The 57671-nt window shown below is 37.6% G+C and carries 57 protein-coding genes and 1 pseudogene (2 of these 58 running past the window's edge); 33 read left to right on the forward strand and 25 right to left on the reverse strand.

Annotated features, from left to right (window positions below):
- A protein-coding gene (locus ABD682_RS13770) for a recombinase family protein (RefSeq protein ID WP_344742140.1) crosses the window boundary here: on the reverse strand, nucleotides 1-1148 show its 5' portion. Its footprint begins 487 nt before the window's first position; 1148 of the gene's 1635 nt are visible here — the first part of the coding sequence; the start codon lies at nucleotides 1146-1148; its stop codon lies beyond the left edge, outside the window.
- Nucleotides 1149-1220: 72 nt separating this feature from the next.
- Nucleotides 1221-2060, reverse strand: a pseudogene (locus ABD682_RS13775) (YifB family Mg chelatase-like AAA ATPase); the annotation flags it as partial.
- A 180-nt stretch (nucleotides 2061-2240) separates the two neighbouring features.
- Here ABD682_RS13775 and ABD682_RS13780 point away from each other — a divergent pair.
- Genes ABD682_RS13780 through moaA form a run of 9 tightly spaced genes read left to right on the forward strand, consistent with a single transcriptional unit; the run spans nucleotide 2241 to nucleotide 8785 of the window.
- Nucleotides 2241-3419, forward strand: coding sequence for a molybdopterin molybdotransferase MoeA (locus ABD682_RS13780; RefSeq protein ID WP_344742142.1), 1179 nt, complete (start codon nucleotides 2241-2243; stop codon nucleotides 3417-3419).
- Nucleotides 3420-3758, forward strand: a complete 339-nt coding sequence (locus tag ABD682_RS13785; RefSeq protein WP_344742143.1) for a winged helix-turn-helix domain-containing protein — start codon at nucleotides 3420-3422, stop codon at nucleotides 3756-3758. It abuts the gene before it with no gap.
- A 10-nt stretch (nucleotides 3759-3768) separates the two neighbouring features.
- Complete coding sequence (locus ABD682_RS13790) at nucleotides 3769-4509, forward strand: sulfite exporter TauE/SafE family protein (RefSeq protein ID WP_344742145.1); 741 nt, start codon at nucleotides 3769-3771, stop codon at nucleotides 4507-4509.
- A 1-nt stretch (nucleotide 4510) separates the two neighbouring features.
- Nucleotides 4511-5086, forward strand: a complete 576-nt coding sequence (mobA, locus tag ABD682_RS13795; RefSeq protein WP_344742146.1) for a molybdenum cofactor guanylyltransferase — start codon at nucleotides 4511-4513, stop codon at nucleotides 5084-5086.
- Nucleotides 5077-5310 (forward strand): MoaD/ThiS family protein, encoded by a 234-nt coding sequence (locus ABD682_RS13800; RefSeq protein ID WP_344742147.1) that lies wholly within the window; start codon nucleotides 5077-5079, stop codon nucleotides 5308-5310. Before mobA ends, ABD682_RS13800 begins: the two co-directional genes overlap by 10 nt.
- Before the next feature lie 6 nt (nucleotides 5311-5316).
- A complete protein-coding gene (gene moeB / locus ABD682_RS13805; RefSeq protein ID WP_344742148.1) occupies nucleotides 5317-6402 on the forward strand; it encodes a molybdopterin-synthase adenylyltransferase MoeB in 1086 nt (361 codons plus the stop codon).
- Nucleotides 6392-6835 (forward strand): molybdenum cofactor biosynthesis protein MoaE, encoded by a 444-nt coding sequence (locus ABD682_RS13810; protein ID WP_344742150.1) that lies wholly within the window; start codon nucleotides 6392-6394, stop codon nucleotides 6833-6835. The genes moeB and ABD682_RS13810 overlap by 11 nt, the downstream gene beginning before the upstream one ends.
- Before the next feature lie 9 nt (nucleotides 6836-6844).
- Complete coding sequence (gene moaCB, locus ABD682_RS13815; protein WP_344742152.1) at nucleotides 6845-7756, forward strand: bifunctional molybdenum cofactor biosynthesis protein MoaC/MoaB; 912 nt, start codon at nucleotides 6845-6847, stop codon at nucleotides 7754-7756.
- A 21-nt stretch (nucleotides 7757-7777) separates the two neighbouring features.
- Nucleotides 7778-8785 carry a GTP 3',8-cyclase MoaA gene (moaA, locus tag ABD682_RS13820; protein ID WP_344742154.1) on the forward strand — a complete coding sequence of 336 codons (1008 nt, stop codon included), beginning with the start codon at nucleotides 7778-7780 and terminating at the stop codon, nucleotides 8783-8785.
- Between the two features lie 3 nt (nucleotides 8786-8788).
- Here the strand turns inward: moaA and ABD682_RS13825 are convergent, their stop codons facing one another.
- The 9 genes from ABD682_RS13825 to pabB all read right to left on the reverse strand — a co-directional run bounded on the left by ABD682_RS13825 (nucleotide 8789) and on the right by pabB (nucleotide 20773).
- Nucleotides 8789-11077 carry an FdhF/YdeP family oxidoreductase gene (locus ABD682_RS13825; RefSeq protein WP_344742155.1) on the reverse strand — a complete coding sequence of 763 codons (2289 nt, stop codon included), beginning with the start codon at nucleotides 11075-11077 and terminating at the stop codon, nucleotides 8789-8791.
- Between the two features lie 12 nt (nucleotides 11078-11089).
- A complete protein-coding gene (locus tag ABD682_RS13830; protein ID WP_344742156.1) occupies nucleotides 11090-11695 on the reverse strand; it encodes a nucleotidyltransferase family protein in 606 nt (201 codons plus the stop codon).
- A gap of 12 nt (nucleotides 11696-11707) precedes the next feature.
- Nucleotides 11708-12721: an XdhC family protein gene (locus ABD682_RS13835; protein ID WP_344742157.1), complete on the reverse strand. Its 1014-nt coding sequence runs from the start codon at nucleotides 12719-12721 to the stop codon at nucleotides 11708-11710.
- Between the two features lie 3 nt (nucleotides 12722-12724).
- The gene (locus ABD682_RS13840; protein ID WP_344742158.1) at nucleotides 12725-14941 is read right to left on the reverse strand and encodes a xanthine dehydrogenase family protein molybdopterin-binding subunit; all 2217 of its coding nucleotides are present in this window, start codon (nucleotides 14939-14941) and stop codon (nucleotides 12725-12727) included.
- A 23-nt stretch (nucleotides 14942-14964) separates the two neighbouring features.
- Entirely contained in the window at nucleotides 14965-15426 is a 462-nt protein-coding gene (locus ABD682_RS13845) for a (2Fe-2S)-binding protein (protein ID WP_344742159.1), read from the reverse strand.
- A 94-nt stretch (nucleotides 15427-15520) separates the two neighbouring features.
- On the reverse strand, nucleotides 15521-16474 hold the full coding sequence (locus ABD682_RS13850; protein ID WP_344742161.1) for a YheT family hydrolase: 954 nt from the start codon (nucleotides 16472-16474) through the stop codon (nucleotides 15521-15523).
- Nucleotides 16475-16476: 2 nt separating this feature from the next.
- Nucleotides 16477-18099, reverse strand: a complete 1623-nt coding sequence (gene ade, locus ABD682_RS13855) for an adenine deaminase (protein ID WP_344742163.1) — start codon at nucleotides 18097-18099, stop codon at nucleotides 16477-16479.
- The gene (gene tilS / locus ABD682_RS13860; protein ID WP_344742164.1) at nucleotides 18096-19409 is read right to left on the reverse strand and encodes a tRNA lysidine(34) synthetase TilS; all 1314 of its coding nucleotides are present in this window, start codon (nucleotides 19407-19409) and stop codon (nucleotides 18096-18098) included. Before tilS ends, ade begins: the two co-directional genes overlap by 4 nt.
- A 71-nt stretch (nucleotides 19410-19480) precedes the next feature.
- Entirely contained in the window at nucleotides 19481-20773 is a 1293-nt protein-coding gene (pabB, locus tag ABD682_RS13865) for an aminodeoxychorismate synthase component I (RefSeq protein WP_344742165.1), read from the reverse strand.
- Between the two features lie 79 nt (nucleotides 20774-20852).
- Here pabB and ABD682_RS13870 point away from each other — a divergent pair, with 79 nt between their 5' ends.
- Nucleotides 20853-21740 (forward strand): aldose 1-epimerase family protein, encoded by an 888-nt coding sequence (locus ABD682_RS13870; RefSeq protein ID WP_344742166.1) that lies wholly within the window; start codon nucleotides 20853-20855, stop codon nucleotides 21738-21740.
- Between the two features lie 38 nt (nucleotides 21741-21778).
- A complete protein-coding gene (locus tag ABD682_RS13875) occupies nucleotides 21779-23131 on the forward strand; it encodes a DEAD/DEAH box helicase (RefSeq protein WP_344742167.1) in 1353 nt (450 codons plus the stop codon).
- Nucleotides 23132-23181: 50 nt separating this feature from the next.
- Here the strand turns inward: ABD682_RS13875 and ABD682_RS13880 are convergent, their stop codons facing one another.
- A complete protein-coding gene (locus tag ABD682_RS13880; RefSeq protein WP_344742168.1) occupies nucleotides 23182-23607 on the reverse strand; it encodes a MotA/TolQ/ExbB proton channel family protein in 426 nt (141 codons plus the stop codon).
- A 317-nt stretch (nucleotides 23608-23924) separates the two neighbouring features.
- Between ABD682_RS13880 and ABD682_RS13885 the strand changes: the two genes are divergently transcribed.
- The 3 genes from ABD682_RS13885 to ABD682_RS13895 all read left to right on the forward strand — a co-directional run bounded on the left by ABD682_RS13885 (nucleotide 23925) and on the right by ABD682_RS13895 (nucleotide 26420).
- The gene (locus tag ABD682_RS13885) at nucleotides 23925-24851 is read left to right on the forward strand and encodes a sensor histidine kinase (protein WP_344742169.1); all 927 of its coding nucleotides are present in this window, start codon (nucleotides 23925-23927) and stop codon (nucleotides 24849-24851) included.
- Nucleotides 24852-25574 (forward strand): LytR/AlgR family response regulator transcription factor, encoded by a 723-nt coding sequence (locus ABD682_RS13890; RefSeq protein ID WP_344742172.1) that lies wholly within the window; start codon nucleotides 24852-24854, stop codon nucleotides 25572-25574.
- A gap of 63 nt (nucleotides 25575-25637) precedes the next feature.
- Nucleotides 25638-26420 (forward strand): S1/P1 nuclease, encoded by a 783-nt coding sequence (locus tag ABD682_RS13895; protein WP_344742173.1) that lies wholly within the window; start codon nucleotides 25638-25640, stop codon nucleotides 26418-26420.
- Between the two features lie 80 nt (nucleotides 26421-26500).
- Here ABD682_RS13895 and lpdA read toward each other — a convergent pair whose 3' ends face one another.
- Nucleotides 26501-27901 carry a dihydrolipoyl dehydrogenase gene (gene lpdA, locus ABD682_RS13900; RefSeq protein ID WP_344742174.1) on the reverse strand — a complete coding sequence of 467 codons (1401 nt, stop codon included), beginning with the start codon at nucleotides 27899-27901 and terminating at the stop codon, nucleotides 26501-26503.
- Nucleotides 27902-28020: 119 nt separating this feature from the next.
- Between lpdA and smpB the strand changes: the two genes are divergently transcribed.
- Together smpB and ABD682_RS13910 are read left to right on the forward strand one after the other, a co-directional pair.
- Nucleotides 28021-28479, forward strand: coding sequence for an SsrA-binding protein SmpB (gene smpB, locus ABD682_RS13905; protein WP_344742310.1), 459 nt, complete (start codon nucleotides 28021-28023; stop codon nucleotides 28477-28479).
- A gap of 54 nt (nucleotides 28480-28533) precedes the next feature.
- Nucleotides 28534-28962, forward strand: coding sequence for a hypothetical protein (locus ABD682_RS13910; RefSeq protein WP_344742175.1), 429 nt, complete (start codon nucleotides 28534-28536; stop codon nucleotides 28960-28962).
- A 5-nt stretch (nucleotides 28963-28967) separates the two neighbouring features.
- Here the strand turns inward: ABD682_RS13910 and ABD682_RS13915 are convergent, their stop codons facing one another.
- Complete coding sequence (locus ABD682_RS13915) at nucleotides 28968-29186, reverse strand: hypothetical protein (RefSeq protein WP_344742177.1); 219 nt, start codon at nucleotides 29184-29186, stop codon at nucleotides 28968-28970.
- A 142-nt stretch (nucleotides 29187-29328) separates the two neighbouring features.
- On the opposite strand from ABD682_RS13915, the gene ABD682_RS13920 reads away from it, so the two are divergent.
- The 5 genes from ABD682_RS13920 (at nucleotide 29329) to ABD682_RS13940 (ending at nucleotide 33945) form a co-directional block, all read left to right on the forward strand.
- Nucleotides 29329-30378 carry a proline iminopeptidase-family hydrolase gene (locus tag ABD682_RS13920; protein WP_344742178.1) on the forward strand — a complete coding sequence of 350 codons (1050 nt, stop codon included), beginning with the start codon at nucleotides 29329-29331 and terminating at the stop codon, nucleotides 30376-30378.
- A 129-nt stretch (nucleotides 30379-30507) separates the two neighbouring features.
- Nucleotides 30508-31077 (forward strand): hypothetical protein, encoded by a 570-nt coding sequence (locus ABD682_RS13925; protein ID WP_344742180.1) that lies wholly within the window; start codon nucleotides 30508-30510, stop codon nucleotides 31075-31077.
- 5 nt (nucleotides 31078-31082) lie between these two features.
- Nucleotides 31083-32912 (forward strand): Xaa-Pro dipeptidyl-peptidase, encoded by a 1830-nt coding sequence (locus ABD682_RS13930; RefSeq protein WP_344742181.1) that lies wholly within the window; start codon nucleotides 31083-31085, stop codon nucleotides 32910-32912.
- Nucleotides 32913-32935: 23 nt separating this feature from the next.
- Nucleotides 32936-33490: a DUF922 domain-containing protein gene (locus ABD682_RS13935; RefSeq protein WP_344742182.1), complete on the forward strand. Its 555-nt coding sequence runs from the start codon at nucleotides 32936-32938 to the stop codon at nucleotides 33488-33490.
- A gap of 11 nt (nucleotides 33491-33501) precedes the next feature.
- Nucleotides 33502-33945, forward strand: coding sequence for a YybH family protein (locus tag ABD682_RS13940; RefSeq protein ID WP_344742184.1), 444 nt, complete (start codon nucleotides 33502-33504; stop codon nucleotides 33943-33945).
- 1 nt (nucleotide 33946) lies between these two features.
- On the opposite strand, the gene ABD682_RS13945 is transcribed toward ABD682_RS13940, so the two are convergent.
- Nucleotides 33947-34588, reverse strand: a complete 642-nt coding sequence (locus tag ABD682_RS13945; RefSeq protein ID WP_344742311.1) for a protein-L-isoaspartate(D-aspartate) O-methyltransferase — start codon at nucleotides 34586-34588, stop codon at nucleotides 33947-33949.
- Nucleotides 34589-34746: 158 nt separating this feature from the next.
- Between ABD682_RS13945 and ABD682_RS13950 the strand changes: the two genes are divergently transcribed.
- The 8 genes from ABD682_RS13950 (at nucleotide 34747) to miaA (ending at nucleotide 43990) form a co-directional block, all read left to right on the forward strand.
- Nucleotides 34747-35706 carry a Gfo/Idh/MocA family protein gene (locus ABD682_RS13950; RefSeq protein ID WP_344742186.1) on the forward strand — a complete coding sequence of 320 codons (960 nt, stop codon included), beginning with the start codon at nucleotides 34747-34749 and terminating at the stop codon, nucleotides 35704-35706.
- 87 nt (nucleotides 35707-35793) lie between these two features.
- The gene (locus tag ABD682_RS13955; RefSeq protein ID WP_344742187.1) at nucleotides 35794-36684 is read left to right on the forward strand and encodes a 3-hydroxybutyryl-CoA dehydrogenase; all 891 of its coding nucleotides are present in this window, start codon (nucleotides 35794-35796) and stop codon (nucleotides 36682-36684) included.
- 18 nt (nucleotides 36685-36702) lie between these two features.
- Nucleotides 36703-37941 (forward strand): DUF1015 domain-containing protein, encoded by a 1239-nt coding sequence (locus ABD682_RS13960; protein ID WP_344742188.1) that lies wholly within the window; start codon nucleotides 36703-36705, stop codon nucleotides 37939-37941.
- Nucleotides 37942-37953: 12 nt separating this feature from the next.
- On the forward strand, nucleotides 37954-38616 hold the full coding sequence (locus tag ABD682_RS13965; RefSeq protein ID WP_344742189.1) for a YggS family pyridoxal phosphate-dependent enzyme: 663 nt from the start codon (nucleotides 37954-37956) through the stop codon (nucleotides 38614-38616).
- Between the two features lie 11 nt (nucleotides 38617-38627).
- Complete coding sequence (locus tag ABD682_RS13970) at nucleotides 38628-39992, forward strand: exonuclease domain-containing protein (protein ID WP_344742191.1); 1365 nt, start codon at nucleotides 38628-38630, stop codon at nucleotides 39990-39992.
- A gap of 274 nt (nucleotides 39993-40266) precedes the next feature.
- Nucleotides 40267-42228 (forward strand): DUF3857 domain-containing protein, encoded by a 1962-nt coding sequence (locus ABD682_RS13975; protein ID WP_344742192.1) that lies wholly within the window; start codon nucleotides 40267-40269, stop codon nucleotides 42226-42228.
- A gap of 15 nt (nucleotides 42229-42243) precedes the next feature.
- The gene (locus ABD682_RS13980; RefSeq protein WP_344742193.1) at nucleotides 42244-43092 is read left to right on the forward strand and encodes an ion transporter; all 849 of its coding nucleotides are present in this window, start codon (nucleotides 42244-42246) and stop codon (nucleotides 43090-43092) included.
- Nucleotides 43085-43990, forward strand: a complete 906-nt coding sequence (gene miaA / locus ABD682_RS13985; RefSeq protein ID WP_344742194.1) for a tRNA (adenosine(37)-N6)-dimethylallyltransferase MiaA — start codon at nucleotides 43085-43087, stop codon at nucleotides 43988-43990. Before ABD682_RS13980 ends, miaA begins: the two co-directional genes overlap by 8 nt.
- Here miaA and ABD682_RS13990 read toward each other — a convergent pair whose 3' ends face one another.
- From ABD682_RS13990 to ABD682_RS14000, 3 genes are read right to left on the reverse strand one after another with little or no spacing between them, the layout of a single operon-like run.
- Nucleotides 43991-45487, reverse strand: a complete 1497-nt coding sequence (locus tag ABD682_RS13990) for a hypothetical protein (RefSeq protein WP_344742195.1) — start codon at nucleotides 45485-45487, stop codon at nucleotides 43991-43993.
- A gap of 11 nt (nucleotides 45488-45498) precedes the next feature.
- Nucleotides 45499-46089: a hypothetical protein gene (locus tag ABD682_RS13995; RefSeq protein ID WP_344742196.1), complete on the reverse strand. Its 591-nt coding sequence runs from the start codon at nucleotides 46087-46089 to the stop codon at nucleotides 45499-45501.
- Entirely contained in the window at nucleotides 46073-46624 is a 552-nt protein-coding gene (locus ABD682_RS14000) for an RNA polymerase sigma factor (protein WP_344742197.1), read from the reverse strand. Before ABD682_RS14000 ends, ABD682_RS13995 begins: the two co-directional genes overlap by 17 nt.
- Nucleotides 46625-46785: 161 nt before the next feature.
- On the opposite strand from ABD682_RS14000, the gene ABD682_RS14005 reads away from it, so the two are divergent.
- Both ABD682_RS14005 and meaB read left to right on the forward strand, forming a co-directional pair.
- On the forward strand, nucleotides 46786-47346 hold the full coding sequence (locus ABD682_RS14005; protein WP_344742198.1) for a DUF2911 domain-containing protein: 561 nt from the start codon (nucleotides 46786-46788) through the stop codon (nucleotides 47344-47346).
- Nucleotides 47347-47409: 63 nt separating this feature from the next.
- Nucleotides 47410-48495 carry a methylmalonyl Co-A mutase-associated GTPase MeaB gene (meaB, locus tag ABD682_RS14010; protein ID WP_344742199.1) on the forward strand — a complete coding sequence of 362 codons (1086 nt, stop codon included), beginning with the start codon at nucleotides 47410-47412 and terminating at the stop codon, nucleotides 48493-48495.
- Here the strand turns inward: meaB and ABD682_RS14015 are convergent.
- The 3 genes from ABD682_RS14015 to ABD682_RS14025 are packed head-to-tail and all read right to left on the reverse strand — an operon-like array spanning nucleotide 48469 to nucleotide 50656.
- Nucleotides 48469-49038 (reverse strand): phosphatase PAP2 family protein, encoded by a 570-nt coding sequence (locus tag ABD682_RS14015; RefSeq protein ID WP_344742200.1) that lies wholly within the window; start codon nucleotides 49036-49038, stop codon nucleotides 48469-48471. The genes meaB and ABD682_RS14015 overlap by 27 nt on opposite strands.
- A gap of 5 nt (nucleotides 49039-49043) precedes the next feature.
- On the reverse strand, nucleotides 49044-49271 hold the full coding sequence (locus tag ABD682_RS14020; RefSeq protein ID WP_344742202.1) for a hypothetical protein: 228 nt from the start codon (nucleotides 49269-49271) through the stop codon (nucleotides 49044-49046).
- Nucleotides 49272-49279: 8 nt separating this feature from the next.
- Nucleotides 49280-50656 (reverse strand): MATE family efflux transporter, encoded by a 1377-nt coding sequence (locus ABD682_RS14025; protein ID WP_344742203.1) that lies wholly within the window; start codon nucleotides 50654-50656, stop codon nucleotides 49280-49282.
- A 127-nt stretch (nucleotides 50657-50783) separates the two neighbouring features.
- Here ABD682_RS14025 and ABD682_RS14030 point away from each other — a divergent pair, with 127 nt between their 5' ends.
- Nucleotides 50784-51722: a TolB-like translocation protein gene (locus ABD682_RS14030; protein ID WP_344742204.1), complete on the forward strand. Its 939-nt coding sequence runs from the start codon at nucleotides 50784-50786 to the stop codon at nucleotides 51720-51722.
- Here ABD682_RS14030 and ABD682_RS14035 read toward each other — a convergent pair.
- Together ABD682_RS14035 and mnmA are read right to left on the reverse strand one after the other, a co-directional pair.
- The gene (locus tag ABD682_RS14035) at nucleotides 51719-52660 is read right to left on the reverse strand and encodes an NAD(P)H-dependent flavin oxidoreductase (RefSeq protein ID WP_344742312.1); all 942 of its coding nucleotides are present in this window, start codon (nucleotides 52658-52660) and stop codon (nucleotides 51719-51721) included. The two genes, ABD682_RS14030 and ABD682_RS14035, sit on opposite strands and share 4 nt — an antisense overlap.
- A 9-nt stretch (nucleotides 52661-52669) precedes the next feature.
- Entirely contained in the window at nucleotides 52670-53857 is a 1188-nt protein-coding gene (mnmA, locus tag ABD682_RS14040) for a tRNA 2-thiouridine(34) synthase MnmA (RefSeq protein ID WP_344742205.1), read from the reverse strand.
- A gap of 185 nt (nucleotides 53858-54042) precedes the next feature.
- Between mnmA and ABD682_RS14045 the strand changes: the two genes are divergently transcribed.
- Nucleotides 54043-55902, forward strand: a complete 1860-nt coding sequence (locus ABD682_RS14045; protein ID WP_344742206.1) for a fasciclin domain-containing protein — start codon at nucleotides 54043-54045, stop codon at nucleotides 55900-55902.
- An 80-nt stretch (nucleotides 55903-55982) separates the two neighbouring features.
- Here ABD682_RS14045 and ABD682_RS14050 read toward each other — a convergent pair whose 3' ends face one another.
- Nucleotides 55983-56687: a toxin-antitoxin system YwqK family antitoxin gene (locus tag ABD682_RS14050; RefSeq protein WP_344742208.1), complete on the reverse strand. Its 705-nt coding sequence runs from the start codon at nucleotides 56685-56687 to the stop codon at nucleotides 55983-55985.
- Between the two features lie 105 nt (nucleotides 56688-56792).
- Nucleotides 56793-57671, reverse strand: partial view of a membrane protein insertase YidC gene (gene yidC, locus ABD682_RS14055; protein WP_344742210.1) — the 3' end only. Its footprint extends 1017 nt past the window's final position; the window shows 879 of its 1896 coding nt (coding positions 1018-1896); its start codon lies beyond the right edge, outside the window; it ends in the stop codon at nucleotides 56793-56795.

Genomic DNA, 57671 nt, shown 5'->3' on the forward strand with positions numbered 1-57671 from the left:
ATAGATTTTATTTCATTTTCTACATCATTTAACACTTCATTATTAGCTTCTATTTTTTCTAAAATATCTAATAAACCTTTCTGTTTAAATAGATATTTTATTAAAAATGATTCCAACGCAGGAATATTTATACCCTTGTTACCACATTTGGTACGTGCTTTTCTCGTTCCAGAACACAGATAATAATTATCACTTTTATCTGGTCTGCGTCGACCGTAATAATTTCTACCACATTTACCGCACCTGATTAACCCTTTTAATAAGTAGTTATATTTAGGTGTACTAGTTCTTTTACCTCCTCTTAACTTTTTAGCTGTTTGAACTTTTTCAAATAAGAATTCATCAATAATTGGTTCTATACTTATTTCCTTACCACCGTAAATTCTAGTTCCAGCATACCAAGAATTTTGTAATATTCCTACAATGGTTTTTTCGGCCCATCTGATTGAATTTCTGGGCACTTCTTTGACTTCTTTGGTGTATTTATTTGAGATTTTTAAAGCATGCTTATCAGTATATTTATTGTATTTGGTAGGTATATTATCTTTATTTAACCCATTTGCAATAGCATATGGACTTTTACCATCAAGAAATTCATTAAATATTCTTCTAACAACTTTTGCTTCTGATTTAACTATGATTGGATACATTTCATTTGAACTATAACCATAAGGAATAACACCCCACACTTTTCCAGCTTCGGCATTATTCATTAAAGATTTTTTGGTCTCAAATGATTGTTGGTTTGGTCCATATTCATCAAATGCTGCCATTATTTGAAGCATCATTTTCGTCATTGGTGATTTCAAATCAAGGAGCCCTCTATCACCCATATATAATTTTACATCATATTCAATTAATTCTTCAAGAATATTATTAAACATTCTTAATTTTCGTGAAAGTCTAGATTGTTTTCTTGTCCAGATAATATTAATTAAACCAGATTTTACATCAACCATTAAATCTTTTAATGCAGGTCTTTTTTCAATTGGTGTTGAACCCTTAATTCCCACACCTTCATTATAAATTTTGACTTCTGAATCATCAAAATCATTTAAGCGTGCATATTTTTTACCCTCTGAAATTTGATTTTCAATAGAATTTGAATCTTCATCATCAACACTCAACCTTACATAAATTCCAATCATTTCTTTATATTTAATTTATTAATGCTCCAGTAAATTTACACAATTTAATTTTATCCACACATTACGCTTATTCACATCGCTAATCGTGTGATGAGGACTTCGAAACGGTCGCTGCGCCAATAGACCCGTATTTTTAACACGTCCCACAACGGAATGAATCTTAGTGGTTTCCAGAGCTTCTTCAAGAGTCATCGGTGGCAATATACTTGGTAAGCGCTTGGCTAGCATGGTCTTCCCGGCACCGGGCGGACCTATCAAAATGATATTATGTCCGCCGGCTGCAGCAATCTCCATACAGCGTTTGATACCTTCCTGACCTTTGACATCAGCAAAATCAAATTCCGGGAATTCCAGGTTTTTTTCAAACTCTTTTTTGGCATCAATATGGGTCGCTTCCAGTGTGACATCGCCATTAAAATGATGAATAACCTGTTTAATGTTTTCAACTCCAAAAACCTCTAAGCCATCTACAATAGCCGCTTCTTTCGCATTTTGTATCGGTAGAATAAAATGTTTGAAACCTTCGGCTTTAGCCTGAATGGCAATGGGCAATGCCCCTTTAATGGGTTGTAAGCTACCATCTAAAGACAATTCGCCCATAATTACATAATCTTCGAGATCATCCGCTTGAATTTGTTTGGAGCTACTTAAAATCCCTATAGCCAAAGTCAGATCATAAGCACTTCCCTCCTTTCGAAGATCAGCCGGAGCCATATTGATCGTAATTTTTTTTCCGGGTATTTTATAGCCATTATTTTGAAGTGCTGCAGCAATCCGGTAATTACTCTCTTTAATGGCATTATCCGGTAATCCCACAAGATGATATCCAATTCCCGAATCGACATTTACTTCAACGGTAATGGTTGTGGCATCCACGCCAAAAACGGCGCTACCAAAGACTTTTTTTAGCATAGGTTAAGTTTATGACCTCAATTTAGAAAATTGGATTTGAATTCATCAGGGAAGTCCAAAAACTTCCTGAAGAAGAATTAAAAGTTGGGACGTTTATCGGATTTATCCAAAAATCGCAATTAGGGTTATGAAAAAATTAATTTGTTATCGTTATATTTGTTTATACATAACGCAAGATTCATGATCTCTATTGAAGAAGCTAAAAACAAGGTTAAAGAAAATACCCAGCCACATTTAAATAAAGTAAAGAAATCGATCCATAATTCAGGCGGTTTAACTTTGGCTGAAACCATCTACAGTAAGATCGATATGCCGCCATTTAGGCAATCGGCGATGGATGGTTATGCTTTGAATCTTCACGATAGTCTGGAATATAAACTCCTGGGAGAAATTAAAGCAGGAGATGAAGCGGCACCCAAGCTTAAAAGTGGTGAAGCTGTGCGCATTTTTACCGGTGCTCCGGTTCCGGATTCTGCTAATGCTGTTATGATGCAGGAAAAAGTCCAGAAAGAAAAGAATATTATAAAACTTACGGAATCGATCTCGCAAGGCACCAATATTAGACCTCAGGGAGAACAGGTTAAAAAAGGAGCTATTGCACTGGAAAAAGGCACATTACTAACACCGGCCGCCATTGGTTTTTTAAGTTCTCTTGGAATTACTGAAGTTTCGGTTTATGATAGACCAAAAATTGCAATAATCACGACAGGAAATGAATTGGTAAGTCCTCAGGAACCACTAACCTACGGCAAGATCTACGAAAGTAATTCCACCATGCTTACGGAAGCACTTAAGGCACTTGGTTATGATGACGTTTCAGTATTCAAGGTAGAAGATGATTACGAGAAAACCAAAACCCTTTTAGACACCGCTGTTTCAAATAACGATCTGGTAATCATTACCGGAGGTATTTCTGTGGGCGATTATGATTTTGTTGGTAAGGCATTGCATGAAATTCAGGTTAAGGAAATCTTTTACAAGGTGAAACAAAAGCCGGGGAAACCTTTATTTTTCGGAATGCGAAATAACACGCGTGTATTTGCTTTACCCGGAAACCCTGCGGCTTCACTAACGTGTTTTTACATTTATGTTTACATAGCCTTGCAGAACATGATGGGAAGAACACCTGTGGAACTAAACCGGGTTCAGGCGAAATTAAGCAAGGTATTTGTTAAAAAAGGAGACCGACCCCAATTTTTAAAGGCTATTTTTTATGAAGGTAAGGTAGAAATTTTGGAAGGTCAGAATTCATCCATGTTACACACGTTTGCCCTGGCTAATGCTTTGGTGTTTGCCGACGAAGCTACCACGAATATACAACCCGGAAATACTCTGGAAACCATCTTATTACCGATTTAAATGGATTATAAAATTAAAAGTCGCATTTGGATAGAAACAGACAATAAAGTTTTATTGGGTGAAGGCCGTGTTCAATTATTGAAGGAAATCCAAAATACAGGCTCTTTATCCAAAGCCGCAAAATCTCTGGGAATTTCTTACAAGAAAGCCTGGCATTTATTAGATGCCGTAAATAAATCTGCCAAAAAACCGGTTACCATAAACAGTGTTGGTGGAAAAAATGGTGGTGGTACGCAATTAACAGCTTACGGAAAAGTACTGGTGGCAACCTTCGAAGATATCAATAAAAATTGTTGGGAATTTTTGGATCAGCAATTAGAAAAAATAGAGAATCTTTAGTTCATATAATATGTTAAACAACGAACACATTACGCTCTTTTTAGTGCTTCTACCAATCGTCGCTTTTTTATATTCCAGTGTGGGTCACGGTGGTGCCAGTGGGTATTTGGCTCTTATGGCCTTATTTTCTTTTGCCCCGGATACCATGAAACCAACCGCATTGCTTCTTAATTTATTTGTAGCTGCCATTTCCTTTTACTATTACTACAGAGGTGGTTTTTTTAATAAAAGATTATTCCTCTCATTTGCAGTCGCCTCCATACCTTTGGCTTTTTTAGGCGGAACTGTAGCATTAGATGCAAGCATTTACAAAAAGACCTTAGCCGTTTTACTGGTATTCGCTATTTTAAAAATGTTGAACGTTTTCGGAAAGGAAAAATCATATATCCGAAAGGTAAAAATATGGCAGGGGCTCATTGTTGGCGGTGCTATCGGGTTTTTCTCCGGGCTTATTGGTATTGGTGGTGGGATCATTTTAACACCTATCATTTTAATACTTCACTGGGGTAAAATGAAGGAAGCTGCTGCGGTTTCAGCACTTTTTATTTGGGTGAATTCTGCCGCAGGCTTAATCGGTCAGGTGAGTAGTGGCGTGAGATTGGAAAAGGAATCTTTTATCTTGGTTGCCATTGCTTTGATTGGTGGAACTTTAGGCGGTTATTTGGGTAGTAAAAAGATCAACAATAAAAACCTGAGATATATTCTGGCTTTCGTGCTGGTACTGGCAAGTTTCAAATTATTTTTCACATAGCATGATCTTAAAAGAAAACATAACAGGACTCATTTTAGCCGGAGGAAAAAGTTCCCGGATGGGAGAAGACAAGGGTTTTGTGAAGCTAAATGATACCACGTTTATGGAGTACATTATCACAGCTGTCGACCCGCTGGTATCCGAGATTATTATTAGTTCTAATAATCCGGATTATGATATTTTTGGCTTTCGCCGAATAGAAGACCCCATAAAAAATGAGGGACCTTTAGTTGGTTTATTTTCAGGTTTTTTGGCATCTCAGACAAAATATGTTTTAGTTCTAAGTTGCGATGTTCCTTTGATAAATAGTCTTGTTTTAAAATCTTTGATTACCAATTTTGAAGCTTCATTTGACGGCATCATGTTTAAACAAAATGATCAGATCATGCCGCTTATAGGGTTGTACAAATCAAGTTGCGCTCATAAATTTAAAACGGCTTTTGATTCCGGCGAACGCCGACTATTGAATGCTTTAAAAACATGCAAAATGAAATTATTGACCCTCGGAGAAGCGTCCAAAGCTTTGACGAATATTAATACCCGAGCTGAATTAAACCAAATAAGATCATGGTCATAACAATTAAATTTTTCGGACAAATAACAGAAATTACCGAATGCACTGAAGAAACACTGGATGTCTCCGGAAGTCTTATATACGATCTTGTGGAGGAACTTTATGGTATATATCCACAGTTGGCCGATATATCCTTTAAAGTAGCTCAAGACCAGGAATTGGTGCCTTTAGAAACACCGCTTAATGGCTCAGAAATAGCTTTATTACCACCCTTTGCCGGTGGATAACATATCATGAATAGATACAACAGACATATCATTTTATCTGAAATTGGTCCGGAAGGGCAAAAGAAGATCTCGAATGCCAAAGTACTGGTTATTGGTGCCGGCGGACTAGGTTGCCCTGTACTTCAATATTTAGCTGCTGCAGGTGTTGGTACTTTAGGGATTATTGATTTTGATACTGTTGAAATCCACAATCTGCAACGCCAGATATTATTTGGTTCATCAAGTTTAGGGCAAAATAAAGCGGTAGCTGCCAGGGCGCGTTTGGAGGATCTTAATGACAGTATTTCTATCCAAGCCTATCCGGAAGCCTTAACCTATAAGAATGCCCTGAAATTATTTAAAGATTATGATATTATCGTTGATGGATCAGATAATTTCGATACCCGATATCTCGTGAATGATGCTTGCGTTATAACAAACAAGCCTCTGGTTTATGGCGCCATATACAAGTTCGAAGGTCAGGTTTCCGTTTTCAATTATAATGAAGGTCCCTCCTACCGGTGTTTATTTCCTGAACCTCCGAAAACCTATGAAGTTCCCAATTGTGATTCCATTGGTGTTTTGGGTGTTCTTCCGGGTATTATTGGCACGATGCAGGCTAACGAAGTATTAAAACTGATCTTGAATTTAGGCGAATTACTCTCAGGAAAGCTTCTTTGTTACCATGCTTTAAACGGAAATTTGCATCATTTGAAGATCACTCGGAATAATTCTGTAATTCAAAAGATTTTGGATGAAGCTGATTCGTTTCGCTCCAAAAGCATCAACCTTTCCTGTGAAACGGATGATATTAGAACCAGTATTGAAAACCTCGATTTTTCAGAAGCATTACAATTTTTAGATGTCAGAAATCCAAATGAATTACCTAAAATTGAAAATTCTGAGGTTATTCAAATACCATTAAACGAAATAGAATCAAAAGCTAACACCCTGGATACATCGAAAAAAACACTGGTGTTTTGCCAATCGGGTGTTCGCAGTCTTGCTGCGGTCAGGCTGCTAAAAATCATGGGGTTTCAAAATTGTTACGCGCTTAAAGAAAATGCCGGAGAAATTCAGAAAATATTAAAAAAACAATCTTATGTCAGATAAAAAAGTAAAAAACGTTTTTAGAGAAGGTGCTATAAGTCCTGCCTTTATAGGTGAATCCATACACAAACACCAAAGTAAAACCGAGATTGGTGCTCATAACATCTTTCTGGGTCAGGTGCGTGCTGATGAGATCGATGGTAAACAAGTAGCCGCTATAGAATATACAGCTTATGAAGACATGGCAAATGCCAAATGCCACGAAATTCGTGAAGCAGCTTTTGATAAATTTGATCTTACCTGCATGCATATTTATCATAGCTTAGGAACTGTAAAGGCCGGTGAAATTTGCCTTTTTGTTTTTGTTTCAGCACCACATCGAAAAGCAGTTTTTGACGCTTTAAGCTTTGTTGTTGAAGCAATAAAAGCAGAGGTTCCGGTATTTGGAAAGGAGATTTTTGAAGATCAAACCCATCAGTGGAAAGTTAATTCGTAATTAAAATTTATGGTCGATATTACAGCTAAAAATACCAGTTTAAGGAGCGCAACAGCTCAAGCCATCCTGAAGGTTAGTAAACCTGAAACCATTGCAGCGATAAAAAATGATACAGTTCCCAAGGGCAATGTATTTGAAATGAGTAAGGCCGCCGGTTTATTGGGCGTAAAACGAACTCCGGACATTTTACCCGATTGCCACCCTTTACCTATTGAGTTTACAGGTGTTGGGTATGAGATACATGGTCTGGAAATAACCATATTATTCACAGTAAAGACCATTTACAAAACCGGTGTTGAAGTTGAAGCGATGCATGGTGCCAGCGTTGTGGCATTGAATATGTACGATATGCTAAAACCTATCGATAAGTTAATCGAAATCCAACATATAAAATTACTTTCTAAAAAAGGAGGTAAATCAGATTTTAAAGAATCATTCAAATCTGATTTAAAGGCAGCCGTTATTGTTTGTAGCGATACAATTTCAGCGGGACAAAAAGAAGATAAAGCAGGTAAAGCCATCATTGAAAAACTGGAAACCTGTGGCGTTAACACGACAGAATATCACATCATTCCTGATGAAAAGGATGAGATTCAGAATAAAACCAAAACCTTTCAAAAACAAGGTTTGGATATCATCATCTTTACGGGAGGCACGGGTTTATCTGCTCGCGATATGACACCCGAGGCAATTATTCCCTTGTTAGATCGAAGAATACCCGGGGCTGAAGAAGCCATCCGAAATTATGGTCAGAATCGAATGCCTTATGCCATGTTATCACGAAGTGTTGTAGGCACTATAGGAAGCACGCTGGTTTTAGCACTTCCCGGCTCCACAAACGGTGCAAAGGAATCTATGGATGCTATTTTTCCGGCCATTTTGCACAGTTTCAAAGTGTTAAAAGGCATCCGACACGATTAATAAAATAACAAGAAAATATTTATGACAAATACTTCAAAAATACTTCAAGATAAACACGGCAGAAACCACAGTTATTTGCGGATCTCGCTGATTGAACGCTGCAATTTACGCTGTACTTATTGCATGCCTGAGGCCGGTGTTCAACTATCGCCTAAAAGCCATTTAATGACTTATGAAGAAGTATACAGTATTGCAAAAACCTTTGTTGATCAAGGTGTAACAAAAATCCGCTTGACCGGTGGAGAACCTCTAATACGAAAAGATATACCTGTTATTATTGAAAAATTAGCGACGCTCCCGGTTGAATTATCCATAACAACCAATGCCGTGATCATCGACCGGTTTATTGATGTTTTGAAAGACAACGGTGTTAAAAATATCAATATCAGCCTGGATTCTTTAAAAAAGGAAAAGTTCGCAAGTATCACGAGACGCAACCAGTTTGATAAGGTTTATGAAAATATTTTAATGCTCATTAAGGAAGGCTTTAATGTTAAGATCAACGCTGTGCTGATTAAAGATTTTAATGAAGATGAGATCGTTGATTTTATTCAATTTACCAAAGCGCATCCGGTTTCCTTCCGATTTATCGAGTTTATGCCCTTCGATGGCAATAAATGGGATATGAGTAAAATGGTATCTTATAAAGACGTTATGGATCGTGTGCATAAAGCTTTTCTTGAAAATAAAATTGAACGTTTACAGGATGCTCCAAATGACACTTCAAAAAACTATAAAATAAAAGGCTATGCCGGTAGTTTTGCGATCATTAGTTCTGTAACTAATCCGTTTTGCGACTCCTGTAACAGACTCCGCTTAACCGCCAACGGGCAATTAAAAAATTGCTTGTTTTCTTCAGGTGAATCAGATATTCTAGGTGCCTTTCGTGCAGGAAAATCTATAGAACCTGTCATTAAAAAAGCAGTTCAGGCGAAACACTTTATGCGTGGTGGTATGGATACCTTGGAAAAACTCCAGGAACCTAAACGCCATTCGAATAACCGAAGCATGATCACCATTGGCGGTTAAATACTAAGCCGGGGTTACCGTAATTTTTATACTTTTTGACGTTGGCGTTTTACAGGTATGCGCATAACTATCAATAGGAACTAACACATTGGTTTCCGGGAAATACGTAGCACAACAGTCCTTTGGAATATCGTAACCAACAATCTTAAAATTATGGGCTTCTCGAATCTCACCATCGTACTCTGATTTTAAGTGAATCACCTGTTGTTCCTCTAAACCTCTGGACTTCATATCCTCCCGATTCATAAAGATCACACGGCGTTCATTAAAAATGCCACGGTAGCGATCGTTCATACCGTAGATTGTGGTGTTGAATTGATCATGACTTCTGATCGTCATCATAATCAATTCATCTTTTTTTAGTTTCCAATCGGGTAGCTTGTTCTTAGAGAATTCTGCTTTACCACTTTTTGTATTGAATTTTCGAATTCTTGCACCATTAGGTAGATAAAAACCTGATGGATTTTGAAGACGTTTATTAAAAGCTTCAAAGCCTGTAACTACTTCTTCGATATCATCACGAACCAGATCGTAATCATCCTGATAGGCCAACCAATCGATCTTTGTGCGGTCTTTTAAAGTCTCATACGCCATACCACAAACCACGGCAACCTCGCTGATAATTTTATCTGAACATGGCTCCTTAACTCCTTTTGTTGAAGAAACAACACCCATAGAACTCTCGACACTCAACGTTTGAACGCCGCTTTTCTGATAATCTTTCTCAGAGCGTCCTAAACATGGTAGGATCAAGGCTTCTTTGCCGGTAACCAGATGCGATCGGTTTAATTTGGTGCTCACATGAACCGTTAAATTACAATTTGCCATAGCCTGGGCGGTATAATTAGTATCAGGTGCTGCAATTGAAAAGTTTCCACCCAAACCAATAAATACTTTCGCTTTTTTCTCATGCATCGCCTTGATACTTTCTAAAACGGCATAACCCGGCTCACTTTTCGGCTTAAAGCCATATTTTTCTTCGATCTTATCGAGAAAGGCTTGTGGTGCCGCATCCCAAATACCCACAGTTCTATCGCCCTGTACATTAGAATGTCCTCTTACAGGACAAGTACCGGCGCCCATTTTGCCTATACTTCCTTTCAACAATAACAAATTAACCAGTTCACGAATATTATCAACCGCATTTTTATGCTGCGTAAGGCCCATAGCCCAACAGGTAATAATGTTGTCATTATTAAGGATAATTTCGAAAACCTCATCAAAAATTTCTCTGGAAACTCCTGAAGCTTTCAAACATTCCTCAAAATTGTACTGCTCCAGATCTTTTACAAAATCTTCATAACCATGGGTATAGGTTTTTATGAATTCTTTATCGGTTACATTTCCGGTTTCAGTTTCCTTTTCTAGCAATTTTATAAGTAAAGCCTTGGTAAAGGCAACGTCTCCATTGATGCGAACAGGAACGTAAACATCTGCCAGTTTGGTACCACCGGTAAGCATTTTCAATGGTTTTTGTGGATTGGTGAATTTCATTAAACCGGCTTCAGGCAGCGGATTTATGGCAATGATCTTTCCACCATTCTTCTTGCATTTTTCCAATGCTGATAACATTCTGGGGTGATTCGTTGCCGGATTCTGACCAATGATCATGAGTACATCCGCCTTATGCAGATCATTCAAGGTTACAGAGCCCTTCCCTATTCCTAACGTTTCGGATAAGGCTGAACCACTGGCCTCGTGACACATATTAGAACAGTCCGGTAAATTGGTGGTTCCAAACTCACGCACAAACAATTGATACAAAAAAGCTGCTTCATTTGTGGTTCTTCCGGAGGTATAAAAAATAGCTTCATCCGGACTCTCCAAAGCATTTAAATGTTTGGATATCTTATTGAAAGCGTCTACCCAACTGATAGGTTTGTAGTGCGTTGCTCCTTCTTCCAAAACCATAGGTTCTGCCAGGCGTCCGGCTTTACCTATTTCAAAATCGTTCCAGGTCGCGAGTTCATCCAGAGCATATTTTTCAAAAAATGAAGCGCCGATGGTATCTTTTTGGGCTTCTTCAGCAATAGCTTTTATACCATTTTCACAGTATTCGCCAATTGAGGAGCGTTTCCCATCAGGATCTGCCCAGGCACATCCCGGGCAATCAAAGCCTCCTTTTTGGTTTAATTTTAAAGATAGTTTAACAGCCTCTAAAGGCTTCATATATTTTGCAGCCTGAGCAACTGAAGAAAAAATAGCCTTCAGACCGGCACTATTGGTCATAGGTTTTTTAACCTCTAAATCTGAAAACTCCTCAGTTATTTTGGCGTGTTCTTTTGAATTCAAAATGTAATTTTTTTAATTTTTATTGAAATGATTCTGGTAATCTTTTGGTGTATCGATATCCGGATTCTGCCTGGGCGGCTTTAATGTCTTAATAAACGCTTCATGCCTTTTCAGAAGAAAGCGAGCGCCGTGATCGTCTGAAAGCTTAGAGAGCTCTTCCAGATAGGATGCGTCAAATAATGCAGGAACACCGTAAGGTCTATTTTGATAGGAAGATGCTATGATCTGCTGCTTATTAGGTTGGAATTCTGAGATCATGCTGCTTAGATATTTTGCAGTTATAAATGGTTGATCGGCCAGCGCGATAAGCACATGCCGCTCTTTCATTCTTAATAAATAATCTGCCGCACAGGCAATCGATGATCCTAAACCTGACATCCAATTTTTATTTTCCAGAATGGTGATGTTGATATCTTTAATTTCGTTTTCTATGATTTTGAAATGAGCTCCTAAAACCACTATGAGTTCTGCAGGATTAATAGCTGAAACTGTTTCAATAACATGGCCTAACAAAGTTTTGTTTTCGGCCCAATCCAATAACTGTTTTGGAGTTCCCATGCGATTAGAAGCTCCTGCGGCTAATATAACTACAGCAGTATGTGAGGCATCAGCATTCAAATAAGATTCTATTTAATGTATTCGACCCGTTTTATTACTTAAGGATACAGGCTCCTGAGACCGAACAATACTTAAGATTTCAGAAACTATAGAAATGGCGATTTCCTGCGGCGTCTCCGACCCTATATTAATGCCAGCCGGACCATGAATATTTTCCAAAAATCCCAATTTTACATCAGGACAGTATTCCATGAATTGAGACATTAGATCGTCGCGTCGTTTTGCAGGCCCTAGTAACCCAATATAGCACGGTTTGGTATCCTTTAAAGCTACGAGATAACGTAGATCATTTGCAAAATTATGAGTCATTAAAATGATTGCCGTTTCTTCATCTATACCATCTGTTGGAATTTGTTCCGGAGTGACCGCATGTAAGATTTTTGCGCCCGGAAAATCCTTGATGGATTTTGCTTCTGAAACCCCGGCAATAATTGAAACCTCCCAGCCTGTGTAAGCTGCCAGTTTACAAAGTTGAACCGCATCGTGCTCCGCTCCAATAATAACCATTTTAAAACAAGGCGGCATATTTTGTTTGAAGGTTGAAAGGTCCGGTTGCCCATCAACATCATTTTGTTTTGAAAGAAAAAATTGTTCTTTTCCGAATTTTACTGAAGATCCTAAACCGGGAAAAACACCTTCCTTTTTAATATACTGGGAATGCACTTCAAAACTATTACGTTGTTCCAGGGCCTTATTAAATACAGCAATAAATCCTTTGTCAGGATCATATTTCTCGATCAAGATATACAAAACGCCTTCACAGCCTAAACGATAACGTCCATCATAGGTCATGAGTTTAGCATCTCCGTTTTCAAAAACACTTTCGGACTGCAATAAAATATCTTTTTCCACGCAGCCGCCACTTACGGCACCAACCATGTCTCCGGTTTCCAGAATAAGCATTCGCACACCGGGACGACGATAAGATGAACCATCGAGATCAACGACAGAAGCTAAAACCGAGGCTATACCTTTTTTTCGGGATGCCTCGGCTGTTTCTATTATGGTTTTAAATTCATGTGTCATATGTTATCCAACGACCTTTTCAAGTTTTAAATGATTCATGTAAGGTTGTTTGTACAAACGTTTTCCCGTGGCCTTATAAATAGCATTGGCAACCGCAGCACCCGCAGGTGGCAAGGTTGGTTCCCCAAGACCGGTAGGATCAATATTATTTTCAACAAAATGAACATCTACATGTGGTGTTTGACCCATGCGGATCAAATTATACGTGTTGAAATTGTTAGAACTTGGCACACCGTCTTTAAATCCGAAATCACTGTACATCGTATGGCCAATACCATCAATAACACCACCTTTGATCTGGTTCTGAGCTCCAAGAGGATTCACAACAATACCGCAATCTACGGCAACCGTTACTTTTTCAACTTTAGGAACACCGTCCTCCATACGGATATCGGCAACCTCAGCTACGTGAGAATTATGGCAATAGTAAACTGATAGTCCCTGGTAAACGCCATCTTCAGCTTTTCCCCAATTTGATTTTTCCACAGCCAGTTTTAGAACACCTTGTAAGCGCTCCGGACTATATTCAATGTTAGGGTTAGGATTATTCTTAGCATTTTCCAGAAGGTCCATATGCATTTGAACACGATCAATACCTAAGGTTTCTGCCAACTCATCAAAGAAAGTTTGCTCTGCACTGGCCAGGAAATTTGTATAAGGTGCGCGCCAGGCCCCTGTGGTTACACTACTGTTGAAATGAGCACTTTCAACTTGAAAGTTTTCTATAGCAGCTGCAGGAAAGAAATTTGGAATTAAGCCATACATATTTCCATTAACACAGGCTTCTTTGAGTCGATATCCGGTAATTTTTCCGTCTTTTATTGATGCCGCGATACGATATTTCGAAGCCGGACGATAGACACCTGTGGTCATATCATCTTCACGACTTGAAACCATTTTAACCGGTTTCTTTATAGCAGCGGATATTTCTGCTGCTTCAAAAACAAAATCTCCGTATAAACGACGACCGAAACCACCACCCATACGCGTCATATCCAAATGTATATCACTGAGGTCTCTGTCTAATAACGCTGAAACCACTTCAGCAGCAGCTTCCGGTGTTTGTACCGGGCCAACCAAATGTACTTTTTCAGGCGTTACATTGGCGAAGAAATTCATCGGTTCCATCGTATTATGAGGTAAAAACGGCGCCTCGTAAGTGCGTTCCAGAACCTGATCTGCTTCAGCAAAAGCTTTATTGACATCGCCGTCAGAACGACGAACATCTAAGTCATTTCCATCTAAAATAGCCAGTAATTGATCGTCCTGATCTTTTGTGCTTTCTAACTTGGCGTCATTTTTCCAGGTCGCCTTAATAGCATTCTTACCTTTAAAAGCCTGCCAGGTAGAATTGGCTATAACCACAACTTTATCACTTGTACCTATTACGGTAGACCAGTTTGCCTTTCCGGCATCCAAAACCTTGCGCATTTTTTCACCAATGGTGATCACATCGATCACGCCGGGAAGTGCTCTCGCGGCAGAATCGTCATAAGATTCTAACACCTGACCAAAAGCCGGCGGTCTCAGAACAGAAGCGTAAACCATGCCTTCTTCCTTGTAATCCAATCCGAATAAAGGTTTACCCGTTACGATAGCATCAATATCTACATTCGACGTGTTCTGTCCAATTATTGTAAAATCTTTTGGATCTTTTAATGTTACATCTTCAGGCACCTCCATGGTGGCTGCTTCTTTAACAACATCTCCATAGCCCAATGTATTACCATCTTTATGCGTAATGACACCTTGTGAGGCTGAACACTCCGAGGCATCAACACCCCATTTAGCAGCGGCGGCATTTACCAGCATTTGTTTGGCTGTAGCACCTGTTTGGCGTAAAGGTGTCCAGGCCAAACGGATAGATTGACTACCTCCAGCTATCTGACGCGTGTAATTTTCAGTGTCTAAAGGTGCTTGTTGAACATACACATCTTCCCAGGGCACATCCAATTCTTCAGCAATCAGCATCGGCATTGACGTTTTTACACCCTGACCTATTTCTGGGTTTGGAGCGAATATGGTCACTTTACCTTCCTCAGAAATCTTGATAAAGGCATTGAAATCATTATAATTCAGTTTGCTTAGATCCACCGGCATTTTCACATCCGACTTACAGGCATTGAATAAGTTAAACCCTATAAGCATACCTCCACTAGCTAAAGCCGAGGTTTTTATGAAGGATCTTCTACTAAAATTCATTTGTTTTGAAGGTCTCATTGTTATTCGTTTTTATAAGGTTATTAACTTGATTTTTTTGATGCTACTTCCACAGCTTTCTCAATACTATTGTATGAAGCACAACGGCAGATGTTACCATTCATAGCGTTTCTTATTTCCGTTTTCGTTGGATTCGGGTTACGCTCTAAAAAGGCGGAAGCCGTCATGATCTGCCCGGATTGACAATAACCACATTGCGGCACATCAATGTCTTTCCATGCTTGCTGAACCGGATGGGAACCATCCTCTGAGAGTCCTTCTATAGTGGTGATATTCATTCCTTCGGCTTGCGACACCTGAAGCAAACAGCTTCGCATGGCATTACCATCAACGTGGATAGTACAGGCACCACATTGGCCAATTCCACAGCCATATTTGGTACCCACTAAACCGATTTGATCTCTTAATACCCACAATAAAGGGGTATCCATAGCTGCCTCAACAGTATGGTTTTTGTTATTAATTTTTAAATTGAATTTTGGCATGATTACTAGAAGTTGAAGTATATATTCATTAACAATTTTTGTATCTCTTTAAAAATACGAAAAATTAATAAGCCATCAATATTGAAATTATTTTTTAGAGGTTTTTTATGAATTCCAGGCCTCGGTATTCATTGTAATATACATTGTTTTTATCAATAAAACCGACATGCCCGCCATATTTAGGCATTTCCAGGTAAAGGTTCGAATTATTTTTTGCCTCCTTCACCGGATAACATTCAGGAGATAAAAAAGAGTCGTTTAAAGCATTGATAATAAGGGAAGGAACCGAAATATCATTCAAGAATTGCAAACTACTACTTTGCGTGTAATAGTCTATGGCATCCTTAAAACCATGTGCTTTTGATGTATAAACATCATCGAAGTCTTTTAGGGTTTTAATACTTTTTATTGCTTCAGTTGATAATTCTTCCGGAAAAAGTTTTTGCTTTTCTTTTAGGCGTTCCAACAGATCTTTTAGAAACCTGTCGTGAAATAATTTATTTTTTGGATGATGTAAAGCTTTGCAAGATCCGTATAAATGACAGGGTGTGGAAATTGCAATTCCTGCTTTAATTTGATCTAAAACGTTTCGCTCTCCTAAATATTTCAAAACTAAATTACCTCCCAAACTGATGCCAAAAAGCACAATTTCATTGTAATTATACTTTGAAATGGCGAATTGAATGACTTCTTCCAAATCTTCCGTGGCTCCGGAATGATAACTGTAATAATTTCGATTTTGTTCGCCACTACAACCTCTGAAATTCATGGCTAAGGCATCATAACCATTTTGATTAAAAAGTGTTGCAGGACCCGTTACGTAAGGGCGCTGTGCGTGACCCTCTAAGCCATGAAGTAAAATGATAAGTTTATCGGTTTTTGAATCGGCATAACTCCAATCCACATCCAAAAAATCACCATCCCATAAATGGATTCTCTCTCTTTTTTGCTCCAGAGGCACTCTGCGTAGTAAACCAGAATATACCGTAGCTAAAAATCCATTTTTAAAGTAAAAAGGAGGTGTGTAGGTTGAATGTAATACAGGCATAATTAAGACACTTGAAGTGGTGTAAATTTAAAGGTTTTTCCATTAAATAAGCCTTGATCACTTAATTTTAATTCAGGAATTACCAACAATGCCATGAACGACAAGGTCATGTAAGGCGCATGAAGTTTTGACCCCATTTGTTTTGCTATTCTTGTAAGTTGTGCGTATTGCTTCCCAATGGTCTCACCATCCTGATCACTCATAATTCCTGCTACCGGAAGTGGCACAACCTGTTTGAAAGCATCTGAAACCGCGCAAATGCCACCTTGATTTTCAATAAGTAAATTCACGGCTTTACAAATGGAAGCGTCATCCGCTCCTACCGCAATAATATTGTGAGAATCATGACCAACTGAGGAAGCAATGGCGCCTTCTCTTAAACCAAAATTCTTAATAAAAGCCATAGCAGGTTTACTATCGTTGTAACGGTTTACTACGGTCATTTTTAAAATATCGGATTTTGTGTCGGAGATCAGATTATCTCCTCTAATCTTAGCCTGAGCCAGGATTTCTTGGGTTACTAATTGTCCGTCGAGAGCTTCAATGACGCGAATTTGATCGGAAGTGGGTTTTATTTTAAAATCATCCACCGCTTTTTTAGAACAATTGAAATTATTAATGATGTCAAAGGGCACTTCAGGAATTAAAGATTTTCCATTTTCAGAAACCAATTTTCCGCTTATAAAGGTTTTTAAAGGTTTGAAATCTTTTAGATCTTCCACAACAACAAGATCCGCAGGATCTCCGATTTGGAGTAAACCAACATCAAGATTGTAATGTTTTACAGGATTCACGCAAGCTACCTGTAATACTTTGAATACATCGATGCCTTTTGCGACTGCCCGAGCACAAAGTTGATTGATATGACCTTCAATTAAGTCGTCAGGGTGCTTATCATCACTACAGAACATCATATTCTCATAATGTTTCGGAAGCAGATCGATTAGTGCTTCAAAATTCTTTGCCGCACTACCTTCCCGGATTAATATCTTCATGCCTTTTTGAAGTTTTTCCAGGCCTTCCTCATAAGTAAAACATTCATGGTCTGTAGAAATCCCGGCAGCGATGTATTTCGATATATCATCTCCTAAAACACCGGGCGCATGACCATCTACAGGTTTATCGAAATGTTTGGCCCAGGCGATCTTTTTTAAAACCTCAGGATCGTCAAAAAGGACACCGGGATAATTCATCATTTCGGCCAGATATTTTATTTCAGGATGGGCCATCATGGTTTTTATGACTTCAGAATCGATGATTGCACCAGCCGATTCAAAAGTCGTGGCAGGCACACAAGACGGAGCACCAAAATTAAATTTAAAAGGCACTTTTTTACCGTTTTCGATCATAAAATGAACTCCGGCAACTCCCATAACATTAGCTATTTCATGAGGATCAGAAACGGTTGCTACCGTACCATGAGTTACCGCCAGAGGCGCGAACATACTGGGAACCAGCATGGAACTTTCTATATGAATATGAGCATCAACGAACCCGGGAATGATATAATTTTCTTCGTCATGATAGCTTTCTTCGACAGACACGATACGTCCTTCTTTAACCGTTATTTCTCCTTTGAAAATACGCTTATTCAGTACATCTACGATCTGTCCTCGAAGTATCATGGGGTTAATTCTATTTTTAAAATGTGTTTTGTTTTGTCTGTAACTTTAAACCGATCATCAGCACGTTTTCCCAGGATCCAAACAATATCCTTACCGGAGCACAAAAGCAAGGCCTGTTCTTTGTCGACCAGAGAAAATTTTTCATCTTTAAAATATTTACTCAAGGTCTTTTTACCTGTCATACCCTTAGGATAGAATACATCCCCTTCTTTCCTGCTTCTTAACACCAAAGGCATTTGCAGTACATCACCATCAATAAAAATCAAATTCTCAGTTTCAGAACCGGTATTTTTAACTTCAGAAAAGGATAATTTACCAAAAGGTGTTTTAATCTTTTTATTGAAATTATTAATTTTAACACACTTAAAATCAGAGGGTTGGGCATCTGTTAAAATTAAACATTCGCGATCCTTGATCAAACGGTGCGAATCCGAATGTACAAATTTTCCTGGTTGAGCGTCAAGTAGATTTAAAACATCATCCCACGCTTTAAAACCGTATGATTTAAAGATTTCAAAGAGGTACGCTTTCGGATTATTCAGTTTACTAAACTTGGCAATATTATAAACCACCTTGTAAGAATCGATGCTAATGATGGCTCTATTGAGCACCGCCTGAACGCTTTCCTCTACAATATCTGCAGTATCGTTTAAATTGTCGAGCGTATTTTGAAAACTTTCCAATAGACTCGGGTTGATCTCTTTTAAAATCGGGATGACCTCATGCCTTAGCTTATTTCGCAAATATTTTACGGAGACATTACTACTATCTTCACGCCAGGCAATTTTGTTGTTTTCAGCGAAGGATCTAATCGAATCATTTGAAAATGGCAAAAGCGGACGCACAAATAGCCCGTTTACCTCAGGAATCCCGGTAAGTCCTTCCAATCCCGTACCCCGTGAAAAATTGATGAGAAAGGTTTCGAGATTATCATCGGCATGATGCGCCGTTAGTATATAATCGAAATGCAATTGCTCTGCGAGTTCTGTAAACCAATCATAACGTAACTCGCGAGCTGCCATTTGTATGGAGCATTTATGTTCTTCGGCATAAGCCTTCGTGTCGAAATGCTGAATGAACACCTCTTTATCCAGGTCATCCGCCAGGTCGGAAATAAAATCTTCATCGGCATCACTTTCATCACCTCTTAAATTAAAATTACAATGCGCCAATAAAAAATTAAAGCCGGATCGTGCACATAAATGCGCAAGAACCACACTGTCCACACCTCCTGAAATAGCAATAAGTAACTTACGCTCCCTCAAGAAAGCGAGCTTATTATGAATATGATTTTGAAAGGCTTCTAGCACAGTTTTTTAATTTGAAACTCAATTGATCCAGCTTATACAAACTTACAATTTTAAAGCATAGGCTTTCATGATTATTGCTCCAAAACGGTTCGCATCGCTTTGGCCTTTACCAAACATTCCTCGTATTCATTCACAGGGTCACTTTTGGCAGTAATGGCACTACCTACAGAATAAGACACATATTTTGTACTCGCGTTATACAAGATACTCCGAATAACCACATTAAAATCAAAATCATTGTCCGGAGTGAAATACCCCACGGCACCGGAGTACAAACCACGTTTGGTTTCTTCCAGGTCTTCAATAATTTTCATGGCTGAAATCTTTGGTGCTCCCGTCATGCTTCCCATAGGAAAAGTCGTTTTAATGATGTCTACAGGATGCTTATCTTTTTCAACCTTAGCGGTTATTGTGGAGATCATTTGGTGCACCTGATCAAACGTGTAGATCCGGCATAATTCTGCTACTTCCACACTTCCTTTTATGGCTGTTTTAGACAAGTCATTTCGCACCAGATCCACGATCATAATATTTTCACTTCGCTCCTTATGATCTCGCGCTAATCGCTCTTTTAAAGCCTTATCCTCGTTAGGGTTTTCTGATCGGGGTGCAGTTCCTTTTATAGGCTGCGACAACACCAGATCTCCGGTTTTCTTGAGATAGCGTTCCGGCGAAGCCGACATCAAATACTTATCAAAACACTTTAAAAAACTCGCAAAAGGCGGATTGGAAATGGCGTTGAGCTTACGGTAAATTTCGATAGGTTCGATGGTGGTATCCTCAGCATAAAATTCCTGACAAAAATTAGCTTCGTAAATGTCGCCGCGGTGAATATGCTGAAGTAAGTTGTGTAACTTTTCAAAATAAGCATCTTTATGGATGCGCAGGTGAATTTTTATGGATTCCTCAAACTTCGATTGCTTAGTGCTTTCAATTGAACTTATGGACTCAATATCCCGATTCATGTCATCACTGACCATATTGAGATACTGTATTTCAACACCATCTCTTTTGATAAGAAACAATTTTTTAGGCTGAAAAAAATAAAGATCAGGAAAGCCTAAACCGTCGAAATTATTTGAACTTAAATCCTCCACAGCATTCTTCAGATCATAACTCAAATAACCAAAGATCCAATCTTTCGTAGTGCCTTGATAGGCTTTTAATTTCTCAAATGCATCGTGATAATCCGTTTGAATACTGGTAAAGGCATCGACAGCCAGAACGGCTTCAAAACTGCCGTATTTTTGATGATGTTGGTTCGAATCCAACCATAAGATATCATCAAATTGTTGCGCCCAAAGTTGCAACTGGGTTTTAAAGACCTCCGGATTTTCGGGATTATAAAACTGTTTTGTTCTCAATAGCGAATCTTAATGACACAAATTTACTGAGAATACTCAAAAAATTAGGATTTTTGTATCTTACTTTCAAAGAAAATCTATGTACACACTTCGCAATGCCCTGTTAGAGATCGGGGTAAAAAATCCAGGTGCTGAACTTTGTAAAATAAGCGGTTTAAAAACCCATTTAGAATTTATGTGGGATGCGCAACTGGATATTTGGGGCAGTCATGCACCCAACCTCTTCCCTATTATTGGTGCCTTGAAAAAGGATTCATTTGTTTTTGAAGGTACTACTTACAGCCTTCCGAAACACGGTATGATCAGGAATAATCCGAAGGTTTATCTGGTTGATCAAACTGAAAATAAGTTGATCTTTGGATTGGATTATAGTGAAGAAACCCTGAAACAGTATCCTTTCAAATTTGAATTTAGAATTTCATTTACATTGATTGAAAATCGAATAACGATCGATCATCACGTTAAAAATTGCGATTCCAAACCATTGTATTTCTCATTGGGCGGACATCCGGCTTTCAAATGCCCGGTTTTTAAGGATGATGCTTACAGTGATTATTTTTTAGAATTTGAAACTGAAGAAACTTCAAAAACACATCTGATAAATCCTGCTAACGGACTGATATCAAATCGGACAAAACCAACCTTAGAGCATACTAAAACGCTCCCATTAACGCATGATCTATTCAATGAGGACGCTCTCATCTTTAAAGATTTAATTTCCCGAAAAGTTCAATTAAAAAGCCAAAATCACGGCACCATTTTATCTGTGACATATCCTGATTTTAATTACCTGGGGATCTGGGCAAAACCTAATGGCGATTTTGTATGCATTGAACCCTGGTTGGGCATAGCGGACCATGAGGACCATGATCAAAATTTCAAAACCAAGGAAGGCATATTAACTTTAGATTCTAATAAAACATTTCATGCTTCCTATGAAATCGAAATAAATAAGAAGCACTTGTAGTTGAAATAAAACAGTACCTTTGCCCGCAAACTGCAGTTATGCAAAGCTTCGACGATTTAAATTTAAATACGCCTTTACGAAATGCCCTGGACGATCTTGGGTTTAAAACGCCTACGCCTATACAGGCGGAGGCTTTTAGTGTTGTAGCTTCAGGTCGGGATATGGTTGGTATTGCTCAAACCGGTACCGGAAAAACCTATGCTTATATGCTGCCTATTCTTAAAAGTCTGCCCTATTCAACACAAGATAATCCACGGGTACTTATTTTAGTTCCAACACGAGAATTGGTTGTGCAAGTGGTTGATGATATTGAGAAACTTTCAAAATACATTAATACCCGCGTTTTAGGGGTTTATGGTGGAACCAATATCAATACTCAAAAACAGGCTATTGCTCAAGGATTGGATATTTTAGTTGCTACTCCAGGACGTTTATACGATCTGGCTTTAACCAGGGTATTGAGATTAAAATCTATTCAGAAATTAGTCATCGATGAAGTTGATGTGATGCTGGATCTGGGCTTTCGTTTTCAAATTACCAATATTTTTGAACTCCTGTCGAAGCATCAGAACATCATGTTCTCAGCGACCATGACCCATGACGTTGATGCCTTGATCAATGATTTCTTTAAAGCTCCCGAACGTGTATCTATCGCAGTTTCGGGAACACCTTTGGAGAATATTGCACAAAGCCGCTATAAAGTTCCAAACTTTAATACCAAAGTAAATCTGTTGGTTGAACTTCTTAAAGATCAGGAAATCTTCAACAAGGTTTTGGTTTTTGTAGATTCCAAACGCATGGCCGATCGTTTATTTGAGGCTTTAGATGCCTTTTATAAAGAAGACTTAGCAATTATTCATTCAAATAAAACACAAAATTATCGCTTAAGAAGTATCGAACAGTTTCGAAAGGGCGACAATCGTATTTTGGTAGCTACAGATGTTATGGCTCGTGGCTTGGATATCGATAATATAAGTCACGTTATAAATTTTGACACCCCGGATTATCCTGAAAATTACATGCATCGTATTGGGCGAACAGGTCGTGCCGAACGTGAAGGGCACAGTATTTTATTTTCAACAGAAAAAGAAGAGGAATTTGTAACACAGATAGAAGACCTCATGCAAATGACAATTCCGTTGCTTGATCTTCCTGAAACTGTCGCCATTTCAGATGAACTTATTCCTGAAGAACGGCCAAAAATTAAAGAGCACTACAACCCCTTAAAACAACGTGATGAAGATGCACCCGGACCGGCTTTTCACGAAAAGAAAGAAAAGAACAAAAAAGAGAATTTAGGAGGAAGTTATAAATTCAAGATCGCTAAAAAGTACAAGAAACCTAAAACTCGCGGCGATAAGAACTACAATAAACGCCATAAAGGAAAATAAAAAAACCTCTCCAAAAGGAAAGGTTTTGTTTTTTGATTGATGGATGGCATCTATTCGTTATCGTCTTCTACTTTTTTTAAACCACGCAAAATAAGGATACCAAGTCTCGCAAAAAGAAAAGTAACTAATCCAAATGTTGCCGCAAGTAAAGATACTTTAAGTCCGCCGGCAAACAGTGCCGGAGACGGATTTCCTATGGCTTCAACGCCATCAAAGGCGCCAATCAAACCTATTACAGATCCTAAAAATCCAAAAACCAAACCGAGAAGACTACTGTCAGCGGTAAGTTTTAGCATTTTATTTACTAATGCCGAATTCGTTTTTAATTTTAAAAATCCAAAAACTATGAATCCTATAGAAATTAGAAAACAGAGTAATATTGGTGTCATAAACACAGGATTGCCCTCGTAAAACCGTTCAACAAATGGATTTCCTATTAATGGAATACGAATAAAGGTTAAAATAAATGAGTACATATGAGTTCGTTTTTTTGATTAATACCCTCCAAAAGTAGGCTATAAATCCTGTGTCTTTTTTAAAATGCGATGAATAACCGGATTAGTATGGGTTTTAACAAGATGTCGAAACGGGCGCTAATTCCGTTATTCGTCTACAAAATACAAATCGTGCTCAAAATTATAGTATTATTGTAGCTTAATTAGCTCAAATGTTCACAAAAGCAGCAATTAAAAATCTTTTGATTCGGATTTTTCTACACCTCCTATTTTGGTGCGGCGTATTGCTTTTTTTTACTTATTTTTTTGGTGGCGACATTTCAAAACTAAATGATGCCATGGCATTTTCACTTTTTTTGATGCCGATAACCATTGCTACCACCTACGTATCCATTTACAAGTTAATACCCGATTATCTGGTTACCAAACGCTATGGGTTATTCGCCTTATACAGTGTTTACACTTTTATCATATCCTGTTATCTCATCATGTTATCCATATTTTTCAGCCTGACTTATCTAGCTGAATTTCAGTATAATAACATGAATCCGGCCACGAGAAATATTTTATATGTGGCTACAAGTGTTTATATCGTTGTGTTTTTGGCAAGTGCTTTTAAACTCCTTAAGATCAATTTAAAACACAGTGAAGAAACTAAAAAACTGGAAACTAAAATTCTGGAGACACAGCTTAAATTGAAAGAACAGGAGTTGCATTATTTGAAGATGCAGATCCATCCGCATTTTTTATTCAATACTTTAAATACGATGTATGGCTTCGCTTTGCGCAAAGCGGAAGAAACGCCTGAAATGATCTTGAAACTCTCTAATTTACTAGATTATTTATTGTATCAATCCGACAAACCTTTTGTTGCGCTTTCAGATGAAATGGCACACATTGAAGACTACATCGCTCTTGAAAAAATGCGCTTTAACAAGACTTTGAATATTGAATTTATAAAAGATCATATTCCAAAAGATCTGAAAATCGCTCCCATGCTATTGTTACCTTTCATTGAAAATAGTTTTAAACATGGCGCTATCAAAAATGGGGTTTTAGATATCTTCATACAGTTGAAATGTAGTGGCAGAACTATTTTTCTACTTGTTGAAAACACCAGCACAAAACCTGAATTTTCAAATAAAGGTATTGGCTTAGAAAATATTAAAAAGCGTTTACATATCCTTTATAAAAACAATCATAAATTGGTGATTAATAAAACCGACGATAGCTTTAATGTTGAATTAAAATTAGATTTGAACTAAGTGGGAACAGTACGAAGAACCATAAACTGCCTGATCATTGATGACGAAGCTGTAGCCCGCGAAGTTATTGAAAGTCATCTGGCCAAAATAAAGAACATCCATGTGGTGGCGCGCTGTAGTACCGCTATGGAAGCCTTTCAATATATCAGCTCAAAACCGATCGACCTTGTTTTTCTGGACATCAACATGCCCGAAATATCAGGGATCGCCTTTGCGAAATCCATCAACAAGAATATCAAAATTATTTTTACAACGGCATATCGGGATTATGCTGTGGAAGGTTTTGAATTACAGGCTGTAGATTATTTGTTAAAACCAATCGCCTTTGAGCGTCTTTTGAAAGCAGTGAACACTTACTTTGACGTGTATTTGGAATCGAAAAAACAACTTCCCCCTACATCAGATGACAACACATTTATGTTTGTGCGGTCTGACAGAACGATGACAAAAATTGATTTTTCTGAAATTATTTACATCGAAAGCTTCAGTGATTATTTGAAAATCCATCTCACTGACAAAACCGTTGTAACCAGAGAAACCATCAGTGCCATAGATGCCAAGCTTCCGAAAACCCAATTTTTAAGGATTCACCGTTCCTATATTATTGCAATTCCTCGTATCGTATCATTCACCAACGAATATATCACCATTGCCAATACGGCTTTATCCATAAGTAGAAGTTATAAAAATGAGGTTCTCAAAACTTTAGAACAGTATTTTTAAAAGCTCAAATAACGTGCTGAATTTATCGTTTTATATAGTTAACTTTGCATCAAAATTTTTGAAATGAAAAAATATTTTCTTCTCCTTTTTTTAGTTGTTTCAACACAAGTTTTCGCGAACCCTATGAAATCCTTTTGGGGACCTACCGGACACCGTGTGGTTGGTCAAATTGCTGAAAATTATTTAAGTGTGAAGGCTAAAAAAGCCATAGATAAACTTTTAGACGGTCATGGATTAGCCTTTGTTTCAACATATGCCGATGATATTAAGGCAGATAAACGTTACGATAAATATTACAGCTGGCATTACATCAATATGCCTATGGATCAGGATTATCAGGAATCGGAAAAAAATCCGGATGGCGATCTGGTAACAGGCATCACAAAATGTATGGAAGTCATTAAAGATCCTAAGACTTCAAAAGAAGATAAAGCCTTTTATTTAAAACTCCTAGTACATTTTATTGGCGACTTACATCAACCAATGCACATTGGTTTAGCTGAAGATCGCGGTGGTAACGATTTTAAAGTACAATGGTTTTATAACGACTCTAATTTGCACCGCGTTTGGGATAGTGAGATGATAGAAAATTATAAAATGAGTTATTCTGAACTGGCTGCAAATGCTGATATCCTTTCCGCGCAACAAATAAGAGATATTCAAAAAGGAACAGTTGTAGACTGGGTTAATGAAGTACATCAGTTAACCCGAAATGTTTACGACCATGTAAAGGAAGGCGAAAACCTGCGTTACCGTTATGCTTATGACAATTTTGGAACGGTGCGTACGCAACTCCAAAAAGCAGGTGTTCGATTGGCAAAAGTGTTAAATGATTTATTCAGTTAGATCATTGAATAGAATATTAAAAAATAAAAAAATCCCTTTCATCAACTGAAAGGGATTTTTTTTATCTATGTTTTAGGTGATTACACGTGAAGCGCACGGTCTTCTGTGGCTGCAAGCGCAGCTTCTTTAACAGCTTCAGTGTACGTTGGATGCGCGTGTGACATTCTGGCTACATCTTCAGCAGAAGCACGATATTCCATAGCTACAACAGCTTCAGCAATTAAATCTGCAGCTCTGGCACCGATCATGTGAACGCCTAAAATTTCATCCGTTTTCTTATCAGCTAAAATTTTAACAAAACCATCAGTATCCATACTGGCACGACTTCGTCCTAAAGCACGCATGGGGAATTGCCCTGATTTGTATTCTATGCCTTCCTCTTTAAGTTGTTCTTCGGTTTTACCAACAGATGCCACTTCCGGCCAGGTATATACCACACCCGGAATTAAATTATAATCGATATGCGGCTTTTGTCCTGCAATCGTTTCCGCTACAAAAACACCTTCTTCTTCTGCCTTATGCGCTAACATAGCACCTTTTACCACATCACCGATCGCGTAAATATTTTTAACATTGGTTTGCAGATGTTCGTTTACTTCAACGCGTCCTCTATCATCAAGTTTTACTCCGGCAGCCTCAGCGTTCAAGCCATCTGTATAGGGTTTTCTTCCTACAGAAACTAAACAGTAATCCCCTTTAAACTCAACATCTTCACCTTTTTTGTTTTCTGCTTTCACGATAACCTCATCGCCTTTGCGCTCCACAGATTTCACTTTGTGAGATACTGCAATTGAGAATTTTGCTTTTTTGAAGACCTTATTCAATTCCTTTGAAAGTCCACTATCCATGGTTGGGATAATGCGGTCCATATATTCAACGATGGTTACTTCAGCACCAAGTCGGCGATACACCTGACCAAGCTCCAAACCAATCACACCACCACCAATAATGATTAAGTGCTTAGGTACTTCTTTCAATTTTAAAGCCTCTGTAGATGTAATGATACGTTCCTTATCAATATCAATAAATGGTAAACTTGCTGGTTTGCTTCCGGTAGCAATTATTGAATTTTTCGCTTCAATCTCCGTGGTCTCATCACCTTCAATAGTGATATGTGTAGCATCTTTAAAGCTACCCATACCATGGTAAACATCGATGTTATTCTTCTTCATTAAAAAATCAATACCACCGGTAGTTTGATCTACAACCTCCTGCTTTCTGGAGATCATTTTTTCCAAATTTACTTTTACTTCACCGGGAATATCAATACCATGTTCTTCAAAATGTTTTACAGCATCCTCAAAATGATGTGAAGAATCTAATAAGGCTTTACTGGGAATACAACCCACATTCAAACACGTACCACCAAGTGTGGCATATTTTTCTATAATAGCGGTTTTTAAGCCTAACTGGGCGCAACGAATGGCACCTACATATCCTCCGGGCCCTGAGCCTATAACGGCTACATCGTATGATTTCATAGTTTTATTTTTGGTAAATCGAAAGTTTTATAAACTGAAGTCAAAAGTACGAATGTTTTGTCGGAAGACCATATAAAAAATTGCCATAAAGTATGATAATTTGCGTAGTTTTGTGCTGCATGCAAAAGAAGATCAACATACAGAACAGAAAAGCCCGGTTTCAATACGAAATTTTGGATAAATACATGGCTGGAATTGTGCTCACCGGAACCGAAATAAAATCGATTCGCGAAAGCAAAGCTTCTATTGCGGAAAGTTTTTGTGAATTTAATGAAAAAGGCGAATTATTTGTGGTGAATATGACTATTGAAGAATACAAATTCGGGAATTATTACAACCACCGACCTAAGGCTGAGCGCAAATTATTACTTACCCGACGCGAACTAAAAAAATTGCACAAAGAAGTTAAAAATTCGGGGCTGACCATTATTCCGTTGAAACTTTTTATCAACGATCGTGGCTTGGCTAAATTGAATATCGCTTTAGCTCGCGGTAAAAAGTTATACGATAAACGCGAAACCATTAAAGATCGGGAAAGTAAACGACGTTTAGATCGCATTAAGAAGATCTATAACTAAGCGTTGTTTTATAAAATGCAACAACGAGACCTTATTATCTTAAATGGGTTTACAATGAAAAAATTATTTTTTGCAGCACTTCTATTAATTATAATATTCAGCTGTAAATCTTCAGAAGTTTCGTTTGTAAATCCGGAACTTTTTGGAACCTGGGTATGGATCAGCACTGATGGTGGCATCGGCAATCATATCCATAACACACCCGAATCAACCGGATTCACTATTGAATTAAGGCTAAATAAAGATTCCGAATACAGTCTATATAAAAGCAAACTGAGAATTGGAACCGGTAGTTATCATATAACCGAGAAAAGGTCTCTTTTACAAAATAAGCTGGCTGCATTTATCACCTTGGATGAAAATGCAAATGATTCAAGCAACATCATTTCTTCCGGCATGTTAATTCTTGAAAAAAAGGATACTCTTATAATATCTCAGGATGTTTATGATGGTGTTGGAAGCACCTTCGCAAGACTAAAATAACTCACCTATTTTTTCCCGATAAAATCACGTAAGCCTGCCAAACTTAGCAACGCCCCTACAACCAGTGATGCATAATACCAGGGTTCACTCATGCTATAACTACTTCCGTCGAACATCGAGTTCACTGCTTCCTGTAATTCATTCGTTGGTTTATGATTCAGTGCCCATACAATGATGAAGATTCCTATGGCTAATAAAATAATGCCTCTAAGCGTTTTATTCATTTTGTTTTTAGTTTAGTTTCAACTAAGATAACGTTTTAAAATAAATTAAACTCCTGATATTCACAGGAAGTTTTTTCTTATTTTAGAGGACTTAAACGCCATGCCGTTTAGATCATTGAAACTAATCAAAATCAAAATTACTATGAAATATTTTATTGCGCTTTTCAGTTTATGTCTGATCTCCTTAAGTTGCAAACAACAAGAACAAAAAACAGTTTCTTCTGATACTGAAAGTCATTATCTGGATTATTCCAACAGGGATGATGCTTTGAGTGGTGGTGTTAAAATGATCCCTATAAAAACCGATAAAGGCACCTTTAACGTTTGGACAAAGCGTGTTGGAAACAACCCAAAAATGAAAATGCTTTTACTCCATGGAGGTCCTGGTGCTACGCACGAATATTTTGAATCTTTTGATTCTTATTTCCCTGAAGCCGGGATAGAATACTATTATTACGATCAGCTGGAATCAGCTTACAGCGACCAACCGAATGACTCTACGCTATGGACTTTAGACCGCTATGTTGATGAAGTGGAACAAGTACGCAAAGCTCTAGATCTGGACAGTACCAACTTTTATTTACTGGGGCATTCCTGGGGCGGTATTGTAGCCACGGAATACGCTTTAAAATATCAAAAGAATCTCAAAGGTTTGGTTATTTCTAATATGGTGGCCTCTGTTCCGGAATATAATAAGTATGCTCAGGAGGTATTAGGTCCGCAGTTACCACCTGAGGTTTTAAAAGAGGTTAAAGATCTCGAGGCAAATAATGAATTTGATAATCCTAAATACAGTGAGTTATTGTTCAAGTATTTTTACACGCAACATATTCTTAGAATGCCATTGGAAGATTGGCCGAATCCTGTGAATCGCGCTTTCGAAAAGTTGAACAACGGCCTATACGTTTACATGCAAGGCCCTAGTGAATTTGGTATTACCGAAAGCGCTAAACTATACACCTGGGACCGCAGTAAGGATCTTCCTGAAATTAACACACCAACGCTCATCATTGGCGCGGCGCACGATACGATGGATCCTAAATACATGGAATGGATGTCTACACAAGTTCAAAACGGTAGTTTCTTATTATGCCCGAATGGAAGCCACATGGCCATGTACGACGATCAAAAAACTTATTTTGACGGCTTGATCAATTTTGTGAAAAAGGTAGATATTGATGCTTCCTATTAAATAAGAATTGAGATTGCGTGTTCTATTAACTGTGAAAACAGGATGCTACTTTGCACTGTAAAATTTTAAGACTTTCATTGCGTTTTTATGACTGAGAATAATTATTTTGCTCATAATTTAAACACCACTATGAAACACCTTGTGCTCGTTTTGTCTTTTACGCTCTGCATTAATAGTATTCATGCCCAGAAAAAAGATGATGATACTTCAAAAAATGCTGAAAACCCGGTTGAATTTTCTATAGACAGTTCACGCGTTCTAACCCTTGATAAAACCATAAAGACCCTCTATCGTTCTATTTCAGGAGGGAAAAACGAAAAAAGAAATTGGAAACAGTTCAAATATCTTTTTAAACCGGATGCCAAACTTATTCCCTCCGGTATCAACGAACTAGGTCAATATATGGTGAATTACATGTCGCCGGATGATTACATCAAAAATTCAGGTACATGGCTTGAAGAAAACGGCTTTATTGAAAAAGAGATCCATCGTGAGATTGATGCTTTTGGAAATATCGCTCATGTTTTCAGCACCTATGAAGCTTATTTAACGCACGATCAGAAAACACCGTTTATGCGGGGTATCAATAGTATTCAACTACAATTTGACGGCAAGCGCTGGTGGATCGTAAACATTTTCTGGACGCAGGAAACCAAATACAATCCCATACCAAAAACATACTTACCAAATAACTACTAAAAAGCATGAAAATATTCTCTAAAAAAATTCAAGTTTTACTATTTCTTTTAACTGTTGGTACGACACTAAGTTTTGCCCAAGAAAAGGCTCAACCGGTTTTCAAGGATGGAAAGGCTCAAATTGTTGACGCATTTAATACACCCGATAAATGGATACGCGAAGATTTGTTTGTCGAAACTACGTTTGATTCGGATGGTGACGGGAAATTAGATCGGATGCATGTGGATGTTACCAGACCTTATCAAACGGAAACAGAAGGCTTAAAACTACCGGTGGTTTATGAGTCCAGTCCGTATTACGCAGGTGTAGCTCGCGGAAATGGTGATGAATTTTGGGATGTTAACCACGAATTGGGTGTTTGGGGTCCGGAACATACCCATCCTGAGGTAATTCGAACCGGAGAACGACCTATCATTTCAAATTCTCAGATTTCAACCTGGGTGCCAAGGGGTTATATTGTGGTGCACTCCTCTTCCCCGGGAACAGGTTTATCGCAAGGTGCTCCAACAGTTGGTGGCGATAATGAATCGCTTGCACCAAAAGCTGTTATTGATTGGCTAAACGGGAGAGCAAAAGGCTACACAGAACCTTATGGAGGTGAAGAAGTTAAAGCCTATTGGACAACCGGTAACGTTGGCATGACAGGCACATCATATAATGGCACCATTCCTTTAGCGGCTGCAACCACAGGTGTTGATGGACTAAAGGCTATTATTCCTGTAGCACCTAATACGTCATACTATCATTACTACCGCTCGAATGGTTTAGTCCGTTCACCGGGCGGTTATTTGGGCGAGGATATTGATGTGCTTTACGATTTTATTAATAGTGGTGATGAAGCCAAACGAGCCAGAAATAATAAGGTGATTCGTGATACTGAAATGCGCAATGGTCAGGATCGAATTACCGGTGATTATAATGATTTTTGGGCCGGCCGCGATTATTTAAACGATATGGCTCCTATGAAGGCTGCGTTATTCATGTCGCACGGGTTTAACGATTGGAATGTGATGCCTGAGCACAGCTATCGCATTTTTAAAAAAGCTGAAGAGATGGGCCTGGAAACACAGATCTATTATCATCAGAACGGTCATGGCGGACCACCGCCGATCGCTATGATGAATGCCTGGTTTACGCATTATTTATTTGGAATTGATAACGGTGTGGAAAAATCGGAAAACAAAGCTTATATCGTAAGAGAATATGATGACAGGGATAACCCGACACCTTACGCCGACTTCCCAAATCCGCAATCTCAGGATGTTACGCTGCACCTTACACCGGGAGCTCCAGGGTATGGTGGACTAACCCTTGAAAGCACTTCAAATCAAGGCACAGAAACGTTGGTTGATAATTACTCTTTTGCCGGTGAGGCACTTGCTCAGGCAGAATTCACAGAGCATCGCTTATTGTATCTCACCCCAAAATTAAAAGAAGATATTCACATTTCAGGTCTTCCTAAAATAACGGTAAAACTGGCCAGCAGTAAACCGGCAGCCAACTTGTCTGTATGGTTGGTTTCTTTACCCTGGGAAGATGGTCGTCGCACCAGAATTACCGATAACATTATTACCAGAGGTTGGGCAGATCCACAAAACTATAAGTCCTTATCAGAGAGTAAGCCTCTTAAACCCGGAAAGTTTTATGAAATTACCTTTGATCTAGAGCCGGATGATCAGGTTATTCGAGCCGGACAACAAATTGGGTTGATGATCTTTTCAAGTGATAAGAATTTTACACTGCATCCTAAACCGGGGACTGAATTAACAATAGACCTGGACGGAACCTCACTGACTTTACCAATAGTAGGTGGTTTGACAAAAGACAAGTTCTAAAGTCATATTTGGAAATTAATAAGATGGCTAAAATCCCGAGACATATCACTTTAAGTTTACTCTTAACTTTGGTATTGCAGAGTTTGGGTTTAGCACAATCAGCCTATATACCCTGGAGTAAAGACACACGATTACAATGGGAGGATTTTCAAGCCGAACCCAATTTAAATATTATTGGTTATGCTCAAACTTCCTATAAAATTGAAATATTACCCAGAAATATTCTTGTGGATGAAAATAATAACATTCAGAATCCTAATGTTTTAAAGGCTGAAGCCCATTTTTATAAAAATGAATCCTGGGTCTTTAAAAAGGATGATAATTTATTAGCTCATGAGCAATTACATTTTGATATTGCGGCCTTATTCGCTTTTAAGATCAGAAAAGAATTTTCAAAATTAAGTAAGAACAAGATTAGGGGTTTTGATACCTATTTAAGAGTTTATAAAGATCTGTGGAGAGCTTGTGATGTACTTCAGAAAAAATATGACCGAGAAACTAACCATGGTTTAAATTGGGATAAAAATAAAATTTGGATCGATACGATCACCGGTCAACTAAATGAGCAATTAATTTAAACCTCTTCGTGATGAAAAACATCAATTATATCTCCATTTTTTCATTGTTCTTCATGTTTTTAGCCTGTGATAACGGGAAAAAAGAACAAAATATTAAACAATGGAAGGAAGAGATCGCACAAACAGAAAAGGCCTTTAGCACTATGGCACAGGACAAGGGAATGAATGTGGCTTTCCTCCATTTTGTTGCCGATGATGGTGTTTTACTACGTAATAATACTTTGGTAAAAGGTAAAGCAGATATTAAAGAATACATGAAAAATAGCAACTCTAAAGGCTTATCGTGGGAGCCCAGCTTTGTGGAAGTTTCTGCTTCCGGAGATCTGGGATATACGTATGGCAACTATATCTACAAGTATCAGGATTCTCTTGGAAATGAAAAATCCAGTAAAGGTATTTTTCACACGGTCTGGAAACGCCAACCGGATCGTACCTGGAAATTTGTCTGGGATTAGTTTAATTCTTGTCCTCTAGAAGCGGTACAAATCTGAATTCACCATAATCGTGCTTTTCAAATTCTTTTTGTCCTTTTCGAATAATGAGGGTCATGGTTTGGACATCATCGCCAACAGGAATCACTATTCGACCTCCAATTTTAAGTTGCTTCAATAAGGCTTTAGGAACAAAAGGTGCTCCGGCTGTAACAATAATACTGTCAAAAGGTGCTTCTTCAGGTAATCCTTTATACCCATCACCAAAAATGAGTTTTTTAGCACGGTAACCTAGTTTTGGCAAAAATTTACTGGTTTTTTTAAAGAGTTCCTGTTGCCGTTCAATGCTATATACGCGAGCGCCAAGTTCACATAAAACCGCCGTTTGATAGCCACTGCCCGTACCTATTTCCAGAACCTTATCGCCTTTTTTAATTTCGAGCAATTCCGTTTGGAACGCTACCGTGTAGGGTTGTGAAATGGTTTGGTCTGCAGCAATAGGGAATGCTTTATCCTGGTAGGCATGATCCAAAAAACCTGAATCCATAAAAAGATGTCGAGGTATCTTTCCAAGGGCCTTTAAAACGGGTTCGCTTTGTATTCCCTTGGCTTTTACGGTTTCAACAAGTTTCTGGCGTAAGCCTCTATGTTTAAAAGTATCGGTCAATTTTAATGGCATTTCAGAGGTTAAAGTTAGATAAAGATTTCAAAGCTAAAAACAATTTAATAAGAATTTATTTTTCCTAAAATTCCACCCAAATATTCCTTAGTTTTAGCTAAATTGAAGCTTAAATTATTTTATTTTTGTTGAAAATGTAAAAACTTATGCTAAAAGCCGGTGTACTAGGTGCAGGTCATCTTGGAAAAATTCATTTAAGATTACTAAAACAATCAGAAAAATATCAACTCGTCGGATTCTATGATGCCGACATAGAAAATGGTAAAAGAGTAGCAGAAGAATTTGGTTACCATTTATTCAATACTGTAGACGAACTTATTGATGCCGTTGATATGGTGGATATCGTAACACCTACCCTTTCACATTATGAATGCGCCAAAAAAGCTATTGCAAAAGGCAAACATATCTTTATTGAAAAGCCCATAACAAATACCGTTGAAGAAGCAGAACACATTCGTGAACTATTGGCAGAACACGGATTACGAGGACAGGTTGGGCATGTAGAACGCTTTAACCCGGCGTATCTGGCGGTAAAAAGCGAAATTAAATTGCCTATGTTCATAGAAACACACAGGCTTTCAGAATTTAATCCACGAGGTACCGATGTTCCGGTGGTTTTAGACTTGATGATCCATGATATTGATATCATTTTAAGTATCGTTAAATCAAAAATAAAAAACATTTCCGCCAGCGGCGTAGCTGTTATTAGTGACACGCCAGATATCGCTAACGCCAGATTAGAATTTGAAAACGGCTGTGTTGCCAATTTAACGGCAAGTCGTATTTCATTAAAGAAAATGCGTAAAGCACGCTTCTTTCAAAAGGACGCTTATATTTCAGTAGACTTCCTTACGAAAAAATGCGAAGTCGTTAAAATGAAAGATGCTCCCGAACATCCCGGCGATTTTGATATGGTTTTACAGAATGCTGAAGGCGTTAGAAAACAGATTTATTTCGATAATCCAAAAGTGGAGAACAACAATTCTATTTTAGATGAATTGGAAGCTTTTGCACACGCTATAACAACCAATACTACACCAGTAGTAACACTTCACGATGGCACTGAAGCCTTACGTGTTGCTACAAAGATTATAGAGTGTTTTTAATTTTTTACCAATTAATACACTTGAAAATTTCAAACTTTAATTATTATGGTTTTTAAAATCATGATACACTAAACTAAATTTTAATACATGAAACATATTGCAGTAATAGGTGCAGGAACTATGGGAAATGGTATCGCACATACTTTTGCACAAAACGGATTTAAAGTTAACCTTATTGATCTTCATCAATCATCCCTGGATCGCGGTATTGCAACCATTGCAAAGAATCTCGATCGTATGATCGCGAAGGAAAAGATCAGTGAAGCTGATAAAAATGAAACCTTAGGTAATATTATCCCATTCACGGAATTATCAAAAGGCGTAAAAAACGTAGATCTTGTGGTTGAAGCCGCTGTAGAGCATGTTGATATTAAATTAAAAATATTCAAAGATTTAGATGGTTTATGCGATCCAAAAACCATTTTAGCCACCAACACATCCTCTATTTCCATTACACAAATTGCCGCAGCAACGGAGCGTCCTGATAAAGTGATAGGGATGCATTTTATGAATCCGGTGCCGATCATGAAACTCGTTGAGATCATTCGTGGTTACAGTACTAGTGACGAGGTAACGAAAACCATTATGAGCTTATCTGAAACCTTGGGTAAAGTTCCGGTGGAAGTCAATGATTATCCCGGATTTGTTGCAAACAGAATTTTAATGCCCATGATCAATGAATCCATTGAAACACTATACAACGGTGTTGCCGGTGTATACGAAATTGATACCGTGATGAAACTTGGTATGGCGCATCCTATGGGACCTTTACAACTTGCTGATTTTATTGGATTGGACGTATGCCTTTCTATATTGAATGTGATGTATGACGGATTTAAAAACCCAAAATATGCCCCTTGTCCCCTTTTGGTGAATATGGTTCGCGCCGGAAAATTAGGTGTGAAATCGGGTGAAGGATTCTACGATTATTCAGAAAGTAAAAAGGCTGAGACCATAGCAGCTCAATTTTCAAATTAAAAAAAGAAAACTTCCGATATGGCTAAAATAAATCCTTTCAAAGCCGTGCGCCCAACGCGGGATAAGGTCAGTTTAGTGGCTTCGCGTTCCTATCAAAGCTACACGCAGGATGAACTGGAAGCTCGATTGGACTATAATCCGTTTTCTTTCTTGCACATCATCAATCCCGGATACAAATACCATCAGGATATTACGGGTAAAGAACGCTACACTTTAGTGAAAAATCGGTATTTGGAATTCAAGGAAGACGGCATATTCGTTCAGGATGAAAAGCCTGCTTATTACATTTATAAAATTGTAAATCGTGAAGGATTTGCTTTTTCAGGAATCGTGGCAGCCGCTTCCGCGGAAGATTATAGGAACGACATCATCAAAAAACATGAGGACACTATTGAGTTTCGGGAACGTATTTTTAAAGATTATTTAAAAACCGTTGGGTTCAATGCCGAACCGGTACTACTCACCTATCCTGATAATCATGTGATCGGTTTGATCATTGAACAAATACAGAGCGAACGTGCCGAATTTGAATTCACAACAACCTATCGTGATACGCATTATTTATGGAAGTTAGAAGATCCTAAATTAGTAAAGAGTATCAAGGACGAATTCGAAAAAATGGATACCTTATACATCGCTGATGGTCATCATCGCTCAGCCTCATCGTGCTTGTTAGCCGATGATCTGAAATCTGAAAATAAAAATCACACCGGCAAGGAACCTTATAACTTTTTTATGAGTTATCTGATTCCGGAATCTCATTTGAAAATCTACGAATTTAACAGACTCGTAAAAGACCTCAATGGTTTATCAAAGGAAGCATTTCTAATTAAATTAGACGCCGTTTTTCGCATTGAAAACCGTGGCTCAGAGCTTTATAAACCAACGAATAAACATCACTTTAGTATGTATCTGGACGGCGATTTTTATTCGTTGTATTTAAGGAAAAGTAATTATAGTTTTAATACGGCCCTGGATGCTTTGGATACGCAGATTTTATACAAAACCGTATTGGAACCTATTCTTGGCATTAGCGATTTAAGAAATGATACGCGTATTGAATATTCTTTTGGGAGAAACGATCTGGTAAACATTAAAGATAAGGTTGATGAGGGCTTTTTTAAAGTGGGCTTCGGTCTGGTACCAATAACGATAGAAGAAATGAAAGCCATCGCTGATGAGGGCCTTACTATGCCTCCAAAAAGCACGTTTATTGAACCCAAATTACGAAGCGGTGTAACCATCTACGAATTTTAAAAACAAGATTTTATGAATATTCAAGAGAATCTGGAACATATTAAAGCCGAATTACCTGATAATGTAACGCTTGTTGCGGTTTCAAAAACGAAACCCAACGAGGACATTATGGAGGCTTACAATGCCGGCCATAGGATATTTGGTGAAAATAAGGTTCAGGAAATGACGGATAAATATGAGGCTTTACCGAAAGATATTGAATGGCATATGATCGGTCATGTTCAAAGTAATAAAATAAAATACATGGCACCGTTTGTTTCATTGATCCATGGCGTAGATCGGATGAAATTATTGAAAGAGATCAATAAACAAGGGGAAAAGAACGATCGGGTTATAAACTGCTTACTTCAAATTAAAATAGCTGAAGAAGATTCTAAATTTGGAATGACAGCAGAAAAAGCCGGGGAAATTTTAAATTCTGATGCTTTAGCAGCATTCAAATTTGTGAATATTCGAGGGTTTATGGGTATGGCAACATTTACCGATGATGAAACTCAGGTTAAAAAGGAGTTTTCATTTTTAAAAACCACTTTCGATAAACTTAAAAGGTATCAAAGGCCTAATTGCAATCTCGAAATTATCAGCATGGGCATGAGTGGCGATTATAAAATTGCCATAGATTGCGGTAGTAATATGGTTCGTATTGGAAGTAGTATCTTTGGTTCACGGGAATAAAATAGAATTATTTGTACGCAATATTAGACATAGAAACGACAGGTGGAAAGTATAATGAAGAGGGTATCACTGAAATTGCTATTTACAAATTTGATGGGCATGAGGTGGTCGATCAATTTATTAGCTTAGTCAACCCTGAGCGCGAAATACAACCTTTTGTGGTTAACCTTACCGGTATTAACAACACCATGCTTCATAGTGCTCCCAAATTTTATGAAGTTGCAAAACGTATCGTCGAGATTACTGAAGACTGCATTCTGGTAGCACACAATGCTCAATTTGACTATCGTATTTTATCTACGGAATTCAAACGTTTAGGTTTTGATTATGACCGACGATCATTATGTACCGTAGAATTGTCTAAAAAATTAATTCCCGGGCAGGATTCTTACAGTCTGGGGAAATTGGTACGCTCCTTAGGCATACCTGTAACCGATCGTCACCGAGCCTCTGGTGATGCTATTGCAACGGTAAAACTCTTCAAACTTTTATTAAGCAAGGATACCGATAAACAAATTGTAAGCGATGCGGTAAGATTGAATCCAAAAAGACAATTAGAACCGAGACATATTGATATCATTGCTGAAATGCCCTCTGTAACAGGTGTTTATTACATGCATGACGAAGCCGGAAAGATCCTTTATATTGGTAAAAGTAACAACATTAAAAAAAGGATCAATCAGCACTTCACAGGAACCGATAGAAAATCAAAAAAGATTCAGGCGAAGGTTACGGAAGTTACCTACGAAGCTACAGGTAGCGAGCTCGTGGCCTTGCTTAAAGAAAGTGAAGAAATAAAACGCGTAAAACCTATATTTAATCGGGCTTTACGCCGCAGTATATTTACTCACGCCTTATACAGTTTTGAGGACGAGGAAGGCTATATTAATTTAAAAATAGACGCTGCAGATGGTAGAAAAAAACCCATTACTACCTTTAGCAACCGTATGAGTGGTAAAAGTTTTTTAAGTAAAGCTGTCGAGGATTATAACTTATGCCAGAAATTAGTGGGACTCTACAAAACAAAATCAAGTTGTTTTAAATACGAGATCAAAGAGTGCCATGGCGCGTGTATTGGCGAAGAATCTATAGAATCATACAATGAACGTGTAAAAGCCTTGATAGAAAAAAACAGTTACGCAAATAAAAATATGGTGATCATCGATAAAGGACGTGATGTTGATGAACGCAGTGCTATATTAATTGAAAATGGTGTTTTTAAGGGGTTGGGATTTTTCAACCTCAATTATCAGATAACTAATATTAAGGTTTTAGAATCCATAATAACACCAATGAAAAATAACCGTCATACACAGCACATCATTCAAAGTTATCTTAGAAGGAATAAACGTCTAAAGTGTATTTCATTGGATTAAATTTCAAATTTATTTTTGATTATTTCTTACCTCCATTTATTGCTTTATTAGATTGATTTTCAGCATTTTTTACAAAGGAATTAAAATTAATGCTTAAAATTTCAGCCATTGAAAAACACCCTATTGAAATCAAAAGTTGTTACATTTTGCAATAAAACACTATATTTAAATGCTAAAGATTTTTCATCTTTTCATATCAGATAAGTTCTATATTTCAATTTCAATAAAAATAAATATTCTGATATATTTAGACTAAAAACCAACTAAACCAACCATGAAAACTTTTTATTTCTCCCTAAGTCTACTCCTAATCAGCTTTTTAGTTATGGGTCAAACCCCTGAAGAATTCAATTATCGCGTTTCATTGAGCGACATTAATTTGACGCATTATGAAAAGGATTCTACTGCTAATGCCCTGGTTCTTTTTGAAAGTGGAAAAAGCTATGTTGATAATAAAGAATATGACCTGAATACGGAGGTTAAATACAAGATCAAAATATTTAATAAGGAAGGTTTTGATGAAGCTAATGTTCAGGTTTTACTATATAAAGGCGATAGCCGACACTACGAAAAAATTAAAGATATAACAGCAACTACGTATAACCTGGAAAATGGTAAAGTAGAAAAATACCAGTTGGATAAAAATGATATTTTTAAAGAAGAATACGATGAGAAACGAACACTTGTAAAATTTACATTACCGCATATTAAAGAAGGATCGGTAATCACCTATTCCTACAAAGTGATCTCCCCGTATTTTTTTAATTATTACCCCTGGAATTTTCAAGGTGATATCCCAAAACTTTACAGCGAATATCAAGCAAGCATACCCGCAAACTGGGAATACAATATTAAACTTACAGGTGCTCAAAAACTATTAATTAACAAGAGTGATGTTGAAAAAGATTGTTTACGTTACATCTCCGGCGCCTCAGCTGGTTGTTTTAAGGCTTTCTATGCCATGAAAGATATTCCCGCTTTTGTAGATGAAGATTATATGACCAGCGAATCAAATTATCGCGCCGGAATAAGCTATGAACTAAAAGAATTTAAAGGTTTTGATGGTACAGTAACAAAATATACCAAGTCTTGGGATGCCGTTGATAATGAAGTAAAGACCGATCAGAACATTGGAAGACAACTTAAAAAATCTGTTGATGCCAAAGATCTTTTAAGTTCCGGTATACTGTCTGAGCCTGATGCTCTAAAACGTGCTAAAGCTATTTACAAATACGTGCAGAACAATTATACCTGGGATGGCCATACTCGAATTTTTTCAGAAACCGATGTCAAGGATCTCGTAAAGAATAGATCCGGTAATATTGGATCCATTAATATTCTTTTACATAATCTACTCGAAGAAGCGGATATCACTGTAAAACCTGTTTTGGTCTCTACCCGGCAAAACGGATTTCCTACTAAATTATATCCGGTATTATCCGATTTTAATTATATCATTATTCAAGCTACTATAAACGGGAAAAACTATTTGCTGGATGCCTCAGATAAGTTCAACGCTTTTGGCTATTTACCCTTTCGATGTTTGAATCAGTACGGTCGATTAATGGATTTTGATCATGGCAGTCAGTGGATCGATCTTAATCCGAAAAGCACCTCTGTAATGATGTACCAGGTAGATGTTGATTTTGATGATGATCTCGGTTTTGTTGGTGAAGTTTCAGGAAAAAGTAAAGGTTATTTGGCAATGAATTTAAGTGAATCCTATTATCCTAATCCGGATCAATATGTTGAAAAGCTACAAAACACCTCACCATTCATAGAAATTTATGATTATGAAGTACCCGATCAGAATGAATCCGATGACACTTTTGAAGAATCCTTTAAAGTTGAGTACAACCCTGAAAACACCGGTGATCTGGTTTATATAAATCCATTCATTATCCGGTGGTGGAATGAAAATCCCTTTAAACTTCAGGAACGCAGTTATCCTATTGATTTCGGTTACAAGAAAAGTTTCATGTACATTTATAAATTAAACCTTGGTGAGGCCTATACCGTTGAAAGCAATTTAAAAGAAACCATTGTAACGCTTCCAAATAATGCCGGTCGCCTGGCCTTATCGAGTAAAGTTCTAGGGAATACCATTAATCTTACCATGCGTGTTGATTTTAAGGAATCGCTCTATGCTCCTGAATTCTATCCTTATTTGAAAAAATTCCTAAGTAAAATTGTAGACATCCAAAAAAATTCGGTTCTTGTACTAAAGAAAGTTTAAGTGGTTTTACACTAAATGGCATCCAAAGCAAATAACCAAAACTGGAGGGAAAAACTTCATGAGATCATATATGAGGCAGACACCCCTGCCGGAAAGTTGTTCGATGTTATACTCCTGATTGTTATCGTAGCCAGTATCCTAATTGTGATGTTGGAAAGTATCAAAGGCTTCGGTACGCGACATTACAACATATTAAACTGGGCAGAATGGATAATCACCATTTTGTTCTCTTTGGAATATGTTGCTCGTATAATTTGCGTTAAAAAACCCTTCAAATACATTTTTAGCTTTTATGGGATCATCGATTTTTTATCGACGGTACCCAAATACATTTCCTTCTTTTTTGGGGGTATCCATGCCCTGGCGGCTTTGCGAGCTCTGCGCCTTTTGCGTGTTTTCAGAATCTTAAAACTCGCCCGATATTTGGGTGCTTCAAAAAATTTAGTAAATGCATTAAAAGCCAGTAAGGCAAAAATTTTTGTATTCCTATTCGTCGTCCTTATTGTATCCATCATTCTGGGTACCATCATGTATATGGTGGAAGGTGAAGAAAATGGCTTTACCAACATCCCTAAAAGTGTGTATTGGTGCATTGTAACTTTAACCACAGTAGGATTTGGCGATATTGCACCGCAAACACCTCTTGGACAGTTTATTGCTTCTTTGGTAATGATCCTTGGTTACGGTATTATCGCGGTACCGACAGGCATTGTTTCTGCCGAATATACCAGCCAGAAAAATAAAGACACATCGGTACCAGATGTCAATTTAAATACCCAATCGTGTAGTAATTGTTCAGCTGGAAATCATCGGGATAACGCCGAATATTGTTACAATTGCGGTTATAAATTAAATCATGGATAAGGTACTCATTTCCATTGTTGGACCTACTGCAATTGGCAAGACCAGGCTGAGTATCCTTTTGGCCAATTACTTTAAAACCGAGATTATTTCTGCTGATTCAAGGCAGTTTTTCAAGGAAATGCAAATTGGAACTGCTGCGCCTACGGCGGAAGAACGAGCTGCAGCACCACACCATTTTATTCATCACAAATCTATAAAAGACAATTATAATGTTGGTGCTTTTGAAAGAGACGCTTTGGAATGTCTCGATTCTCTTTTTAAAAAACACAACGTTGTAATTATGGTTGGAGGCTCGGGACTTTACGTTGATGCGGTAACCAAAGGTTTGGATGATTTTCCTGATGTTGATCCGGAAATTCGTGAAAATCTAAATGAAATCCTTCAAAAGGAAGGTTTAAAAACACTACAAGAACAATTAAAAACCCTGGATCCAAAAAGTTATGAAAATATCGCCATCGATAATCCGCATCGGGTTATTAGAGCCTTAGAAATTTGTATCGGAACAGACAAACCCTATAGTTCATTTCTAAAAAATAAAACAAATGAACGCCCATTTAAAACCATAACCATAGGTTTAACAGCGGAAAGGAAACTTATTTATGACCGAATCAATAAACGTGTTGATTTGATGATGGATGAAGGTTTATTAAATGAAGTAAAGGCTTTAGAGACATTTAAATCAGAAAATGCCTTGAATACGGTAGGTTACAAGGAAATCTTTAAGTATTTGGAAGGTGATTGGGATTTGGAGACTGCGGTAAGTGAAATCAAAAAAAATAGTCGGCATTTTGCAAAACGACAACTAACCTGGTTTAAAAGAAATGAAGCTACGCTGTGGTTCGATCACGATACAAATCCGGAGCAGATCATGGCGCGAATTGAACAGGAATTGTCCTGATTACTCCAGCGTAACCTCACTAAATTTTGAGTCGATCAAAATGGTTTTATTACTATTCATTTTTTCATTGGAATAGGAAGAAACTGAAGGATCTAAAGGTGATGCTTCCGAATTTAAAAACTTAGAACGGGTTCCTTTATAACTCAAAAGATAGTCTACTTGAGGTAACGCAACAAACGACTCGCTGTTTTCAAGAGTTAAATTTAAATTCGTAAAATCATTACTGATATTTGAGATTTCTAAATCCCCGATATTACTTTCAATAACGGCGTTACCATTAAAATTATCAATTTTTACACTGGACGTGTTCGCGGTTAGCATCAGGTTCTTAACCAGATCGAGTTTGGCGTCTTTTACATAATTCAAATGTAATTCTCCTAAATTCCAGGTTTTTACATAAACCGGAGAATAAGAGGCATTAATGGAAGTCTTGCTTCCATTAATGCTCTCAGCTGTTAGTTTTGAATAGGTAAGATCAGCCCTCAGATCGTCGATGTTGGAGGCAAACTCCAAAGCACCATGACGCACATCAAGTTTTAATTTAGCGTCTTTTGGCATTCTGATCTTTATGGTCTTTTTAATTTTACTTTTAGAAGGATCCAGGCTTTGAGTTCGCATCATGGCACGTTGTTTATGACGTAAATCCTCTTGTTTTTCACGTAATTTGGCTCTGGCCTCATGAGCTTTGGCTCGTTCCTCCGCTTGAGCTTCCATGCGTTTAGCCTTCTCCTCCATTTGTTGAGCATAGCGCTCACCCAATTCCTCCATTTTTTTACCATACTTTTCTTCAAATTCTTTTCCGAATTTCTCACCCCATTCTTCCATTTGCTTACCGTATTTTTCTTCAAATTCCTTTCCATACTTTTCACCCCAGGCTTCCATTTTCTTCACGTAATCGTCGTTATAAACGGATCCTACGCGCTTACGATACTCTTCCAAATATTTGTCACCATCCTTTTTGTAAGCTTCATAATCGAAACTCATACTTTCAGCTCCTTCAGGTAGTTCAGGAAGCGGTGGCATAGGTGGCATGGGTGGCATGGGTGGCATGTTCGCCATTTCAGGCATCGGTGGAATCTCAACATTAAAGTCAAGATTTTGAAGATCGGCTAATTCAAATTTTAGCTCTTCCATAACTTTTGAAACGGCCTCGTTAATTTCAGCATTGTTTCTCAAATGCCACATGGGGCCATCTCCCTTTGTAGTAATGGTGATCTTGTTGGAATTGGCATCAATGTCGATGTTCCATTCATCAGCTACTTTCTGGAGTTCCTCTTTACTCACATTATCTCCGGTAACATAAGCTTCAATACTCACCGTATTCTTGTTCCATGTATCGAAAATAATATTGGTGTAACTGGTGTTCAGGTCGATAGCTACATTTTTGTCTGCCTTTAAAGATTTTGAGGTCTTAGAGACTTTTTCCTGACTAAACCCTGTGGTCGCCAGCAAAAAGCACAGCACCAGGTGCGATAATTTAATTACATTCTGTTTCATTTTTTGATTGTTTAAATTGATTTATGATTTTGATTTAATTCTGAATCAGTGTTCAGTATTTTTACTTGCTCTCGAAGCCGATATAATAGATTCAATCGCCATTTTAAATTGTCAATCAAAGCATTAACCGTTAGTTCTGAAAGCCCTGAGGTCTCGAGTTCTTGAGATAATCGTTTGTATTCTTTATCCAAAGTGGCTATCTGTTCCAGATAATCATCATAAAGCTCTTTGGTTTCGGGAGTTGGTTTTATTTTAGACAACTCTAAACTGATACTTGCCAAATAATAATTTTCAACTTTTTTCAGATCTGGAGACACACTTCCAAGCCCTGAATTATTATTTGAAATATTGGTTGTATTCGTATTGGCTATTGTGTTAGGAACAGGCTTTGGGTCATGCTTAAAAAAGGTATAACCACCAAAGCTCAAACCTAAGATGACAACAACACTAGCGGCAATTTGCATCCAGGACCAATAAGACCCCGATTTCTTCTCAGGCAAGGCCTTATCTAATTTTTCAAGAAAACGCTTTTCATGATGCTTTGGCATTTTCTCCTGCGACAGGTTGTCGTTCTTAAATAATTCTCTAATATCTTGTGCCATTTTTTTTAGATTTTAATAGGTCTTGTAATTTTACTTTTCCTCGTGATAACTGGGTTCTTGAAGCGACTTCAGAAATGTTCAAAATTTCAGATATTTCCTGATGATCGTAACCTTCAATTAAGTACAACATCACTACATATTGGTATTTATCGGGCAATGCTTCAATAGCTTCCTTAACATCTTCAAGGGTTAAATGATCTTCCACCATCCAATTATCCTGAGTATCTGTATCCACGGCTTTTAAATGCACATCTTCCAGATCTACGAAACGTTGTTTTTTAGCTTTTAAAAAATCAATACTCTTGTTCACCACGATACGTTTTAACCAGGCTCCAAAAGTCACTTCAGCTTTATATTGATGCAGCTTGGTAAAGGCTTTTATAAAGGCTTCCTGAACAACATCTTCCGCTTCAGCGGCATCTTTTACAAACCGTTTTGCAACAATATACATCCCGTCACAATACTGATTATACAATTGTAATTGTGCTTTTCGGTTATTCTGTTTGCACTTTTCAATGATGTCTACCTGAAACATGTAAAGCTACTTTTGGTCTAAGTTAGTCTATTCTTAAAGACGATATAAAAATTAAAGTGTTGCAATTTTTTCAAAAAAATATAACAAGAAAAATTATTGTACGTTTGCATTTTAGTAATTATCACATTTAAAGTATCTTTATAACTGAATAAAAAGTTAATATGAACACCCTTTTAAAACGTATCCTAATTGTACTCTCCATCATTGCATTAGGATTATTTTTGTACTCTGTTTTTGTTGAAAATATATTTTCTCCCCGTTTAAGTCCAAAAGATACTGTGAAGTTTGAGATGAATGATCTAAAGCTTAAAGTGTTTTATAATCGCCCATATAAAAGAGATCGAAAAATATTTGGTGGACTTGTTCCTTATGATCAGGTTTGGCGAACCGGGGCGAATGAAGCCACCACCTTTGAAACTAATCAGGACCTTCAAATATTAGGTATGCGCCTTCCGGCAGGAAAATATACGTTATGGACCGTTCCAAAAGAAGAAACCTGGACCATATTATTCAATTCGAAACAATACGAATGGGGTGTAGATTCTGAAATGCGCCCGATGTGGGATCCTAATTATGATGTGCTTACCGTAGAAATTCCTGTAGAACATATGGATCATGTGGTTGAGCAATTTACTATTGGTTTTGATAATTCTACCGGAAAACTGTATCTCACCATGGCCTGGGATCAAACCAAAATCTCAATTCCTCTGAAACATAAATAGTATTTCTCCTGCTTCATTTTTGCTTTTAAAATAATATTGTACATTTATTAAAAACAGGCATAAGTGAGCAAAAAATCGAAATCGGCATTATCGGAACAAGAAGGGGTTTCTTCTTCAGAAATCACCAACCCAAATGCGGTTAAATCCATAAAAAGTAAACGTAAGCTTTCTTTGGATACTAACGCACTTACTTCCGCTATTCTGAAAGGTGATATTACAGCCTTGAGTCGGGCTATTACCTTGATTGAAAGTAAGAACCTCAAACATCTCGCTCAGGCCAACGATATTATTACAGCCTGTTTACCACATGCCAATAAATCGGTACGCATAGGAATAACCGGTGTTCCCGGTGTTGGCAAAAGCACCTTCATTGAAGCTTTTGGTGCTTATTTAACCGAGCATGGAAAACGGGTTGCCGTATTGGCTATCGACCCCAGTAGTTCGGTTACGAAAGGCAGTATTTTGGGTGATAAAACGCGCATGGAACGGCTGGTAAAAAATGAAAATGCTTTTATTAGACCTTCGGCTTCAGGAGAATCGCTTGGTGGTGTTGCACGAAAAACGCGAGAAACCATAACCCTTTGTGAAGCTGCCGGTTTTGATGTTATTTTAATTGAAACCGTTGGTGTGGGGCAAAGTGAAACTACCGTTCATAGTATGGTTGATTTCTTTTTGCTTTTGAAACTTGCAGGTGCCGGTGATGAATTACAAGGCATTAAACGCGGTATTATTGAAATGGCAGATGCTATTGCTATTAATAAAGCCGAGGAAGATAACTTGAAACAGGCAAAATTGGCACGAGACGAATTCAAAAGAGCGCTTCACCTCTACCCTGAAAAAGCATCGCAGTGGCAACCTCGGGTAACGCTTTGTAGTGCTTTGGAAGAAACAGGTATTGATACCATTTGGAACTTAATTCAAGAATACTTAGAAAAAACCAAGGCGAATAAGTATTTCGATAAAAAGCGTCAGGAACAAAATAAATTCTGGTTGCTTCAAACCATTGAAGATCAATTAAAGGCCTCTTTTTTCAATAGACCGGAGATCAAAAAAGCCTTAAAAACACAGTTAGAACTTATCGAAGCCAATAAAACAACCCCTTTCGCGGCAGCTGATTTGTTATTAGGTTTGGGAAAAGCGACCGACTAGATACAGGGTCAATTTATAGAATAAGAAACCAGATATGGCGCCAAAGGTGAATCCGCTTAATACATCTAACGGATAATGTACACCAACATAAATGCGGCTATAACCAACAACTGCACTCCAAAATAACAAGAAGAAAATAAGATTCTTATAATATTTTCTGAGCATCAAACCTGCAAACACAGCCACTGCCATGGAGTTTGATGAATGCCCTGAAAAATAACCATACTTGCCACAGCGCACGGCAATAAAACGCATTTGGTCAATAATATCGGGATTACCGCAAGGTCTTGGTCGTTGTACAGTGCGTTTGATCATGTTGGTAAATTGATCGGTAAAGGTGATCATCAGAGCAATGGTTACTACCATTATCAGTAAAGCCTTCCAGCCATAGGCTTTATATAATAAATAAAGCAAGAAAGCGTAAAGCGGAATAAAAGTGAGTTTGTTGGTGATTGTTAACCAAAACCAATCCCATGTTGTTGATCCTAAATCGTTTAAAAATAAAAAAAGAGAAGTATCGTAGGCTATTAGTTTATCTAACATAATGACTATTCTTCGTACTTGGAAATTTCGTTATCGTAAAACTCGGTGGCCATTTTGATGGCGTGCTCTGCTTCAGATTCCAATTCTTTTTGATCTTCGACGTCGAATTCTTCAAACCATTCTACGTCATCATTTTCTAAATTGATAATGAATCGTGGAAATTCAGTATGGATCACATAAATAGCGTTTGGATAATCTGAGTTATCACCTAAAATAAATTTTGGAAGTGCCATAGTAAAGCTTAATGATGAGACAAAATTAACTTTTTCGTCAGATAATTGAATCGAATATACAACAAAATTGCTGCGGTAGTTAATCCGGCAAGTAAGCCTAACCAAATTCCGAAACTACCATAAACTTTTTCATTTCCAAAATACAAACTTATTGGCAAGCCAATCAGCCAGTAAGAAAGAAAAGTAATTAGCGTAGGTATTTTAACATCCTGCAAACCTCGAAGAGCGCCTAAAACCAATACCTGAATACTATCGCTTATTTGAAAAATAGCTGCAGCCAGCAATAGTTTTGAAGCCGTATTTACGACTTCCGTATTATCCGCCAAATTCGCTAGATCTTTAAAATCAACATATAATTTGGGTAATTCTGAATGAAAAATTAAAAATAATAATCCGAAGGTCACGGCAAAAATAATACCCAACAGAAAGGTTGAAAAGGCGATGCGGCGTAGTTCAATATAATTCTTCAAACCCTTTTGGTTGCCAACACGAATCATTGAAGCAACACTAAGTCCGGTAGCCACCATAAAGGTCATAGACGACAAATTCAATGCTATTTGATTGGCCGCTTGAGGATTTTTCCCAAGCAGACCACTTAACCAGATCGCAGCGGTAAAAATACCTACTTCAAAGAACATTTGCATAGCACTCGGCGCTCCGAGAGCCAAAAGTTTATCGATCATCTTCCGGTTTAAAACAAAAATCTTAACATGAGTTACAAAAGCTTTAGAAGCTTCTTTACCTTTCAATAACCACCATAAATAAATCACCATAACCACTCTGGACACTAAAGTACCGTAAGCTGCTCCTACAATGCCCATCTCAGGGAAACCAAATTTTCCAAAGATCAACAAGTAATTTAAACCAATGTTCAAAATATTACCTAAAATAGTCGCATACATGGGGAAACGCGTCATCGACAAACCATCGCTAAATTGTTTAAAGGCTTGAAACACTATCAGCGGAATTAAAGAAAGGGCTACCAAATCTAAATACGGTATGGCCAATTGAACGACTTCTTCAGGTTGCTTCATCAAATACATCATTGGTTTCCCCAGAAGCACTAATAAAAAAAGTAAAATACCGAGCAAACTGCATAAGAACAGACCGTGCTTAAAGGCGGATTTACCTTGTTCAAAATTGTTTGCGGCATCAGCCTCGGCTACTAAAGGGGTTATAGCCGTGGAAAAACCAATACCCAAAGACATCGCGATAAACATAAAGCTGTTACCTAAAGACACAGCTGCAAGTTCGGCCGTTCCTAATTGCCCAACCATCACATTATCCATAAAACTCACAAAAGTATGCCCCAACATACCAAGCATCACCGGCGTGGCCAGTTTAAGATTGTAGTTAAATTCTTTTGTGTAGTCGGATAATTGCATGGGGCAAAAATAAGCGTATCCTGTAGCTTAAACAATGTAATTGAGAATAATTTATCTACGCATAAGATTAACAATTTTTTTGGAAGCTATCTTACTGACTTTGTTTAATTTGTATCAAATTTTAAAAATGAAAGTATTTATTTCTTTTACTTTAGGTTTGAGCTTTTTTTTCGGATTATCTCAAAATGCAAGGCCGGTTGATTTTAAGGAAATTGTTGAAATGTTCCCAAATGTGCGTGATCTGGCAATTTCACCTAATGGCAATGAGCTTTTCTTTTCTGCTCAAAATGTTTTAAAAGACAGATCGGTTCTAATAACCCTGAAAAAAAACAACGGAAGTTGGGAAAATCCAAAACCTGCGTCATTCTCAGGCGTATTTCACGACATGGAACCTTTCTTTTCAAAAGATGGTTTAAGACTTTATTTTGTTTCGAATCGCCCTTTAGATAGCAACTCTAAAGACACGAAAGATTATGATATTTGGTATGTACAACGCGATAATTTAAACGTGAACTGGTCTGAACCTATAAATTTGGGAGCTCCCGTTAACTCTGATTCTAATGAGTTTTATCCTTCTTTAGCTGATAATAATAATATGTATTTCACCCGTGAAGATCCTGATCAAAAAACCAGGGACGATTTATATTTTAGCCTATATATTAATGGAAGTTATCATAACCCTGTGAAATTGCCTGAAACCATAAATTCAGATGGTTACGATTATAATGCTTTCATTGCTCCCGATGAATCCTACATTATCTATGGAAGTTACCAGCGCGAGGATAGTTTTGGCAGCGGTGATATGTATATCCGTTTTAAAAAAGAAAATACCTGGACTCCTGCACAACATTTAGATACCCCTGTAAACAGTAAAAAATTAGATTACAGTCCGTTTGTAGATTATAATACCAATACCTTCTTTTTTACAAGTGAACGCGCAGTAGAAAGTGCACCAACCCCGGATGCTCTGGATCTTGATTCTGTATTAAAAGAATTTCGAAAATATAGCAACGGGCAAAGCCGATTGTACCAAATAGAATTAGGTGAAATTTTAAATGAGCATTAAAGCTCGCCTACAGACTTTTTAGCAGCTTCAAATTCTGTAACCATATCAAGGACGATCTGAGCCACTGGTTTTATATCATGGATAAGTCCGGAAACTTGTCCAATCTCTAATTCACCATTATCCATATCCCCTTCGAACATCCCTTTTTTAGCTCGAGCGCGACCTAAAAGGGTTCTAAGATCATCAGGTGTTGGACATTTTTTATAAAGTTCCTGTACCTCATTGTAGAATTTATTCTTGATCAAACGAACAGGCGCGAGTTCTTTTAATGTTAATTGCGTATCCCCTTCTTTGGCATCAACAATAGCTTTTTTATAGAGAGCATGCGAAGAACTTTCCTCACTGGCTGCAAACCTACTTCCCACTTGCACACCATCGGCGCCAAGAACCATGGCTGCCAACATTGCTCTTCCGGTAGCAATACCACCAGCTGCAATTAATGGAACCTGAATCTCTTCTTTAACTATCGGAATCAGGGTTAAGGTGGTGGTTTCATCTCTTCCATTATGACCTCCTGCTTCAAAACCTTCAGCAACAATGGCATCAACACCGGCGTCCTGAGCCTTCAAAGCAAATTTTAAACTGCTCACCACATGGACAACGGTAATATCTTTTTCCTGAAGCCAATTGGTCCAGATTTTAGGATTTCCGGCAGAAGTAAATACGATCTTTACACCTTCCTCTACAATAATATTCATGATCTCTTCAATATTTGGATACATCAATGGCACATTCACTCCAAAGGGTTTTGATGTCGCTTTTTTACATTTTTGAATGTGTTCACGAAGCACCTCAGGATACATAGAACCTGCTCCCAGCAATCCTAAAATTCCTGAATTACTGGCTGCTGATGCTAATCTCCAACCACTATTCCAAACCATACCGGCCTGTATAATGGGATATTTTATATCGAAAAGTTTTGTAATTCTATTTTCCATCATAAATAATTACGCGATAACTCCGGAACCTACCAATTCATCATTTAAATACCAGGCTACAAATTGCCCTTCTGTTATCGCAGATTGAAGTGCTTCAAACTCTACATACAAACCGCCTACAACTTTGTGCAAGGTAGCGCTTTGTAAAGGTTGTCGGTAACGAATACGAGCCTCAACTTTTAGAGTTTCATCCGTTTTTAAAGCTAAATCTTCACGAACCCAGTGTAATTCATCATCCTGCACAAACAAGACTTTTTTAAGCAGTCCGGGATGCGCTTTTCCTTGTCCGGTATAAATGACATTTTCATCCACATCGGTTTCAATTACGAATAAAGGTTCCTTGGTGCCTCCAACAGCTAAGCCTTTCCGCTGACCTTTGGTGAAATAATGAGCACCTTGATGCTTCCCTACAATTTTACCCTGATCAATAGAATAATGTCTGCGTTTAGACAAAAATTGTAGTCTGCTCTCATCGGAAGTAAACTCTGGTTGCGTGTCATTAAATATTTCAGGGCTTTCAGGAATTTCAACAATTACACCTTCTTTGGGTTTTAATTGTTGCTGAAGAAAGTCCGGTAATTTCACCTTTCCTATAAAACATAACCCTTGAGAGTCCCTTTTATGAGCTGTAACCAAATCAAGATCTTCAGCAATTTTCCTAACTTCAGGTTTGGTTAAATGTCCTATTGGAAATAAAGCTTTAGATAATTGTTCTTGAGAAAGTTGACACAAAAAATAGGACTGATCTTTATTGGTATCAACACCTTTCAATAGCTGATAAAAAGTTTTTCCCTCTTTTTCAACAACACCTTTCCGACAGTAATGACCCGTAGCTACATAGTCCGCTCCCAGTTCCATGGCCATGTCCATAAAAACATCGAACTTAATTTCTCTATTACAAAGTACATCAGGATTTGGAGTTCGACCGCGCTCATACTCTTTGAACATGTAATCAACGATCCGCGTTTTGTACTGCTCGCTAAGATCGACCGTTTGAAAAGGAATATTAAGTTTCTCAGCGACTAACATGGCGTCGTTACTATCATCTAACCATGGACATTCATTAGAAATAGTAACCGAATCGTCGTGCCAGTTTTTCATGAACAGACCTATAACCTCATACCCTTGCTCTTTTAAAAGATATGCAGCAACACTAGAATCTACGCCACCAGAAAGTCCAATAACTACCCGTTTCATATTCATTTTTTAGGCTACAAAGATACATAATAACTCTTGATTTGAAACACGTTTTAAGCTTAACTAAAAGGCTATGAATAAAAAAATGTTTAATGTTTTGTTAATTTTTTTAAACACTTAGTTATTTTTTGTTTAAAATTTTATTATATTTGTTGAACAAATTTGCTAATTAAAAGAAAACAAACATGAAATCACCAAAACTTCTAAAATTTTTCGCCCTGTTCTTGTTGGCTGCAGTGACACTAAATTCCTGTAGTGATGATAACAAAAATGACAACGTTGTCGTGGAGACTCCTATGAATATTGTAGAAATCGCACAGGAGAATCCTGACTTAAGTATCCTTGTAGATGCTGTAGTTAAGGCCAATCTTGCCGACGCCCTAAGCGCCGATGGCGACATGACCGTGCTGGCACCAACAAATGATGCGTTTATGGCATTCCTTAATGAAAAAGGTTTTAGTTCCTTAGATGCTGTTCCGACAGACGTTTTAACTCAAATCTTACTAAACCACGTTATTCCCGGAACAAAAATAGTGTCAAGTTCATTTTTAGGTCAAACCGGTTACATTAATACTTTAGCCGATGGTCCTGACGGAAGTAAGTTAAGTATCTATTTCGATGGTACAGATGGCGTTATGTTTAATGGCAATTCAAAAGTGGCTATTCCGGATGTTATGGCCTCTAATGGAATAATTCACGTAGTTGATAAGGTGATTGATTTACCAACAATAGCAACTTTCGCTACAACCAATCCAGCACTTTCAACCTTGGTGGATGTGCTTGCTTATGCAGATTCTGGATCGCCAACCGTTCCTTATCTAGAAACAGTTTCTGACGGTGCTGCAGGTCCTTTTACAGTCTTTGCTCCTACCAATGATGCCTTTGGAGATTTATTGGCAGAATTAGGCGTTGACAATTTAACAGATATTTCTACTGATCTGGTAGATTCTACCTTACTTATGCACATTGTAAGCGGTAACATTCAAGCAAGTCAACTCACTAGTGGAACTGTAAACACTTTAGGTGGACCAGTAACAGCTGATGCTTCTGCTTTTACCATTACAGATGCTAACGGACGTGAAATACAAATAATCGTTTCTCTAACAGATATTCAAGCTACCAATGGTGTAGTACATGTAGTTGATAAAGTTATTTTACCAGATTTAAGAGTTAATGTTGTAGAAACAGCTCAGGCAAACCCTGATTTAAGCATTTTAGTTGATGCGGTAGTTAAGGCCAATCTTGTAGATGCCTTAAGCGCTGATGGCAGTATGACTGTGTTGGCACCAACAAATGAAGCATTTACTGCATTTTTAGCCGACAAAGGATTTGCAACATTGGATGATGTTCCTGTTGATGTTTTAACTCAAATTTTATTAAATCACGTTGTAGCGGGAACAAACTATAAATCCAGCGACATTGCAGGAAGTATGGGTTATGTGAACACCTTAGCCGATGGTCCGAATGGAACAAAATTAAGTCTCTACTATGACGGAACCGCAGGTGTAACATTCAATGGTTACTCTGATGTGGTTGTACCTGATGTTTTAGCTACGAACGGAATTATACATGTTGTTGATAAGGTAATCGATCTACCAACGATTGCAACTTTTGCAACTTCTAATCCGGCATTGTCGACTCTTGTTGATGTATTAGCTTATGCTGACACGGGCACCCCTACAGTACCTTACATCGATACTGTTTCTGAGCCAACTGCTGGACCGTTTACAGTTTTCGCTCCGACGAATGATGCTTTTGGAGATTTATTAACAGAATTAGGCGTTAGTGCTCTTACCGATATCCCAACAGATACTGTAGATGCTGTATTACTAATGCACATTGTAAACGCTAACGTACAATCAAGTATGCTAACAAGCGGAGAGGTTGCAACTCTTGGCGGACCAATTACAGCTGATGCTTCGGCATTTACTTTAACAGATGCAAATGGTCGCGTAAGTAATATAATAACCTCTTTAGTAGATATACAAGGAACAAATGGCGTAGTACACGTAATTGATAAAGTGATATTACCCAATATGAATTAGTTTGGTTTGTTGATTGTAGGCAGTTTTATTCTTCAAAATTGTCTATGAAAAAGGACCCCTCATGCCCTGAGGGGTTTTTTTTATTTCTTATTTGGATTAATTCGCCTTGAGAAGTTTTTTTCCTCAGTCACCTTACCGTCTTCATAATAGGTCCAGATACCAACTTTCTGTCCGTTTTTATACTGACCTTTAATAATAAGATCACCTTCGGCACCGTAAACATTGGCCGGTCCGGACAACTCACCATTAGTATAGTTGAGTTCTTTAATTTTAACACCTTTTTCCGAAAACCAACTATACAAACCCTCTAATTGACCATTTAAGTAATTAGATTTTTCAGCGATCTGACCATTTTCGTAATACACATTACGTTCCCCATTTAGATCCCCATTATCATTATAATTTTCAAGAATTAATAGCTTATTTGAGTTCTTTTGATAAAATTTCCAGGTCCCGATATATTTTTTCCCGTCCATCTGACCTTCACTAATCACTTTTCCTTTGGAAGTATAAAAGGTGACATCACTTATATTATTGTCCGGATGGAACACTTTGGTTGCCGATAAAACCGGTTTGTTATTCACGTTTATGTAAAATTTAAACTCTCCGACTTCCTTCCCATGGTCGAATTTACCTTCGTAACGTGTAACTTTTGTATTTTCGAAATTCTTTTTCCAAACGCCATGACGCTTACCGTTTGCATCAAATTGATTAATATTCTGAGTTAATCCCATTTGAAAATTAAAAAGAAGGATAATCCATAAAATATTGAGTGACTTCTTCATATTAGAAAAAAATAAAACCTAGATTATTTAATTAATTTATAAACGAAAAATAGTAATTCAAATTGCACAAAAAAAAGCTGCCATTTGGCAGCTTTTAAAAGTATTCTATTTTTTCTTTTTATTTTGCATTTGTTTTTGTTGTTCGGCTTGCTCCATCATTTCAGCCATTTTCTTCTGAAAACGATTTTGCTTTTTAGGCTTTTTCTTATTTTCCTGAATCTGAGCATGAATTTTATCCTCATCAAGAATATAATTTTTGATCACCAGGATAATTCCAATACTTATCGAGTTCGAAATAAAATAATATAAACTCAAGCCGGAAGCATAATTATTAAAGAAGAACAACATCATAATTGGTGAAAAATACATCATGTATTTCATCATCTTCGCCATATCAGGCATGCCTTCCTGTTGGGGTTGAGAATTCATATTTTGCCCTGTCGTTAAGCGCATATAGAAAAAGATCGCTATCGACGCTAATAATGGGAACAAACTTACGTGATCACCGTAGAAAGGAATATGAAAAGGAAGATTAGCCACGGTGTCATACGATGACAAGTCAGTCGCCCATAAAAACGACTTTTGTCTCAGATCAAAGGCCGAAGGGAAAAACTGGAACAAGGCATAGAACACCGGTAGCTGTATTAGCGCCGGCAAGCAACCTGCCATAGGACTCGCACCTGCTTTGGATTGCAAGGCCATAGTTTCCTGCTGAGCCTTCATTTTATTGTTCTTATATTTTTCTCGGATCTCATCTAATTCAGGCTTTAATATTTTCAACTTAGCCTGCGATAAGAACTGCTTGTATTGAACGAAGGACAATAATATTTTTACTAAAATCGTCATCACTACAATAGCAATTCCGTAAGGTAAAAAGCCACTTAAAAATCCAAATAGCGGAATGAACACAAAACGGTTGATCCAACCAAAAATACCCCAACCTAGCGGCACTAATTCATCCAGATTTCGGTTGTATTTTTTTAG

It is taken from the genome of Gaetbulibacter aestuarii (genome assembly GCF_039537665.1).
GTDB lineage: Bacteria > Bacteroidota > Bacteroidia > Flavobacteriales > Flavobacteriaceae > Gaetbulibacter_A > Gaetbulibacter_A aestuarii.

What these genes read in the sequence shown, in the direction of transcription:
- ABD682_RS13880 (WP_344742168.1), bottom strand. Translation starts at nt 23,607, where the DNA reads ATGTACTCATTTATTTTAACCTTTATTCGTATTCCATTAATAGGAAAT.
- ABD682_RS14005 (WP_344742198.1), top strand. Translation starts at nt 46,786, where the DNA reads ATGAACACCCTTTTAAAACGTATCCTAATTGTACTCTCCATCATTGCA.
- ABD682_RS13925 (WP_344742180.1), top strand. Translation starts at nt 30,508, where the DNA reads ATGAAACACCTTGTGCTCGTTTTGTCTTTTACGCTCTGCATTAATAGT.
- smpB (WP_344742310.1), top strand. Translation starts at nt 28,021, where the DNA reads ATGCAAAAGAAGATCAACATACAGAACAGAAAAGCCCGGTTTCAATAC.
- ABD682_RS14020 (WP_344742202.1), bottom strand. Translation starts at nt 49,271, where the DNA reads ATGGCACTTCCAAAATTTATTTTAGGTGATAACTCAGATTATCCAAAC.
- ABD682_RS13885 (WP_344742169.1), top strand. Translation starts at nt 23,925, where the DNA reads ATGGCATTTTCACTTTTTTTGATGCCGATAACCATTGCTACCACCTAC.
- ABD682_RS13915 (WP_344742177.1), bottom strand. Translation starts at nt 29,186, where the DNA reads ATGAATAAAACGCTTAGAGGCATTATTTTATTAGCCATAGGAATCTTC.
- ABD682_RS13960 (WP_344742188.1), top strand. Translation starts at nt 36,703, where the DNA reads ATGGCTAAAATAAATCCTTTCAAAGCCGTGCGCCCAACGCGGGATAAG.
- ABD682_RS13870 (WP_344742166.1), top strand. Translation starts at nt 20,853, where the DNA reads ATGTACACACTTCGCAATGCCCTGTTAGAGATCGGGGTAAAAAATCCA.
- ABD682_RS13895 (WP_344742173.1), top strand. Translation starts at nt 25,638, where the DNA reads ATGAAAAAATATTTTCTTCTCCTTTTTTTAGTTGTTTCAACACAAGTT.
- mnmA (WP_344742205.1), bottom strand. Translation starts at nt 53,857, where the DNA reads ATGAAACGGGTAGTTATTGGACTTTCTGGTGGCGTAGATTCTAGTGTT.
- moaCB (WP_344742152.1), top strand. Translation starts at nt 6,845, where the DNA reads ATGGTCGATATTACAGCTAAAAATACCAGTTTAAGGAGCGCAACAGCT.
- ABD682_RS13810 (WP_344742150.1), top strand. Translation starts at nt 6,392, where the DNA reads ATGTCAGATAAAAAAGTAAAAAACGTTTTTAGAGAAGGTGCTATAAGT.
- ABD682_RS13955 (WP_344742187.1), top strand. Translation starts at nt 35,794, where the DNA reads ATGAAACATATTGCAGTAATAGGTGCAGGAACTATGGGAAATGGTATC.
- ABD682_RS14045 (WP_344742206.1), top strand. Translation starts at nt 54,043, where the DNA reads ATGAAATCACCAAAACTTCTAAAATTTTTCGCCCTGTTCTTGTTGGCT.
- ABD682_RS14000 (WP_344742197.1), bottom strand. Translation starts at nt 46,624, where the DNA reads ATGTTTCAGGTAGACATCATTGAAAAGTGCAAACAGAATAACCGAAAA.
- moeB (WP_344742148.1), top strand. Translation starts at nt 5,317, where the DNA reads ATGAATAGATACAACAGACATATCATTTTATCTGAAATTGGTCCGGAA.
- moaA (WP_344742154.1), top strand. Translation starts at nt 7,778, where the DNA reads ATGACAAATACTTCAAAAATACTTCAAGATAAACACGGCAGAAACCAC.
- ade (WP_344742163.1), bottom strand. Translation starts at nt 18,099, where the DNA reads ATGATACTTCGAGGACAGATCGTAGATGTACTGAATAAGCGTATTTTC.
- ABD682_RS13995 (WP_344742196.1), bottom strand. Translation starts at nt 46,089, where the DNA reads ATGGCACAAGATATTAGAGAATTATTTAAGAACGACAACCTGTCGCAG.
- ABD682_RS13800 (WP_344742147.1), top strand. Translation starts at nt 5,077, where the DNA reads ATGGTCATAACAATTAAATTTTTCGGACAAATAACAGAAATTACCGAA.
- ABD682_RS14025 (WP_344742203.1), bottom strand. Translation starts at nt 50,656, where the DNA reads ATGCAATTATCCGACTACACAAAAGAATTTAACTACAATCTTAAACTG.
- ABD682_RS13990 (WP_344742195.1), bottom strand. Translation starts at nt 45,487, where the DNA reads ATGAAACAGAATGTAATTAAATTATCGCACCTGGTGCTGTGCTTTTTG.
- ABD682_RS13975 (WP_344742192.1), top strand. Translation starts at nt 40,267, where the DNA reads ATGAAAACTTTTTATTTCTCCCTAAGTCTACTCCTAATCAGCTTTTTA.
- ABD682_RS13940 (WP_344742184.1), top strand. Translation starts at nt 33,502, where the DNA reads ATGAAAAACATCAATTATATCTCCATTTTTTCATTGTTCTTCATGTTT.
- ABD682_RS13935 (WP_344742182.1), top strand. Translation starts at nt 32,936, where the DNA reads ATGGCTAAAATCCCGAGACATATCACTTTAAGTTTACTCTTAACTTTG.
- ABD682_RS13845 (WP_344742159.1), bottom strand. Translation starts at nt 15,426, where the DNA reads ATGCCAAAATTCAATTTAAAAATTAATAACAAAAACCATACTGTTGAG.
- ABD682_RS13950 (WP_344742186.1), top strand. Translation starts at nt 34,747, where the DNA reads ATGCTAAAAGCCGGTGTACTAGGTGCAGGTCATCTTGGAAAAATTCAT.
- ABD682_RS13980 (WP_344742193.1), top strand. Translation starts at nt 42,244, where the DNA reads ATGGCATCCAAAGCAAATAACCAAAACTGGAGGGAAAAACTTCATGAG.
- ABD682_RS14035 (WP_344742312.1), bottom strand. Translation starts at nt 52,660, where the DNA reads ATGGAAAATAGAATTACAAAACTTTTCGATATAAAATATCCCATTATA.
- ABD682_RS13875 (WP_344742167.1), top strand. Translation starts at nt 21,779, where the DNA reads ATGCAAAGCTTCGACGATTTAAATTTAAATACGCCTTTACGAAATGCC.
- ABD682_RS13780 (WP_344742142.1), top strand. Translation starts at nt 2,241, where the DNA reads ATGATCTCTATTGAAGAAGCTAAAAACAAGGTTAAAGAAAATACCCAG.
- mobA (WP_344742146.1), top strand. Translation starts at nt 4,511, where the DNA reads ATGATCTTAAAAGAAAACATAACAGGACTCATTTTAGCCGGAGGAAAA.
- miaA (WP_344742194.1), top strand. Translation starts at nt 43,085, where the DNA reads ATGGATAAGGTACTCATTTCCATTGTTGGACCTACTGCAATTGGCAAG.
- ABD682_RS13920 (WP_344742178.1), top strand. Translation starts at nt 29,329, where the DNA reads ATGAAATATTTTATTGCGCTTTTCAGTTTATGTCTGATCTCCTTAAGT.
- ABD682_RS13835 (WP_344742157.1), bottom strand. Translation starts at nt 12,721, where the DNA reads ATGACACATGAATTTAAAACCATAATAGAAACAGCCGAGGCATCCCGA.
- ABD682_RS13790 (WP_344742145.1), top strand. Translation starts at nt 3,769, where the DNA reads ATGTTAAACAACGAACACATTACGCTCTTTTTAGTGCTTCTACCAATC.
- ABD682_RS14050 (WP_344742208.1), bottom strand. Translation starts at nt 56,687, where the DNA reads ATGAAGAAGTCACTCAATATTTTATGGATTATCCTTCTTTTTAATTTT.
- ABD682_RS13910 (WP_344742175.1), top strand. Translation starts at nt 28,534, where the DNA reads ATGAAAAAATTATTTTTTGCAGCACTTCTATTAATTATAATATTCAGC.
- ABD682_RS14030 (WP_344742204.1), top strand. Translation starts at nt 50,784, where the DNA reads ATGAAAGTATTTATTTCTTTTACTTTAGGTTTGAGCTTTTTTTTCGGA.
- ABD682_RS14015 (WP_344742200.1), bottom strand. Translation starts at nt 49,038, where the DNA reads ATGTTAGATAAACTAATAGCCTACGATACTTCTCTTTTTTTATTTTTA.
- ABD682_RS13930 (WP_344742181.1), top strand. Translation starts at nt 31,083, where the DNA reads ATGAAAATATTCTCTAAAAAAATTCAAGTTTTACTATTTCTTTTAACT.
- ABD682_RS13785 (WP_344742143.1), top strand. Translation starts at nt 3,420, where the DNA reads ATGGATTATAAAATTAAAAGTCGCATTTGGATAGAAACAGACAATAAA.
- ABD682_RS13850 (WP_344742161.1), bottom strand. Translation starts at nt 16,474, where the DNA reads ATGCCTGTATTACATTCAACCTACACACCTCCTTTTTACTTTAAAAAT.
- ABD682_RS13840 (WP_344742158.1), bottom strand. Translation starts at nt 14,941, where the DNA reads ATGAGACCTTCAAAACAAATGAATTTTAGTAGAAGATCCTTCATAAAA.
- ABD682_RS13965 (WP_344742189.1), top strand. Translation starts at nt 37,954, where the DNA reads ATGAATATTCAAGAGAATCTGGAACATATTAAAGCCGAATTACCTGAT.
- lpdA (WP_344742174.1), bottom strand. Translation starts at nt 27,901, where the DNA reads ATGAAATCATACGATGTAGCCGTTATAGGCTCAGGGCCCGGAGGATAT.